46 protein-coding genes (1 of these 46 only partly in view) are annotated in these 57,671 nt (G+C 60.6%); 25 read left to right on the plus strand and 21 right to left on the minus strand.

Going from position 1 to position 57,671, the window contains the following annotated elements; translation table 11 throughout:
• Together HNQ50_RS11820 and HNQ50_RS11825 are read right to left on the minus strand one after the other, a co-directional pair.
• Positions 1-204: the beginning of a purple acid phosphatase family protein gene (locus tag HNQ50_RS11820; RefSeq protein WP_184100923.1), read on the minus strand. Its footprint begins 1,497 nt before the window's first position; the window shows 204 of its 1,701 coding nt (coding positions 1-204); its start codon is at positions 202-204; the stop codon falls past the left edge of the window.
• A gap of 165 nt (positions 205-369) precedes the next feature.
• Positions 370-1,338 (minus strand): threo-3-hydroxy-L-aspartate ammonia-lyase, encoded by a 969-nt coding sequence (locus HNQ50_RS11825; RefSeq protein WP_184100925.1) that lies wholly within the window; start codon positions 1,336-1,338, stop codon positions 370-372.
• Between the two features lie 503 nt (positions 1,339-1,841).
• On the opposite strand from HNQ50_RS11825, the gene HNQ50_RS22340 reads away from it, so the two are divergent.
• Positions 1,842-2,900 carry an OmpA family protein gene (locus HNQ50_RS22340; RefSeq protein ID WP_221303142.1) on the plus strand — a complete coding sequence of 353 codons (1,059 nt, stop codon included), beginning with the start codon at positions 1,842-1,844 and terminating at the stop codon, positions 2,898-2,900.
• Positions 2,901-2,981: 81 nt separating this feature from the next.
• On the opposite strand, the gene HNQ50_RS11835 is transcribed toward HNQ50_RS22340, so the two are convergent.
• Together HNQ50_RS11835 and HNQ50_RS11840 are read right to left on the minus strand one after the other, a co-directional pair.
• On the minus strand, positions 2,982-3,557 hold the full coding sequence (locus HNQ50_RS11835) for an FxDxF family PEP-CTERM protein (RefSeq protein WP_184100927.1): 576 nt from the start codon (positions 3,555-3,557) through the stop codon (positions 2,982-2,984).
• Between the two features lie 664 nt (positions 3,558-4,221).
• Positions 4,222-4,686, minus strand: coding sequence for a MarR family winged helix-turn-helix transcriptional regulator (locus tag HNQ50_RS11840; protein ID WP_184100929.1), 465 nt, complete (start codon positions 4,684-4,686; stop codon positions 4,222-4,224).
• A gap of 87 nt (positions 4,687-4,773) precedes the next feature.
• On the opposite strand from HNQ50_RS11840, the gene HNQ50_RS11845 reads away from it, so the two are divergent.
• From HNQ50_RS11845 to HNQ50_RS22345, 9 genes are all read left to right on the plus strand, one after another.
• Positions 4,774-5,460 carry a siderophore-interacting protein gene (locus tag HNQ50_RS11845; RefSeq protein ID WP_221303143.1) on the plus strand — a complete coding sequence of 229 codons (687 nt, stop codon included), beginning with the start codon at positions 4,774-4,776 and terminating at the stop codon, positions 5,458-5,460.
• 762 nt (positions 5,461-6,222) lie between these two features.
• Positions 6,223-6,531 carry a putative quinol monooxygenase gene (locus HNQ50_RS11850; protein ID WP_184100933.1) on the plus strand — a complete coding sequence of 103 codons (309 nt, stop codon included), beginning with the start codon at positions 6,223-6,225 and terminating at the stop codon, positions 6,529-6,531.
• A gap of 203 nt (positions 6,532-6,734) precedes the next feature.
• A complete protein-coding gene (hemP, locus tag HNQ50_RS11855; protein WP_221303144.1) occupies positions 6,735-6,881 on the plus strand; it encodes a hemin uptake protein HemP in 147 nt (48 codons plus the stop codon).
• Positions 6,882-7,080: 199 nt separating this feature from the next.
• A complete protein-coding gene (locus HNQ50_RS11860; RefSeq protein ID WP_184100937.1) occupies positions 7,081-9,294 on the plus strand; it encodes a TonB-dependent hemoglobin/transferrin/lactoferrin family receptor in 2,214 nt (737 codons plus the stop codon).
• A 124-nt stretch (positions 9,295-9,418) separates the two neighbouring features.
• Positions 9,419-10,465, plus strand: coding sequence for a hemin-degrading factor (locus HNQ50_RS11865; RefSeq protein ID WP_184100939.1), 1,047 nt, complete (start codon positions 9,419-9,421; stop codon positions 10,463-10,465).
• 12 nt (positions 10,466-10,477) lie between these two features.
• On the plus strand, positions 10,478-11,308 hold the full coding sequence (locus HNQ50_RS11870) for a heme/hemin ABC transporter substrate-binding protein (RefSeq protein ID WP_184100941.1): 831 nt from the start codon (positions 10,478-10,480) through the stop codon (positions 11,306-11,308).
• Positions 11,305-12,339 (plus strand): FecCD family ABC transporter permease, encoded by a 1,035-nt coding sequence (locus HNQ50_RS11875; protein WP_184100943.1) that lies wholly within the window; start codon positions 11,305-11,307, stop codon positions 12,337-12,339. Before HNQ50_RS11870 ends, HNQ50_RS11875 begins: the two co-directional genes overlap by 4 nt.
• Complete coding sequence (locus HNQ50_RS11880) at positions 12,339-13,124, plus strand: heme ABC transporter ATP-binding protein (protein WP_184100945.1); 786 nt, start codon at positions 12,339-12,341, stop codon at positions 13,122-13,124. The genes HNQ50_RS11875 and HNQ50_RS11880 overlap by 1 nt, the downstream gene beginning before the upstream one ends.
• A 106-nt stretch (positions 13,125-13,230) precedes the next feature.
• Positions 13,231-14,553 (plus strand): methyl-accepting chemotaxis protein, encoded by a 1,323-nt coding sequence (locus HNQ50_RS22345; protein WP_184100947.1) that lies wholly within the window; start codon positions 13,231-13,233, stop codon positions 14,551-14,553.
• Between the two features lie 321 nt (positions 14,554-14,874).
• Here the strand turns inward: HNQ50_RS22345 and HNQ50_RS11890 are convergent, their stop codons facing one another.
• On the minus strand, positions 14,875-15,780 hold the full coding sequence (locus tag HNQ50_RS11890) for a DMT family transporter (protein WP_184100949.1): 906 nt from the start codon (positions 15,778-15,780) through the stop codon (positions 14,875-14,877).
• A gap of 99 nt (positions 15,781-15,879) precedes the next feature.
• Here HNQ50_RS11890 and HNQ50_RS11895 point away from each other — a divergent pair, with 99 nt between their 5' ends.
• The gene (locus HNQ50_RS11895; RefSeq protein ID WP_221303145.1) at positions 15,880-16,656 is read left to right on the plus strand and encodes an AraC family transcriptional regulator; all 777 of its coding nucleotides are present in this window, start codon (positions 15,880-15,882) and stop codon (positions 16,654-16,656) included.
• A 751-nt stretch (positions 16,657-17,407) separates the two neighbouring features.
• Here HNQ50_RS11895 and HNQ50_RS11900 read toward each other — a convergent pair.
• A complete protein-coding gene (locus tag HNQ50_RS11900; protein WP_184100951.1) occupies positions 17,408-18,541 on the minus strand; it encodes an ABC transporter substrate-binding protein in 1,134 nt (377 codons plus the stop codon).
• A 437-nt stretch (positions 18,542-18,978) separates the two neighbouring features.
• Here HNQ50_RS11900 and HNQ50_RS11905 point away from each other — a divergent pair, with 437 nt between their 5' ends.
• A complete protein-coding gene (locus HNQ50_RS11905; protein WP_184100953.1) occupies positions 18,979-20,973 on the plus strand; it encodes a peptidase U32 family protein in 1,995 nt (664 codons plus the stop codon).
• Between the two features lie 406 nt (positions 20,974-21,379).
• On the opposite strand, the gene ypfH is transcribed toward HNQ50_RS11905, so the two are convergent.
• Complete coding sequence (gene ypfH / locus HNQ50_RS11910; protein ID WP_221303146.1) at positions 21,380-22,054, minus strand: esterase; 675 nt, start codon at positions 22,052-22,054, stop codon at positions 21,380-21,382.
• An 84-nt stretch (positions 22,055-22,138) separates the two neighbouring features.
• On the opposite strand from ypfH, the gene HNQ50_RS11915 reads away from it, so the two are divergent.
• Both HNQ50_RS11915 and HNQ50_RS11920 read left to right on the plus strand, forming a co-directional pair.
• Positions 22,139-22,591, plus strand: coding sequence for a MarR family winged helix-turn-helix transcriptional regulator (locus tag HNQ50_RS11915; protein WP_184100955.1), 453 nt, complete (start codon positions 22,139-22,141; stop codon positions 22,589-22,591).
• An 85-nt stretch (positions 22,592-22,676) separates the two neighbouring features.
• Positions 22,677-23,915, plus strand: a complete 1,239-nt coding sequence (locus HNQ50_RS11920) for an MFS transporter (protein WP_184100957.1) — start codon at positions 22,677-22,679, stop codon at positions 23,913-23,915.
• 46 nt (positions 23,916-23,961) lie between these two features.
• On the opposite strand, the gene HNQ50_RS11925 is transcribed toward HNQ50_RS11920, so the two are convergent.
• The 4 genes from HNQ50_RS11925 to HNQ50_RS11940 all read right to left on the minus strand — a co-directional run bounded on the left by HNQ50_RS11925 (position 23,962) and on the right by HNQ50_RS11940 (position 27,905).
• Complete coding sequence (locus HNQ50_RS11925) at positions 23,962-24,747, minus strand: prohibitin family protein (RefSeq protein ID WP_184100959.1); 786 nt, start codon at positions 24,745-24,747, stop codon at positions 23,962-23,964.
• A gap of 358 nt (positions 24,748-25,105) precedes the next feature.
• A complete protein-coding gene (fghA, locus tag HNQ50_RS11930) occupies positions 25,106-25,942 on the minus strand; it encodes an S-formylglutathione hydrolase (RefSeq protein ID WP_184100961.1) in 837 nt (278 codons plus the stop codon).
• 11 nt (positions 25,943-25,953) lie between these two features.
• Positions 25,954-27,063, minus strand: a complete 1,110-nt coding sequence (locus HNQ50_RS11935; RefSeq protein ID WP_184100964.1) for an S-(hydroxymethyl)glutathione dehydrogenase/class III alcohol dehydrogenase — start codon at positions 27,061-27,063, stop codon at positions 25,954-25,956.
• A 221-nt stretch (positions 27,064-27,284) separates the two neighbouring features.
• Positions 27,285-27,905 (minus strand): MlaC/ttg2D family ABC transporter substrate-binding protein, encoded by a 621-nt coding sequence (locus tag HNQ50_RS11940; RefSeq protein ID WP_246428686.1) that lies wholly within the window; start codon positions 27,903-27,905, stop codon positions 27,285-27,287.
• 361 nt (positions 27,906-28,266) lie between these two features.
• Between HNQ50_RS11940 and HNQ50_RS11945 the strand changes: the two genes are divergently transcribed.
• From HNQ50_RS11945 to HNQ50_RS11955, 3 genes are read left to right on the plus strand one after another with little or no spacing between them, the layout of a single operon-like run.
• Positions 28,267-29,205, plus strand: a complete 939-nt coding sequence (locus HNQ50_RS11945) for an alpha/beta fold hydrolase (protein WP_184100966.1) — start codon at positions 28,267-28,269, stop codon at positions 29,203-29,205.
• Between the two features lie 31 nt (positions 29,206-29,236).
• Positions 29,237-30,871, plus strand: a complete 1,635-nt coding sequence (locus HNQ50_RS11950) for an aspartyl protease family protein (protein ID WP_184100968.1) — start codon at positions 29,237-29,239, stop codon at positions 30,869-30,871.
• Between the two features lie 44 nt (positions 30,872-30,915).
• The gene (locus HNQ50_RS11955) at positions 30,916-31,299 is read left to right on the plus strand and encodes a DUF6404 family protein (RefSeq protein ID WP_184100970.1); all 384 of its coding nucleotides are present in this window, start codon (positions 30,916-30,918) and stop codon (positions 31,297-31,299) included.
• A 27-nt stretch (positions 31,300-31,326) separates the two neighbouring features.
• Here the strand turns inward: HNQ50_RS11955 and HNQ50_RS11960 are convergent, their stop codons facing one another.
• The 7 genes from HNQ50_RS11960 to HNQ50_RS11990 all read right to left on the minus strand — a co-directional run bounded on the left by HNQ50_RS11960 (position 31,327) and on the right by HNQ50_RS11990 (position 39,948).
• Positions 31,327-31,743 carry a GNAT family N-acetyltransferase gene (locus HNQ50_RS11960; RefSeq protein ID WP_184100972.1) on the minus strand — a complete coding sequence of 139 codons (417 nt, stop codon included), beginning with the start codon at positions 31,741-31,743 and terminating at the stop codon, positions 31,327-31,329.
• Entirely contained in the window at positions 31,740-32,102 is a 363-nt protein-coding gene (locus HNQ50_RS11965; protein WP_184100974.1) for a nuclear transport factor 2 family protein, read from the minus strand. The genes HNQ50_RS11960 and HNQ50_RS11965 overlap by 4 nt, the downstream gene beginning before the upstream one ends.
• Before the next feature lie 24 nt (positions 32,103-32,126).
• Complete coding sequence (locus HNQ50_RS11970) at positions 32,127-32,621, minus strand: P-loop nucleotide/nucleoside kinase family protein (RefSeq protein ID WP_184100976.1); 495 nt, start codon at positions 32,619-32,621, stop codon at positions 32,127-32,129.
• Between the two features lie 201 nt (positions 32,622-32,822).
• Positions 32,823-34,082: a cytochrome-c peroxidase gene (locus tag HNQ50_RS11975; protein ID WP_184100978.1), complete on the minus strand. Its 1,260-nt coding sequence runs from the start codon at positions 34,080-34,082 to the stop codon at positions 32,823-32,825.
• A 9-nt stretch (positions 34,083-34,091) separates the two neighbouring features.
• Positions 34,092-36,659, minus strand: a complete 2,568-nt coding sequence (locus HNQ50_RS11980; RefSeq protein ID WP_184100980.1) for an alkaline phosphatase family protein — start codon at positions 36,657-36,659, stop codon at positions 34,092-34,094.
• A 162-nt stretch (positions 36,660-36,821) separates the two neighbouring features.
• The gene (locus HNQ50_RS11985) at positions 36,822-37,709 is read right to left on the minus strand and encodes a transporter (RefSeq protein WP_184100982.1); all 888 of its coding nucleotides are present in this window, start codon (positions 37,707-37,709) and stop codon (positions 36,822-36,824) included.
• A 160-nt stretch (positions 37,710-37,869) separates the two neighbouring features.
• Entirely contained in the window at positions 37,870-39,948 is a 2,079-nt protein-coding gene (locus HNQ50_RS11990; RefSeq protein WP_184100984.1) for a putative bifunctional diguanylate cyclase/phosphodiesterase, read from the minus strand.
• Between the two features lie 461 nt (positions 39,949-40,409).
• Between HNQ50_RS11990 and HNQ50_RS22350 the strand changes: the two genes are divergently transcribed.
• From HNQ50_RS22350 to HNQ50_RS12020, 6 genes are all read left to right on the plus strand, one after another.
• Positions 40,410-41,606 (plus strand): hypothetical protein, encoded by a 1,197-nt coding sequence (locus HNQ50_RS22350; RefSeq protein ID WP_281386189.1) that lies wholly within the window; start codon positions 40,410-40,412, stop codon positions 41,604-41,606.
• Positions 41,603-44,608, plus strand: coding sequence for an autotransporter family protein (locus HNQ50_RS22490; RefSeq protein WP_184100986.1), 3,006 nt, complete (start codon positions 41,603-41,605; stop codon positions 44,606-44,608). Before HNQ50_RS22350 ends, HNQ50_RS22490 begins: the two co-directional genes overlap by 4 nt.
• Positions 44,609-44,830: 222 nt before the next feature.
• The gene (locus HNQ50_RS12005) at positions 44,831-45,226 is read left to right on the plus strand and encodes a hypothetical protein (protein WP_184100988.1); all 396 of its coding nucleotides are present in this window, start codon (positions 44,831-44,833) and stop codon (positions 45,224-45,226) included.
• Positions 45,227-45,347: 121 nt separating this feature from the next.
• Positions 45,348-46,562, plus strand: coding sequence for a glycoside hydrolase family 5 protein (locus HNQ50_RS12010; protein ID WP_184100990.1), 1,215 nt, complete (start codon positions 45,348-45,350; stop codon positions 46,560-46,562).
• A 304-nt stretch (positions 46,563-46,866) separates the two neighbouring features.
• Positions 46,867-49,752: an ATP-binding protein gene (locus tag HNQ50_RS12015; RefSeq protein WP_184100992.1), complete on the plus strand. Its 2,886-nt coding sequence runs from the start codon at positions 46,867-46,869 to the stop codon at positions 49,750-49,752.
• Between the two features lie 99 nt (positions 49,753-49,851).
• Positions 49,852-50,265, plus strand: a complete 414-nt coding sequence (locus HNQ50_RS12020) for an Ohr family peroxiredoxin (RefSeq protein WP_184100993.1) — start codon at positions 49,852-49,854, stop codon at positions 50,263-50,265.
• Between the two features lie 136 nt (positions 50,266-50,401).
• On the opposite strand, the gene HNQ50_RS12025 is transcribed toward HNQ50_RS12020, so the two are convergent.
• The 3 genes from HNQ50_RS12025 to HNQ50_RS12035 form a co-directional block, all read right to left on the minus strand.
• On the minus strand, positions 50,402-53,659 hold the full coding sequence (locus HNQ50_RS12025; protein WP_184100995.1) for a hybrid sensor histidine kinase/response regulator: 3,258 nt from the start codon (positions 53,657-53,659) through the stop codon (positions 50,402-50,404).
• On the minus strand, positions 53,659-54,339 hold the full coding sequence (locus tag HNQ50_RS12030) for a response regulator (RefSeq protein ID WP_221303147.1): 681 nt from the start codon (positions 54,337-54,339) through the stop codon (positions 53,659-53,661). Before HNQ50_RS12030 ends, HNQ50_RS12025 begins: the two co-directional genes overlap by 1 nt.
• A 593-nt stretch (positions 54,340-54,932) precedes the next feature.
• Positions 54,933-55,166, minus strand: coding sequence for a type II toxin-antitoxin system Phd/YefM family antitoxin (locus tag HNQ50_RS12035; RefSeq protein WP_184100998.1), 234 nt, complete (start codon positions 55,164-55,166; stop codon positions 54,933-54,935).
• Between the two features lie 623 nt (positions 55,167-55,789).
• On the opposite strand from HNQ50_RS12035, the gene HNQ50_RS12040 reads away from it, so the two are divergent.
• Together HNQ50_RS12040 and HNQ50_RS12045 are read left to right on the plus strand one after the other, a co-directional pair.
• The gene (locus tag HNQ50_RS12040; protein WP_184101000.1) at positions 55,790-56,623 is read left to right on the plus strand and encodes a lysophospholipid acyltransferase family protein; all 834 of its coding nucleotides are present in this window, start codon (positions 55,790-55,792) and stop codon (positions 56,621-56,623) included.
• Positions 56,624-56,644: 21 nt separating this feature from the next.
• Entirely contained in the window at positions 56,645-57,595 is a 951-nt protein-coding gene (locus HNQ50_RS12045; RefSeq protein WP_184101002.1) for an AraC family transcriptional regulator, read from the plus strand.
• Positions 57,596-57,671: the final 76 nt, after the last annotated feature.

Here is a 57,671-nt window from a genome sequence, read left to right on the forward strand (position 1 = left end):
AATCACCACTTCAGAACAGGGATCGCCCCCCCAGGTCAGGTGGACCTGTTCCGGCGTGCCATCTGGCGCGACAGCAGCGGCCTTCCCCGCCAGGACGAGGCCGCCGGTGGCGGTGGCCACCCCCGAAACACCAGCCAGCTTGAGAAAACCGCGCCGCGTTACTGCCGGCGCGGATGCTTCATCCACCAAAGGTTTGTCAGACATGTCGTTGTTTCCGGGCGTATGCACATAAAGCCGGCACAGACCGCGCTGCCGGGCCAGAAAACCGCCGCGTGACGGTTTTGCGGACTTAGGGTAGGCCCGAAAACATGACTCAAATATGACGCAAGGCTTTCTGAAACAGAGAATTCACGCGCTGGTCACACACCCTCACCCCGCGCTGAAATATCGCCCCAGATCGGCCAGATCGACATTGCCGCCGCTGACAATCACCCCTACTCGCTGGCCCTGCAACTGTCGCCCCATGCCACGCGCGGCCGCCAACCCCAAGCAGCCTGTGGGTTCGATAATCTGTTTCATGCGGCTGGCCGCAAAGCGCATGCTTGCCACCAGATCCGCATCCGTCGCCGTGAGAATATCGTCCACCTTGTCACGAATGATCGGGAACGTCAGCGCGCCAAGGTGAGCCGTCTGCGCACCGTCGGCAATGGTTCTGGGCGTGGCGATGCGCACAATCTGACCGCTTCTGAACGATTGCTGACCATCGTTACCGGCTTCCGGCTCCACGCCGTACAGTTTGCAATCCGGCGCTTCAACCCGCGTGGTCAGCGCGGTGCCAGACAACAAACCGCCCCCGCCCAGTGGCACAAACAGGGCGTCCAGCGGGCCCGTCTCTTCAAACAGTTCCAGCGCGGCCGTACCCTGCCCGGCAATAATGTCCGGATGATCAAAGGGCGGGATCAACGTCAGGCCATCACGCTCGGCCAGCGCACGGCCCAAGACCTCCCGGTCATCCTGGTAGCGGTCAAAAAACACCACTTTGCCACCGTAACCCTCAGTGGCCGCCACTTTGGCAGCCGGCGCATCCTGCGGCATCAGGATGGTGGCCGGCATATCCAGCATCCGCGCCGCGAGCGCAATGGCCTGGGCGTGATTACCGGAAGAGAACGCAATCACGCCGCGCCGGCGCTGGTCTGCATCGAAGCGGGACAGCGCATTGAACGCACCGCGAAACTTGAACGCGCCCATACGCTGAAAGTTCTCACACTTGAGGAACACCTCGGCGCCCAGCTCGGCATTGAGTGTGCGTGACGTCAGCACCGGCGTGCGATGCGCATGCCCGGCAATGCGGTCTGCGGCGGCCAGCACGTCCTGAAAAGTGGGAAGTACGGTAGTCATGTCTTGCTCCCTGGGGATGGATCGCTACCGATCTTATAAACAAACCGCGGCGCATGGTGGCAACAGAGTGGGCGGTTTGTGGGCGATACAGCGTGTTCATACTGAAGGTGTGGGAGGACTCTGCGCTGTCTTCCTGGCGCAACAAAGTGGTATTAGCGGCCAGAAAAAACCTCACTTCACCCGCTCGGGCGGGCTGCCTTTTGCGGGGTGCATCTGGCGCGCAGCACCTGTCATTGCTTGGTTTTCCAGCGTCTACCTTTGGGCAGACCACTGGTTTCATCCTCTCTGTCTGACCCTGAAAAAACTGTAGCAAAAACCACGCACATTAGCTTTCACCTACCGTACGTCTGACGATATTCAAGTGTCATTTATGCGCGGACAAACGTAAATCCTATAGTCGCAGAGATTGTCGTTACAAACGCAATCGAGGGTCTGTGGTTTCACTGCCTGGCCGGTACGGCCAAGGCGGTATACCGGGAAAAAAACAAAGAAAGGAGTACGCAATGAAGAAAGCTCGTTTGGGCCTGACCATTCTGGCCACCCTGATCAGTGCACAGGCGCTATGTGCTGATGATTTCTCCGGTTTCTTTGTCGGCATCAATGGTGGGGTTAACACCTCCAAAATGAAGGGCGACTTCAGCACCGGCAGCAGCAGCACCTACACCGGCGGCGGCGAATTCGGTTACAACGCCCAGTGGGATAGCACCTGGTTGCTGGGCTTGTCCGGCTTTTTTGACGGCATCGCCAAGAGCAACCATGACGGCCCCATCGATGGCGAGCAATCCAAGTATGGCGCCAATCTGGGCGGTGCCGACGTCAAACTGGGTTACCAGATGAACAGCTGGCTGCCCTACATCAAGCTGGGTTTCGGCCGTCTGAGCGGTTCCGGGCAGAGTAACGATTTTGCCGGCAACGGCCTGCACGGCGGCGCCGGGCTGGAATACAAACTGGCACCGCACTGGGGTCTGGCCGGCGAATGGACTGCCATGGCGCCGTCCAGCAATGGCGTGAAGTTCCAGAGCAACAGCTTCACGCTCAACCTGAACTATTACTTTGGCAGCCCGACACCGCCACCAGCACCGGTGGTAGAAGCCCCGGCGCCCGCACCGGCGCCCGCACCGGCCCCGGCCCCTGCGCCAGAACCGCAAGTGGTGACCAAGCACTTCACGCTCAAGACCGACGTGCTGTTCCCGTTTGATAAAGCCACGCTCAAACCAGAAGGCAAGGATGCGCTTGACCAGCTGTATCAACAGGTCAAGGCCATGGATCCGAAGGAAGGCAAGGCCATCATTGTCGGTTATACCGACCGCCTGGGTAGCGACAAATACAACCAGGAACTCGGCCAGCGCCGGGCACAGGCTGTAGCAGACTATCTGGTGGCACAAGGCGCGCCGGCCGACAAGGTTGAAGCCCAGAGCAAGGGCAAGGCTGATCCGGTTACCGGTGACACCTGCGCCAAGGTCAAGAACCGCAAGAAGCTGATCGAGTGTCTGGCACCGGATCGCCGCGTGGAAGTAGATGTCAGCGGCATCCACGAAGAAACCCAACCGGCAGCCCAGTAACCCGTCTTCTGCCTGCCACGAGTACCAACAACAAGGCCCGCATCTGCGGGCCTTGTGCTTTTCTGGCGTGCGTGGGCAGACTCAGGCCGCAGCAGCCTCCAGCCGGCCACCGTTACGCTTGCGTGCGCGGGCACGGGCAGCCACCAGCGACACCATGCCCAGACCCAGCAGCGCCCAGGTTTCCGGTTCCGGCACCGGGGTCAGCAGACCGCTGATGCCGTAGTAGCCGCTGCGAGCGCCAGCCGCCAGCGTGCCATCTACCGTGAGCAGGTAGTTGTGGCCGGAAAAGAAAATTTCCGCGGCGGTGAATACCGGCTCATTCAGGCTCACGCTACCGAAAAAGGTATTGGTAGTGGTATCCCACAGCGAGAGCGTAGCGGAGCCAATATTTTGCAGCGAGCCCAGTTGCAGTTGGTTGAAATAGACCTGTTCAGCGTAAGACGTCGGATTGACGCTGAAAGTGATCGTGTCGCTGAACGACAAGCTGGTCACCGGATTATTGATAAAAAAAGCGGAAGGCGATTGCACCACGCCTAGCGTGTACGCGTGGCTACTGCTCGCCGGCAGCGGCGGCAGCGGCGCAGGCGTATTTTTGGCCAAGGCACCGGTGGCAGCCAGTGCCAGCGTTACGCCAGCGACAAGTTGATGAACTTTCATGTAAAACCCCTGAATTGTGGTTGACCGATTCTGGCCTGCCCGGCATGGGCTGGCCGTTTTTCTACCCGATCCTTTTGCGCAATTTACTGGCCGGAACATCGCATCCGGCGTCCCCTCGGTGGAGTCTGGCTTGGCAGCCTTTGATGCCTTGACGCATTTTTCTTGTCTTCATTTTGTAAGAAAAATGCTTCTATCAGCATTTCTTTAAGCCAAATTTAATTCGAAAGCTTCTGTAAGTAAAATAACGCTTTGCTTATTTACCAGCCAGCCAACGCCCCTGCAAACCGACAGCAAATAAAACAGATTTGTATTAAATCTTGTAAGTAATCGTTATGAATTGAGCAAATATGCGGGTTTAGTCGATCATTCAGGAAATGCTTATTTTTATTTCTTATGGTTTTCTTACGCATCAAAGTAAGCCCTGCGTGATAAACGACTTCCAGACAGCCGGTAGGATGGCTTTGCAACAAGCCACTCATCGGCAGCACTCAGAAAATCTGTAAGCACCAATACAGAATAAGAACGCACTTTTTGCACAACAACGGTGCGTATAGACCGGCATGGCGTGATCAACGCCCGTTAAAAAGCCCGGTCAACGCAATGCGCTGCCGGGCGGATGAAGATGGTCGATGAGGGGCGCGGGGCGACAGGCCCTGCCTGCGCGCTAGCGGTCGTTTTCCAGGTTTTGCCTGACCACGGCCAGGGCATCCAGCAATGCCACACACTGCGGCACTGACAAGCCGGCAACGCCCAGATCGGCCACCTCTCGCGCATGCTCGCGGGCAACCGCAAACAACTGCTCGCCGGTACAGGAAAGCCGTAGATGCACATTGCGCCGGTCCGCCGCGTCTGGCTCTGCTTCCAGCAAGCCACGATCTTTCAGGCCTTTGATCAGCCGCGCCAGCTGGGCTTTGTCCCGCCCGGAGTGTGCAACCAGATCACTTTGCGTTGCCCCTGGGTAGCGCGCAAAAAAGCCCATGGCTTTGTGTTCCATGTGGGTGAGCTCTTGCGCATCGTCCCGCATGGCCCGGTACTGGCGTGAGCGGTACAGGTGCATGACGGTGTGGATCGCTTCAAAAACCGCCTCGGCTGTGTCGTGACGGTTGACATTATCAACTGTATTTTGCATGATGGGAGACATTATCAACTAAAAGGTCATGCTATGGAATCCACCAAGCCGCCACGCCGTATTGAACGCGTCCGCCATGAAATCCGGATGAGAACTGCCACCGTCCGCCAGATCACGCCGGTGGGCAAGCATTTTGTGGCCGTCACCTTTGCGGGTGAGGCGCTGGCCGACTTTGTTTCTGCCTCTTTTGACGATCACATCAAGTTCATTTTCAACGATGACAACGGCGAGCAACTGCGCCGGGATTACACACCACGTCACTTTAACCAGCAGACCGGTGAGCTGACCATTGAGTTTGATCTGTCGCATGCCGGTAAAGCCGCCAACTGGGCGCGCACCGCCCAAGCCGGGACCGAGTCCATCATTGCCGGACCGCGCGGCTCAATGATCATTCCGGCGGATTTTGACTGGCATCTCTTGATTGCAGACGGCAGCGGCATGCCGGCCATCCGCCGCCGTCTGGAAGAATTACCGGCCTCAGCCAGGGCGCTGGTCATCAGCCTGGTGAGCGACGAAGCCGATGGCGTGCTGAGCGCTAGCGCAGCCCAGGTCTCGCAACAGTGCGTCAACAACGCCGACGCCCTGCTGGCAGCCGTGCGCGCGCTACCATTGCCTGCGGGTGAAGGCTTTGTCTGGGCCGCCGGCGAACTGGCTGTCATGCAGACCCTGCGTCAAGTGCTGATCACAGAGAAACAGCTGCCCAAGGAACTGATGCGCGTCGCCGCGTACTGGAAACCCGAGGCCGCCGGTTTTCACGAGAACCTGGAAGACTAAGTTTCACGGCCGCCCAGCGGAAATCCGGGCTACGGTGCGGGGGCAACCTGATCAGTACGCCATGGATAGATGCCCGGTCGTAGCCCGGATGAAGCGCAGCGGGAATCCGGGGTGGCAACGCTGGCAAGAATGGTTCATTTCCACCTTCCCGTTGCTGAGAGGACGAAATCGACACGCCAAACAACGCATGCTTGCCCCGATTGCCACCCCGGATTCCCGCCTGCGGCTCCATCCGGGCTACGGTGCGGGGGCACCCTGGTCAGTACGCCATGGATAGATGCCCGGTCGTAGCCCGGATGAAGCGCAGCGGGAATCCGCGGTGGCAACACTGGCAAGAATGGTTCATTTCCATCTTACCGTTGCAGAGCGGACGAAATCGAAACGCCAAACAACGCATGCTTACCCCGATTGCCCCCCGGATTCCCGCCTGCGGCTCCATCCGGGCTACGGTGCAGGGGCAACCTGGTAGCACGCCATGGATAGATGGCCGGGCGTAGCCCGGATGAAGCGCAGCGGGAATCCAGGGTGGCAGTGCTGGCAAGAATGGTTCATTTCCACCTTGCCGTTGCAGCGCGGGCGAAATCGAAACGCCAAACAACGCATGCTTGCCCCGATTGCCACCCCGGATTTCCGCCTGCGGCTCCATCCGGGCTACGGTGCGGGAAGACCAAGGGCTAGCCTGCCGCCTGCCCGGCAGGGCTCATGTCGGCCCGCAGGTTTTCTAGAATGGGACTTCCGCCAATACAGTACGGGAGTCCCGCTATGGTTAGTCTTGCCATTTACGCAGAGCTGAAAGCCAAACCCGGCAAAGCCGCAGAGGTTGAAGCGTTCCTGAAAAGTGCATTGCCGCTGGCCAATGCCGAAGCGGGAACCACCGTCTGGTTTGCGCTGAAACTGGCGCCGGATATCTATGGCATTTTCGATGCCTTTGCCGATGAAGACAGCCGGACCGCGCATTTACAAGGGCCGATTGCCGCCGCGCTGATGGCCAACGCCAGCGAGTTGCTGGATGGCCCACCCGCCATTCACAAGGTCGATGTGCTGGCCGCCAAGTTAAGTCACCAGGGTTGATCTGCCTGCCGGCGTGACCCATGCCCACCCGTCAAACGGGGCATGGGGCCGTCACCCCGGCCAATGCCGTTTGTGCAGGCACTCGGCCTGACCAGCGCGGCTGCCCGCGCGGGCGTGCCGCGACATATATTATCTACTACATCTTGTTAATGAGAATGGTTATCGTTTACTATTGAGAAATGGAACGACGACCACGCCCTTTGATGACCACTCCCCCTACCGCCAGCCAGACGCAGGTGGTGGATAGCCGCAGCCTGCTGCAGCCCGGGCAATCGGTGATCATCAAACACAACGGCGTGTTGTACACCCTGCGTGAGACGCGCCAGGGCAAGTTGATCCTGACCAAGTAACCGGTCCACACACACAACAATCACAACAACCGCGCATGCCAGCCGGACCCGGCCCGCGTCTGCCTCCCAGACGCCGCCGGGCAGCCAGCCGCGCCGGGCTTTGCACCTGCTCAGAACAACCGCAAAGCCCCGGAACCGCTCTGGCTGCACGCATGGCAATCCTCGCCGCCAGGCTGGCTTCCAATTCCAAGGAACTGGCATGAACCGCACCCAGCACACGCTTGCGCTGAGCCTGATGGCTTGCGCACTCCATTCTGCGTTCGCCGCAGATGCACCCGCCACCGCCAAACCGGCAGCCGCCACGGCCAGCGCCAGCAGCGCGCTTTCTACCGTGGTGGTCACCGCCACGCGCACGGAAAAAACCCTGGATGAACTGCCGCCGTCGGTCACTACCACCGACCGCAGCACGCTGGATGACAACTTCATCCGCGACTTCACCGATCTGGGGGATCGCGCCGAGCCCGGCATCACCATCACCCGCCAGCCGCGCTATGGTGGCACCAATATCAATATCCGCGGGCTGGAAGGCAACCGCATCCTGATGCTGGTCGATGGTATTCGCCTGCCCAGTACCTTCAGTTTCTCTGGCCGCGACACCTTTATTGGCCAGGACATGGTGGATTTCGGTTCGCTGGCGGCGATCGATATCGTGCGCGGGCCGGGTTCGACCCTGTATGGCTCGTCGGCGCTGGGCGGGATTGTCGGCCTGCGTACGCTGGACCCGTCCGATCTGTTGAAGGGTGGCAAAAAGCTGGGTGGCCGGGCCGATGCCGATTACGACAGCGCCGACACCAGCTACGGTGGCCGCGCCTCGGTGGCCGGGGAAATGGCCGAAGGTACGTTCTGGCTGGCGCAAGTCGGCGGCCGCAAAGGCAACGAACTGGATAACAAAGGTGAGAACGGGGGCACCGGCGCCAATCGCACCGAGCCCGATCCGCAAAATACCGAAAGCCGTAACGCCCTGGGCAAGTTGCAGCATTACTTTGAAGGCGGCCACAAGCTGGGCGTAACCGGCGAATATCGCAACACCACCACCGATACCAATCTGCTGGAAGACCTCTCCAGCTCCGTCAAATCCAGCCGCGCCACGGATGAACAAACCCGCAAGCGCCTCTCGCTGGATTACGACTACACCGCGCCGGATGCCAATCAGTGGGTCGACTCCGCCACCGCCCGTGTGTATTGGCAAACGCTCGACAGCGATCAGCATCGCTATCAGGTACGCACCACCGCTGCCGACTACCAGCGCGACGGCCAGTACACCGAGAGCATGAAAGGCACCAACGGCCAGTTGGTAAAGCGGTTTGACGGCCAAATCAGCCAGGAATGGGTGGTCGGCGGCGAATGGTGGCAATCGCGCACCACCGAGTTTGCCGCAGGCAAGCCAGACTCCAGCACCATCAACACGCGGACGGTGCCGATCACCAACATCACGCAGTACGGCTTGTTTGCGCAGGACGAGATCGGCTTTGGTGGCGGGCGTTTTAGCCTGACGCCGGGTATCCGCTATGACAACTATCGGCAGAATCCGGAAATCGACCCGATTCTGGCCGCGCAGATTGCCGCCGGGACCGCTGTGACGCCCAAAGATCAAAGCGACAGCAAGTTTTCCCCAAAGCTGATGGCCAGCTGGAAAGCCACCGAAACACTGACCCTCTACGGCCAGTACGCGCAGGGGTTCCGCGCCCCCAGCGTGGTCGAGGTCAATGGCGAATTCACCAACGCGGCCTTTGGCTACACGCTGGTGCCCAATCCGGACCTCAAGCCGGAAACCAGTTCCGGTTACGAGTTTGGCGCCCGCTTTGGCACCGACCAATTGGGCGGCACGGCCACGGTGTACGACAACCGGTATCGCAACTTTATTGAGCAAGTCACGCTGCAACAGGGTGACGCGGGCTGGGTGGCGGGTTACCCGGCAGGGGTGTTCCAGAACATCAACATTGATCGCGCGCGGATTTACGGCGCAGAAGCCAGCGGCCACTGGCAGTTCTTGCCCAACTGGCACAGCAATGCCTCGCTGGCCTACGCCGTGGGTGTAAACGAAACCGAACATACCTGGCTGGACTCTGTCGCTCCGCTCAAGGCTGTGTTCAACGTCGGCTATGCGGTCAGCCAGTGGGGTGTGGATGGCTCGCTGACCGCCGCCAGCGCCAAGCGTCATGTTTCCAGCAATACCTTGTTTGAGGCTCCCGGTTACGGCGTGGTCGATTTCTCTGGCTGGTACAAGCCGGTGAAAGACCTGCGCCTGTCTGCCGGCGTATTCAACCTGTTTGATCACAAGTACTGGAACAGCCAGGACCGCCAATCCAGCAACGGCGGCCCAGGCACCTTGCTGCAGGCAGACAACGTCGCCATCGACCGCTACACGCAGCCTGGCCGTAGTTTCCGCGTCGCTGCCAGCTATCTGTTCTAAGGCCAGCAGACCCGTTTTAACCACGCAGCAGTTGCGAGTATCGCACTGCTTTTTCTCCGGCCTGACCACGCTTGTTCTGGGTGGTCAGGCGGTTTTTTTGCCATTTACCGACCAGAGGTCCGACATGAGCCAGGCTCTGTTTTCATCTTTCGCCGCCGATTTGCAACAACGCCACGCAGAACTCGTTGCCGCCGAACCCAAATTACGCATCCGCGACCGCGCCGCCCGCCTTGGCACCACCGAAGCCGCACTGGTTGCCGCAGACTGTGGGCTGACCTCGCAAGCGCTGTCTGGCACGCCGCAAGAACTGTTTCGCCAGTTGGGTACGCTGGGCGACGTGATGGCCCTGAGCCGCAACGACTGGTGCGTACATGAGCGCCACGGCCGTTACGAAGACATCCACGCCGATGGCCCGGTGGGCATGGTGCTGGGGCCGGATATTGATCTGCGCATGTTCTTTGCCAGCTGGCGTTTTGCCTTTGCCGTGACTGAAAGCGGCCGCGACAGCATCCAGTTTTTTGATGCTGAAGGCATCGCCATCCACAAGGTTTACCGCACCGAGGCCACGGACCACACAGCCTGGCAAACCTTTGTCGCCGCCTTTGCCCTGGCGGACAAAACCGTCCCGCAATTTGCAGCCATCAAGCCCGCCGAAGAAACTGCCCGTGCCGCTGACCCCGCCGCCCTGCGCGCGGCCTGGCTGGCCCTGGACGACACCCACGCCTTTTTCCCCATGCTGCGCAAATTCAAGGTGTCACGCCTGGGCGCGCTGCACGCGGCCGGGCCGGACCTGGCGCAGCAGGTGGCGGTGGATGCCGTCCAGACCTTGTTGCAACGGGCAGCGGAAACCGGTCTCTCGATCATGTGCTTTGTCGGCAATCGCGGCATGGTGCAAATCCACACCGGCGCCGTGCACAAGCTGGTCAGCACCGGCCCCTGGTTCAACGTACTGGACCCGCGTTTCAACCTGCATTTGTTGACCACCGCCATCGACAGCACCTGGGTGGTCAACAAGCCCACGCGGGATGGCTGGGTGACATCGCTGGAGGTCTACAACGCGGCTGGCGATCTGATCGTGCAGTTCTTTGGCGAGCGCAAACCGGGCAAGCCGGAACTGCCGGCCTGGCGTGAATTGCTGGTCACGCTGTGCCAGGAACCGCTGGCGGCCTGACGGGAACAGACCATGAAACAACTCTTTTGCGCCTTGTGGCTGGGTCTTGTTGCCACGCTGGCCCACGCGGCCGACACACCCAAACGGGTGGTCAGCCTGGGTGGGCCGCTGACTGAAATCATCTACGCGCTGGGTGCCGGCGACCGGCTGGTCGGCGCGGATAATTCCAGCCTCTACCCGCCGGCCGCCACCAAACTGCCGCAGGTGGGGTATTACCGGGCCTTCTCGGTAGAAGGGGTGGCCGCGCTGAACCCGGACCTGATCCTGGCCACGGACCAGGCCGGCCCACCCGCCGCGCTCAAGCAACTGCAAAGCCTGGGCAAGCGCATCATTGTGCTGCCCGGTGATGCCACGCTGGAGGCGCTGGAACAACGGGTACACGGAGTGGCTACCGCGCTGGGTCTGAAAGACGATGGCGGCAAGATGGTGGCGCAAATCCGCGCTGACATCGCCCCGCTGCAAGGTAAAGCGGCGGGCCTGAAAACGCTGCTGGTGATGAACCGCACCGGCAAGCTGGAAGGCGCGGGGACGGACACCACAGCGGACGCCATGCTGAACCTGGCAGGGGCCAAAAACGTGCTGGCCACGCAGAAAGGCTACAAGCCGCTGTCTGCGGAAGCCGCGCTGGCGCTGGCACCGCAAGCCATTGTCACCACCAGCATGTCGATCACCGCCTCTGGCGGCCTGGATGCCTTCCTCGCCCTGCCGGGTGTGGCGGGCACGCCGGCCGCCAAAGCGCGCCGCATCGTGGTGATGGATGATTTGCTGCTGCTGGGCTTTGGCCCACGCTTGCCACAAGCGTTGCGCACGCTGCAGGCCGGCCTGCTGGCCCCGGCATCATGAACCGCGCTGCCGTGCTGACCAACGCCCCGGCCCGCCAGATCACCCTCCACCGGGCGGTCTGGGTGTTGCTGGGCCTGCTCGCCGCGCTGGTGTTGCTGATGCTCATCTCCAGCAGCCAGGGCGCGGTGCGCGTCCCGCTGCGGCAAATCCCGGACCTCTTGCTGGGGGATTTGTTATCTGACCAGGAAACCCTGTGGCGTAACGTACTGATTGAAGTGCGCTTGCCGCGCGTCGTGCTGGCCGTGGTGGCCGGCGCGGGGCTGACCATCACCGGTACGGTGATGCAGGCGCTATTTCGCAACCCGCTGGCAGAGCCGGGCCTGATCGGCATTTCTTCCGGCGGCGCGCTGGGCGCGGTGGGGGCGATTGTGCTGGGCGCGCCCACGCTGTTCTGGTTGGCACCCGCCGCGTTTGTCGGCAGCCTGGCCGCCACCGCCGTGTGCTACGCATTGGGTCGCCGCCACCCGGGGATGGGGAGTCTATTGCTGGCCGGGGTCGCCATCAATGTGATCTGCGGCAGCCTGATCGGCCTGTTTACTTATATGGCGACGGATAGTCAGTTACGCAGCCTGACGTTCTGGAATATGGGCAGCCTGGCCGGTGCCACCTGGCAGCAACTGGCCTGGTTGGCACCGTGGACGCTGATCTTGTGTTTGTGGCTGTTGCGCGAATGGCGTGGCCTGAACGCGCTGCTGCTGGGCGAGCGCGAAGCGCGGCATCTGGGCTTTGCCATTGAACCCCTGCGCCGCCGGCTGATTGTACTGGTGGCGCTGATTGTGGGCCCGCTGGTGGCCGCCACCGGCGTGATCGGCTTTGTCGGGCTGGTGGTGCCGCACCTGGTGCGTTTGTCTTTGGGTGCGGATCACCGCTGGCTGCTGCCCAATACCCTGGTGGCCGGCGCCATTGCACTCTCCCTGGCCGACTGGCTGGCACGGATGGTGGTTATCCCCGCGGAACTGCCCATTGGCATGGTCACCAGTTTGATCGGCGGCCCGTTCTTTTTGTGGATGCTGACCCGGAGGCTGCGCTGATGCTGATTGCCGATCAACTGGCTTGTGGCCGCCACGGCAAGGCCGTGCTGGACGGGGTCTCGCTGCAACTCAGGCCAGGTGAAGTGCTGGGTGTGCTGGGTGCCAATGGCGCGGGTAAATCCACGCTGCTGGCCACCCTGGCCGGAGAACTGCCGCCTGTGGCCGGCACACTGACCCTCAACGGCCAGGCCCTGGCGCAACAGTCCGCACAGACGCAAGCCCGCTGCCGCGCGGTGCTGCCGCAATCGCCTTCGCTGGCGTTTGAACTGGGTGTGCGGGCGGTGGCGGCGACGGGCGCCTATCCGTTCCCGGAACTCTCCCCGCGTGAACTGGATGCCTTGCTGGATCACACGCTGCAACTGGCCGATGCCCAGGCGCTCACCCAACGCCGCTACACCGCGCTCTCTGGCGGTGAACAACAGCGCGTGCAGTTTGCCCGCGTGCTGACACAGGCGCTGGCGGGCCGCGCCCCCGGCGAATACCGCGCACTGCTGCTGGACGAACCCACCGCCAGCCTGGACCCGCGCCACCAGTTGCTGTTGTTGCAAACGGTGGCGCAACTGGCCCACGAACACCAACTGGCCGTGCTGGTCATCCTGCATGACGTCAACCTGGCGGCCTGGTGGTGTGACCGTTTGCTCTTGCTGGCAGAAGGCAAAGTTACTGCGCTGGGGGCCCCGCCCGAGGTGCTCACCGCAGAACATCTGCACGCCGTATACCAGATCGACGCCACCGTACTACCCCACCCGCGCGCACCGACACGGCAATTGGTGTGTTTTGGCTAACGGCAGCCGGATATGACAATGCGCTGAGCTACTCCCGTGTGCTATAGCGGTTATGCATCATCAACCACAGATCCAACCACAGATCAGCACTCGGGCGGGGGCGCGCATGTTCAATACGGCTTTGAAAGAAGAATTGGCAGCACTGCGAGAGGAGTTACTCAGCGTCGAGCAAGTGCGGCAAAGCTTGAGTGATGAAATGATTGCGGTATTTCTGGACCCGCAAGGGCGGGTGGAAACCGTCAATGCCATGTTCCAGACCGAGATGGGCTATCGGGAATCCGAGCTCAAGGGCCGGGCGTTGCTGGAACTGGTGCCAGATGAGTTGCGCGGCACCGAGTTCTATACCCGGCTGGCCGACGCCCTGACCCGCAAGGAACACTTTAGCGGTGCAGTGCGTTTGCGCCGGGCCAATGGCAATGAAGCCTGGCTGCGCGTGATCCTGCAGCCCATTTGTAACAGCAAGGGCCAGTTACTGCGCTATTCCATCTATGCCAATGATCTGACGCGCACCATTGAAGCCTCTTGCGAACACGAAAACCTGATCAAGGCGCTGCAACGCTCTACGGCCGTGATCGAGTTCTCGCTCGATGGCACGGTGCTCACCGCCAACGATCACTTTCTGCGCCCCATGGGCTACACACTGGCGCAAATCCAGGGCAAGCATCACCGCATTTTTTGCGAGCCGGAAGAATACAACTCGGTGGCCTACAAGAATTTCTGGGAACAACTGCGCCGTGGTGACTATGTGACCGGCCGCTTCAAGCGGGTGGACTCGCACGGCCAGATCGTGTGGCTGGAAGCCTCTTATAACCCGATCAGCGATGCCCAGGGCAAGCTCTACAAAGTGGTGAAGTTTGCCACCGTGATCACCGAACAAGTAAACCGGGAACACGCCGTGGCCGAGGCGGCCACCATTGCCTTTGAAACCTCACGCCAAACCGATGAGGTCTCCAAACGCGGCGCGGGCGTGGTCAAGGAAACGGTAGATGTCATGCGCGATCTGGCCGAACAAATGCGCGACGCCGCCGATCGTATTGATGCACTGAACAAGCAATCGCAAGTGATCGGCTCTATCGTCAACAGCATTACCGATATCGCCGCGCAGACCAACCTGCTGGCCTTGAACGCCGCCATTGAAGCTGCACGCGCTGGCGAACAGGGGCGTGGCTTTGCGGTGGTGGCCGATGAAGTACGCAAGCTGGCCTCACGCACGACCGAAGCCACGCAAGAGATCGTCGGGGTGGTGCAAAAAAACCAGGCGCTGGCCGAACATGCGGTCCAGGTGATTGATACCGGCAAACAACAGGCGCAACGCGGACTGCAACTGGCGGGCGAAGCCGGCGACGTGATCATTGATATCCAGGACGGAGCACAACGCGTGGTCAGCGCCGTCGGGCAGTTCTCCAGCCAGTTGCATACCGCCAGCTAAACCCTCGCCTTACGGCCAACGGCGCTTTCGCGCCGTTTTGTTTTTGCCACAAAGTCACCCCTTGCTGCCAGGGTGACCGTGATGTATCGGCAACGGATTTTGTTTGTGCGGGATATGGTTATGGCGGGCAACGGCAACGGCGTTTTGCCGTAACCGCTGCTGCGCCAATGCCAGCGGATCGGAGAGTGGATGATCATGCGGGTTCATGGTGTTTACTCCAACAACACAGGTAAAGCTCACCTTGAGTGTAGACCCGCATGCGCACGCGGGCTGTCAGCCAGGCCGCCCAATACACCACAGACCCCGCCCACAGCCCGCCCCTCAGACCGCTACACCCAATCGGCCAGGCAACGGTTGCCGCCAGAGTTGTGCCAGCAACACCCCGGCCAGCGCCACACCGCCGCCAATAAGGTGATAGCCATGCAATTGTTCACCAAACCAGCCCACGGCTATGGCCGCCGTCGCCACCGGTAACAGGTTCATGAACATGGCGCAGCGGTTGGGGCCCAACAGTTTGACGCCCTGCATCCAGAAAAACGGCAACACCACACTGGCCAGCGTACCGGCATAGGCAATCAACGGCAGGCTGGCGCGATTGGGCCATGCGGCCGCTGCCGGTAAGCGCAAGACCAGCACCAGCATGAACACCATGGCACAAATGGCCTGGATATAAGTGGATTGCCAGGACGGCAAGCCCGTCTGCCAGCGCCGCAACAGCACGCCATACAGCGCATAAGACGCTGCCGCCAGCAGCATCAACACATCCCCCGTATGAACGCCGCCGGAAATCAGCAAGAACGGGTTACCGGCCGAGATCAGATAAACCAGTCCGCCAAACGACATCACCCCGCCGACCAGCATCCCCAGCGTGGGCGCTTCGCCCAGCAGCAAGACGGACAACAGCATGGTCAGCAGCGGCGCCAGCGAGGTCATGATGGCCATATTGGTGGCGGTGGTGGTGTGCGCGGCCTGGTAAGACAGGCACTGGAACAGCGCCATCGCCAGAAAACCCAGAAAGGCCAGCCGTGGTGCGTGGGCCTTGATCAGGCGCCGGTTCCGCCATGCGCCCGGCAACACAAACAGGCTCATCAGCCCCACGGCCAGCACCAGCCGCCAGAACGTAATGGCAAACGGGTCAATGGTGTGGGCAGACAAATGGGACACCACCACATTGCCGGCCCACAGCAAGATGGCCAACAGCGGAAACAGCATCGGAAAACCAGACATGTCGATCACGCCTCAAGTGACTTGGAGCGTTGATCTTGCCGCCAGCATGTACGGCCGTCTCACGCTAAACTGGCAATACTTATCGCAAAAATGCCAAACATGATTGCTACGCCCTCTGCTGATGTCCACCTCCGTTTTGAAGACACGCCCATGCCGGTGGCCGTGCTGGCGGCGGATTACCCCAACGGCGCCTTCATTGCCGCGCACCGGCACCGACGTGCCCAACTGTTATATGCCACGGAAGGGGTCATGCTGATTGAGGCCGCCAGCGGGCGCTGGGTGGTGCCACCCACACGCGGCGTCTGGCTGGATGCCGGGCTGGAACACACCGTGCGGATGAGTGGTCACGTGCGCATGCGGACCGTGTTTGTCGAACCCGGCACCGTGGCACATCTGCCGCAGGGTAGCTGCGTGGTGGAAATCCAGCCCTTGCTGCGGGCGCTGATTCTGGCGGCAGTGGCGATCCCGTTTGATTACGCGCCCGGCAGCCGGGACGACATGGTCATGCAGCTCTTGCTGGCCGAACTGGCCGCGATCGAGCGTCTGCCCCTGTACCTGCCCTGGCCTGCCAGCGCGCGCCTGCGCCAATTGTGCGACGCCATCATGGCCGCACCGCAAGAAGAACACATCGTCACCACCTGGGCAGAAACGCTGGGTATGGCCACCCGCACCCTGCACCGGGCGTTCCAGCGCGAAACCGGAATGACCCCCGGCCGCTGGCGCCAACATGCGCGTCTGTTACTGGCGCTGGAACGACTGGCCCATGGAGAGAAAATTGTGACCGTGGCGCTGGATCATGGCTATACCAGCCAGAGTGCGTTTGCCGCGATGTTCAGGCGGCACTTTGGGGTGGCGCCATCGGCGTTTTATGGGTGATCGGTGCGGCGTTGATGGCTGAAACCGCTGCACGGTGGATTCGGAGCGATAGCGACAATCCACGTCTGCGATGTTTGCAAGCGAGCGTCGTCGTAGCCCGGATGAAGCGGCAGCGGGAATCCGGGGTGGCAACATGTGCGAGGACAAGGTTCTTTGCGACATAGTCACCCCGGATTCCCGGCCGTTGGCCTTCATCCGGGCTACGGGGCTAGCTGTAGGGTGGATTCGGAGCGATAGCGGCAAACCACGTTTGTGATGTTTGCAAGTGAACGTCGTAGCCCGGATGAAGCGGCAGCGGGAATCCGGGGTGGCTGGCCTGGTTCATATTGCTGTGGAACGTAGGGTGGATTCGGAGCGTGAGCGACAATCCACCGTTGATATGTGTGTTAGCGCCTTGTGGCGCAGGTTTTGAAAGGCATTTGATACCGGCGGTGGCGGGAGCACCCTACTTTCTTTGCGTCGCCACCTCGGCGGCCCCAAAGAAAGTAGGCAAAGAAAGGCGACCCCAGCCGGGCGGCCCTCCGGGCTGCCCTCTGTCGGTCGGGAGCCTAAGGTCTCCCTCCCTTCTTCGGTGCTTGGCTTTGACGGGGGAGGAAAGTCAAAAGCAACTGCAACTGCAAATTCAAAGACAACGGCAACGGCAACGGCAACGGCAAGATCAAAGACAACCGCAACTCCAACTGCGACATCTGCCCAACATAAAAAAACGGCGCCACACCAGGCGCCGTTTTTCTCATGCCATCAACCCCAATCAGCTATGCACGTGACCGTCTTTGTCGATCACGATCAGGTCCACAAAGCTGGAGCCTTCATGGTTGCCAGAAGAGAACTTCACGCGAAAGCCGCCCAGGTCGTAGTCGCGCAGTTCTTCCATCGACGAGATCAGCTTTTCGCGGGTGAGGGCCTTGCCAGAGCGCTTGAGGCCTTCTACCAGCACGCGAGCGCCAATGTAGCCTTCCAGGCTGGGGTAATCCACGGTATCCACACCTGCGGCTTTCAGCGCTTTGACGTAGTCAATCGTCACCGGCTTGATCGGGTTGTAGGGCGAGGGCATGACCTGGGAGACGATCACGCCAGAGCCGTCATGCTTGAGAGCATTGATCAGGGCTTCGGTACCGACAAAGCTCACGTTGTAGAACGGGCCAATAAAATTCTGGGCGCGGGCGGCGGTGATGAATGCCGCGCTGGAGGTATACGCCGTCACCATGAAGACCGCGCTGGCCGGCTTTTTCACCACCAGTTCATCCACAGCCTTTTTCACGTCCGAGCTATTACGCTGTACGGTGGCGGTGGCGTTGATCTTGATGCCGTTTTTGGCGGCGGCTTCTTGCATGGCTTTCAAACCGGCCTGGCCGTAGGCGTCGTTCTGGTAGAACACGTTGATGCTCTGCATGCCCATCTTTTTCATGGAGTCCGCAATTTCTTCGGCTTCATCATGGTAGCTGGCGCGGATATTGAACACGTTGCGGTTCACCGGGGTACGCAGGCCTTCTGCGCCGGTAAACGGGGCCACAAACGGAATGCCGGTCTGGTTGATCAGCGGCAATGCGGCGTTGGACGTCGGCGTACCCACATAACCAAACAGCGCAAACACGCCCTGATCCTTGATCAGCTTTTGCGTGTTGGCGGCAGTGCGATCCGGCTCGTAGCCGTCATCCAGCGCCACCAGTTTGATCTTGCGGCCGTTCACGCCACCGTGCTGGTTCACCCAGTCAAAATACGCCTTGGCGCCACGGTTCACGCCCTTGCCCAATTCACCAGCCGGGCCAGAAAGTGCCGCAGACTGGCCGATCAGGATTTCGCTGTCGGTCACGCCGGTTTCAGCGTGGGCCAGTACAGCAGCAAAAGAAAGAGCGGCCAGGAGGCCAGTACGCAACGACTTCATTGTGTCTCCAGAGGTAGTCGTGAAAGCAAAAACCAAAGCACCAGACCCCGTGGGTAAACAGGGCGGCCCTTGGCAATACAGCGGGTAACCCGCGCAACAGCGGCGCGGGCGGGGTAACCGGGTATCAAACGGATTGCGCCATGGGCGCATGGACCTGGGTGTTTCGCGGCGGTCAGAACAAGCTGCCAGCGGGTTGACCGGTATGCCACAGGGCATATCGCAACGCGTGATGCTTGTATGCTGTTGTAATATATCAGAATTTGCTAAATCGTGCGCAGTCCATTGGGCACCGCCAGGCGGAATGAACCTTTGCCAAACACAAGCAACTGGCGCCGTGAAGTGGCTGCCGTCCGGCACTTGCCGCTTTACGCAAAGGCGCGCCAAGGCTTTGATTCTGTTATAGTTCGCACCCTCGTTTGTCTTGCCCGGATACACCCATGAGTCTCTTGCCGCACCAACTGGAACTTCTCTCTCCTGCCAGGACCGTTGAAATCGGCCGGGAAGCGATTTTGCACGGCGCGGACGCGGTGTATATCGGCGGGCCGTCGTTTGGCGCGCGCCATAACGCCAGTAATACCGTGAGCGAGATTGCCGGTCTGGTGGAGTTCGCCCACCGCTATCACGCGCGCATTTTTGTCACGCTCAACACCATCTTGCATGATGCAGAACTGGAACCGGCCCGCCAGTTGATCCACCAGTTTTACGATGCCGGCGTGGATGCGCTGATCGTGCAGGATATGGGGCTGCTTGATCTGGACCTGCCGCCCATTCAGCTGCATGCCTCGACCCAGTGTGATATCCGCTCGCCAGAAAAAGCACGTTTCCTGGCCGATAGCGGGTTCTCCCAAGTGGTGCTGGCGCGGGAATTGACGCTGGATAAAATCCGCGCAGTGAAAGACGCGCTGCCAACCGATACCACCGTGGAATTCTTCATTCACGGCGCACTATGCGTGGCGTATTCCGGCCAGTGTTTTATCAGCCACGCCGATACCGGCCGCAGTGCCAACCGGGGCGATTGCTCGCAGGCCTGTCGCTTGCCCTACACGCTGACCGACCAGGCCGGCGGCGTGGTGGCGTTCGACAAGCACCTCTTGTCCATGAAAGACAATGATCAGAGCGCCAACCTGGAAGCGCTGATCGATGCCGGTGTGCGCTCCTTCAAGATTGAAGGGCGCTACAAGGATATGGGCTACGTGAAGAACATCACCGCCCATTACCGCATGCTGCTGGATGAAATTCTGGAACGCCGGCCAGAACTGGCGCGTGCTGCCAGCGGCCGCACCGATATCTTCTTTACGCCGGACGTAGACAAGAACTTCCACCGTGGTCACACCGATTACTTTGTAAATGGTCGCCTGACCGACATTGGCGCTTTTGACTCGCCCAAATATATTGGTGTGGAAATCGGCACCGTGACCCAAGTGGGCAAAAGCTGGTTCGAGATCGACACCGCCGCCCCGCTGGCGAACGGTGACGGTCTGAACTTCATGAAAAAACGTGAGGTGATTGGCCTGCAAGCCAACGTGGTCGAGCGTGTGGGCACCGGTGTGCGCGGCGATCTTTGGCGCGTGAAACCCAATGAATACATGAGCGACCTGGAAGGCCTCAAGCCGGGCGTCGCGATCAACCGCAACCGCGATCACGACTGGGAACAAGCGCTGACGCGCAAATCGGCCGAGCGCAAGATTGATGCCTGGATCAGCCTGAAAGACGATGCCGCAGGCCTGGCGCTGACGCTGACCGATGAAGATGGCTGTACCGCCACCGTTCACGCCCCGCTGGAACTGCAAGTGGCGCAGAACGTGGAGAAAGCCCAGGCCACGCTACGAGAGAACCTCGCCAAACTGGGCAATACCATTTTCAACCCGGTTGATGTGTCTATCCAGACGCGTGAAACCTGGTTTGTCCCCGCAGGCGCCATCAACGCCCTGCGCCGGGATGCCGTCGCGGCACTGGAAAGCGCTCGCATTGCCGCCTGGCAGCGCCCGCAACGCAAGGCCGAGGTGCAACCACCGGTGGCTTATCCGGACACGTCGCTGTCTTACCTTGCCAACGTGTACAACGACGCCGCCCGCGCCTTCTACACGCGCCATGGCGTACAGTTGATCGCCGCGGCCTACGAGTCTCACGAAGAGCCAGGCGAAGTGTCGTTGATGATCACCAAGCACTGCCTGCGGTTCTCTTACAACCTGTGCCCCAAACAGGCCAAGGGCGTGAAGGGCGTGCAAGGCCAGGTGCGTGCCGAACCAATGACGCTGAAAACCGGCAACGATACCTACACCCTGCGCTTTGACTGCAAACCCTGTGAAATGCACGTGGTCGGCAAGATGAAACCGCACATCTTCAAGGAAGCACCGCCTTCTTCGGTGCCATTGCAGACCATTCAGCTCCACAAGAGCGCACCGGCCGGGGTGGGCGGGCGCAAGGCATAGCGGGCCTGTTGCACCCCCGGTAGATCCTGGCCTCAGCGGCGTAACGCCGTAGCCCGGATGAAGCGCAGCGCGAATCCGGGGTGGCAATACGAGCAAGAATGACCCAACGCTACGGCGTATTCAGACGACGCAACCCCGACCTTGCCAGCGACACAACCCCGGATTCTCGCCTTTGGCTTCATCCGGGCTACGGTGCTGCCACTGCCAATTCAACGCGCACTCCACTAACTCGTCATTCCGGCCTTGAGCCGGAATCCAGCTGGGATGGCTGCACGCGCTTCAAGGTAAATCCGGAGTGGCGAGGGTTCTCCACGACAAGTAGCCCGTTGAGCTGCGATCGGTATTCCCCCTCAGCAGGAGCCCGCGGAGGGGAATAACGAGGTGGTGTGCAAACGTCGTAGCCCGCTCAGTGCGCCGCTGCAGCAATCAACGCAGCCAGCCGCTGGACCACCCGGCCATCCAGCCCATGCCCCAGCTCCGGAAAAACATCACACGTGACCGCGCCGCCCAGCGCTTGTAACTGACGCACCGCGTCCGTGGCGTAGTGTGCAGCAATGACCTGATCGTTCTGACCGTGCAGAAAGTGAATGGTCGTGCTGGCTGGCGCCGTGCGCGGTGGCTGGGCAAAGCGACCGGCCAGCGAGATCACCCGCTGCGCCAGTTTTTCGGCCTGTTGGGTGGATTCCAGCGCCATGATGGCCCCTTGCGAGAACCCGGCCAGCGTCGTCGTCGCCGGGGTGGCGCCGGTTTTCTGTTGCCAGAATTTCACCACCTCCACAAACGCCGGCATGGCCGCTGCAACACGCGCGGGGCGGCTTTCTTCCGTCACGCCCTGCACCGAAAACCATTGCCAGCCCTGGCCGAAATCCGATGGGTCTGGCGAGCGCACGCTGATCATCCAGGCGTGGGGTAACAGCGGTGCCAGCGCCTGTCCCAGCGGTACCAGGTCTTCGGCGCGTGAGCCTATGCCGTGAAAAAACAGCCAGAGTTCACGGGCATCAGCGGCGGGATCGGCTGGTTGCTGAATGATCAAGGCGTCTTGCATGGCGGTGTCCTGGATGATGAGCGGAGATATCGCCATTGTCATCCGCCCGCACGGCCAGCACCACCGGCAACTCGTCAGTAAAACTTGGTAGTTTACCTTCGTACATGCTAATTTGTGAGCATGACCTCATATACACCCGATGACACAGCGGCGCAGCCTGCCGCGCTGGCCAGCCACACACGCTCATTGATGGGCAAGTTACGGCGGCAACTGCGTGAGCACTCCAATCACGCGACGCTGACACAATCGCAGATTTCCGTTGTGCTGCAGCTGGAGAAATCCGGCCCGGCCACGGTGTCTGAACTGGCCCGCGCAGAACACATGCGTTCGCAATCCATGAGCCCGATTGTGGCGAGCCTGGTCAAAGAGGGGCTGGTCGCCGGCACGCCAGATGAGGTCGATGGCCGTAAAACTAGGCTGATCCTGACCGAAGCGGGCCGCAAGTGGCTGGAAACCGGCCGCAGCGCCCGGCAAGACTGGCTGAGCCACCGCATTGAAGAACGCCTGAGCGAAACCGAGCGCACCACTTTTGCCAGCGCGCTCGATTTGCTGACCCGCCTGGTAGAAGACTGACCCCGGCCGGCCTTGCGCCAGCCAGTAGCTGATCCGGATTACCCATGTTTTTGATCTTGTCTGTTCCCGCCTGGAGGGCCCGCGCATGAAACAGCGCGCCGGCCTGTTCCGGGCCATGCACAACTATAATTTCCGGCTGTGGACGATCGGCTCGCTGGTCTCCAATATCGGCACCTGGATGCAGCGCACCGCGCAAGACTGGCTGGTGCTGACCCAGTTGACCCATCACGACGCCTCCGCCGTCGGTACGGTGATGGCCTTGCAGTTTGGCCCGCAACTGTTGCTGATGCCGTGGACTGGCGCAGCAGCGGATTACTTCAACCAGCGCAAGCTGTTGCTGGTGACCCAGGCGCTGATGGGCGCGCTGGCCCTGGCGCTGGGGGCGATGACCGTGCTGGGTGTGGTGCAGTTGTGGCAGGTCTATGTGTTTGCCTTTCTGTTTGGCTGCGCCTCCGCCTTTGATGCGCCAGTGCGGCAGATTTTTGTCACGGAACTGGTGGGCGACAAAGACCTGCCCAATGCGGTGGGGCTTAATTCCACGTCGTTCAATGCCGCCAGAATGATCGGGCCGGGCGTTGCGGGTTTGCTGATCGCGGCCGTGGGCACCGGTTGGGCCTTTGTGCTCAATGGCTTGTCATTTGTAGCGGTGCTGCTGTCTTTGCTGATGTTGCGCGTGTCCGAACTGCACCCCAACGCGCGGGCCACCCACACGCGGGGCGGGATCATGGTGGGCTTGCGCTACACCTGGGCACGGCCCGATCTGCGCGCCACCCTGATCATGCTGTTTTTGATCGGTACGTTCGGGCTCAATTTCCCTATTTTTATTTCGACCATGGCCGTCGGGGCATTTCATGCAGATGCCAAGGCGTTCGGGCTATTGTCATCGATCATGGCGGTCGGGACGGTGGCCGGTGCGCTGGCCGCTGCCGGGCGGGAGAAACCGGAGTTCGGTACCTTGCTGACCGGGGCTGCCGTGTTCGGGCTGGGCTGCACGCTGGCCGCCCTCGCCCCGGGTTATTGGCTGTTTGCTGCCGCACTGGTGGTCATTGGCATTGCCGCGCTCACCTTTACCAATACCACCAACAGCCTGATGCAACTGGCCACCGAACCCGCCATGCGCGGCCGGGTGATGGCACTGCGGCTGGGCGTGGCTGTGGGCAGCACACCCATTGGCGCGCCGATAGTGGGCTGGGTGGCCAACGTATACGGCCCGCGCTGGGCGATGGCGGTGGGGGCGGCATCTGGCTTTGCGGCAGCGCTGGTGGCGCTGGGCGCACGCAAAAACATCAACGCGGTGCCACTGTCCGACATTGTGGCGAAATAAAAAACGGCGCCCACGGCGCCGTTTTTTTATACCCGGTGTGACCGGCTTATTGCGGTTTCAGGTTAATAAACGGGGTGTTGCCGCCAGCTACCTGCGGCAACTTGCCATCCCACTTTTCAATGGCCTTGAGTTGTACGTACTCTTGGCCACCCTGCGCGCGGATGGCATCGGCCTGGATTTTGATCGCTTCGGCTTCAGCCTGCGCCATGGCTACTTTTTGCTGGGCTTCAATCTGGATGCGCTTGAGGTCGTTGGACGCCTTCAGAGCCTCTTGTTCTGCGGTCTGCTTGCCTTCAATGGCAGCATCGAACGCGCCGGAAAACTTGAAGTTGGTGATCTGCACGTCTTCCAGCACCAGGTTGTATTTTTGCAGCGCACCCGACAAACCGGCCACGATTTCGCTACGCACATCATCACGGCGCTTGAGCAAATCTTCTGCCGAGAACCGCGCCACCACCGCTTTCACTACCTCCTGGATACGCGGATCGACAATCTTGTCTTCTACCTCCAGGCCAACGCGCTGATAGGTGTCCGCCAGGCTAGTGGCATTGAAGTGATAGTTCACGGCCACCTGGGTGCTGACGTGCTGTAAATCACGCGTGCCGGCCTCGGCAGGTGAGGTGGCTTTCAGCGTACGCACATCCACTTTGATGACATGATCGACCAGCGGGATCTTCAAATGCAGACCATCCGCCTCCACGCTCCGGATCTGGCCATAGCGCAGCACAATGGCTCGCTGCCCGGCATCCACCGTATAAAAAGTACCCAAAAACAGCATCAATGCAAACAATACAAGCAGACCCGATACCATGTTGCGGGCAGAGATGTTCATACAACGTCCTTCTGGATAAATACCGGAAACCCCCGGCCGGGTTGGCGCGCACAACACGTGCCGTACGACGAACCAGATGGTTGGTCTTGGTACGGACAGTGATATCAAGCGCGAAAATCAGGCGAGCAAAGGCCCTGGCGGTCGGGGCCGGATACGATGGCGAGGGCAGAGAATAACAATGGTCAGGCAGTGACGCATTGCGCCTGCACAGAGCGGCAGGGCTTGAAAACGACGAGGGGATAAGTCGCTTGGCATAGTGGTTTTATTATTAGTGCACCGCAGCAAAAATGCCAATGTGGTGGATGCGACGGTGTTGCTTTTGTGGCGTGAGCGCGAGCAAGCGCGCCCACGCCCACAATCAGTTGCGTAGCGCCTGGGCGTGCCAGGCCATGTGCTCACCAATAAAACTGGCAATGAAGTAATAGCTGTGGTCGTAACCCGCGTGCAGATTCAGTTGCAGCGGGTGCCCGGCGGCATCGCAGGCGGCCTGCAACAGTTCCGGGCGCAGTTGTTTTTCCAGAAACTCGTCCGCCAGGCCCTGATCGACCAGGAGCGGCACCGGGGTGTGCGTTTGGGGCCGGGACAGCAGCGCCACCGTATCCCACGCCGACCAGCTTTGCCGATCGATCCCCAGATAGGCGCCAAAGGCTTTCTCTCCCCACGGCACCTGGCTGGGCGCGACAATGGGCGAAAACGCCGAGGCGCTGCGGTACCGATCCGGCTCACGCAGCGCAATCATCAAGGCGCCGTGGCCACCCATGGAATGCCCGCTGATGGCGCGGGCGGCTGTCACCGGAAAATGCTGCTCCACCAGCGCAGGTAACTCGCTGACCACATAGTCATACATGCGGTAGTGGCTGGCCCAGGGGGTCTGGGTCGCGTTGAGATAAAACCCCGCGCCTTTGCCCAGGTCATAACCGGGATCATCGGCCACCTCATCACCGCGCGGGCTGGTATCCGGGCAGACAATGGCGACACCGTGCTCGGCGGCATAACGCTGCGCACCCGCTTTGGTGATGAAGTTCTGCTCGCTGCATGTCAGGCCGGAGAGCCAGTACAGCACCGGCACCGGGCCATTTTCAGCCTGCGGCGGCAGGTAAATGGCAAAGTTCATGGCGCAGCCCAGCGTGGCGGACTGATGCCGATAGACACTCTGCCAGCCGCCCGCTGCCGCGCGGTGTTCAATGCGTTCCATACGCGCTCCGCTTAGTAGTGAATGACCGAGCGGATGGACTTGCCTTCATGCATCAGATCGAACGCCTCGTTGATCTTGTCCAGCGGCATGGTGTGGGTCACAAACGGGGCGAGTTCGATCTTGCCCTGCATGGCGTCTTCTACCATGCCTGGCAACTGGGTGCGGCCTTTCACGCCACCAAACGCGGTGCCTTTCCAGCTACGGCCGGTCACCAACTGGAACGGGCGGGTGGAGATTTCCTGACCGGCACCGGCCACGCCAATGATCACCGACTGCCCCCAGCCACGGTGCGCGCATTCCAGCGCCGCCCGCATCACGTTCACATTGCCGATGCACTCAAAAGAGTGATCCACGCCCCAGGTGGTCATTTCCACAATCACTTGCTGGATGGGTTTATCGTAGTCCTTGGGGTTGACGCAATCGGTCGCGCCAAACTGGCGGGCCAGGGTGAACTTGGAGGGGTTGGTATCAATGGCAAAAATCCGCCCGGCTTTAGCCTGACGGGCGCCCTGGATCACCGCCAGACCAATGCCGCCCAGACCAAACACGGCCACGCTGTCGCCTTCCTGCACCTTGGCGGTGTTATGCACCGCGCCAATACCGGTGGTCACGCCGCAACCCAGCAGACACACTTGTTCCGGGTTGGCGTCCGGGTTGATTTTAGCCAGCGAGACTTCGGCCACCACGGTGTATTCACTGAACGTCGAACACCCCATGTAGTGGTACACCGGCTTGCCTTCATAAGAGAAGCGGGACGTGCCATCGGGCATCACGCCTTTGCCTTGCGTAGCACGCACCGACACACACAGATTGGTCTTGCCCGATTTGCAGAACAGGCACTCGCCACACTCGGCCGTGTACAGGGGGATCACATGATCGCCGGGCTTCACGCTGCTCACGCCCTCGCCCACTTCCACCACGACACCCGCGCCTTCATGCCCCAGCACTACCGGGAACAGGCCTTCCGGATCATCGCCAGACAGCGTGAACGCATCGGTATGGCACACGCCGGTATGGGTAATCTTGATCAGCACCTCGCCTTTTTGGGGCGGCGCGACATCAATCTCGACAATTTCCAGCGGCTTGCCTGGGCCAAATGCGACGGCGGCGCGTGATTTCATGATGATCCTCTTGCGGTGGGGGCGAGCAACGGTGAAAGAGACAGCGATGCCTCAAGCGGGCATGCCAGATGACTGGTCCAATAGAGCGCGCAGTATAGCCATGACCAGCGCCTGGTGAAACCCGCTGGTGCGCGGTCTGACCCCTGCTGCCACCACTGCGTGCCGATTTACCCGTTGTAGCTGGTCTGCGGCAAATCGGCTGCGCAGAGGGCAAAGCCGGCTTATCTGGCCGGGCCGTGCGCGCCCGCTTTGGTATTGGCCGCGGTCAACTGGCGGATCAGACCATCAACGCCGTCTTTCTGGATCACCCCGCCAAACTGGTTGCGGTGGCTATTGATAAAACTGATGCCCTCCACCGAGATGTCATACACCTTCCAGCCTGCGGCGGTGTTTTCAAAATCCAGATCCAGCGCAATGGCCTGCTGCCCTGGCTGATTGACCACGCTATGTACAGTTTGTTCATCCGCAGACTGGCCCGGACGGGTGCCTTTGACATCCACTTGCGCGCCTTTGTGGTTGCTGAGCACCGCCACCCAGGTCCGCACCAGCATGGCTCTGAACTCGGTGGTCAAAGCTTGTTGCTGGTCTGGTGTGGCAGTACGCCAGTACTTGCCGACGGCCAGCGCGGTCATGCGGCCAAAATCAGCCAGCGGCACCAGGCGGGCATCCGCAAGGCTTTGCTGTTTGACCGGGTCCTGGGTATTGGCGTTGATGATGTCCAGCACGTCTTTGCTGACCCCGCGCACGATGGCTTCTGGTGAAGCGGGATCCACCTGCGCCGCCAGCACAAAGCCCGGCATGACCAGCAACGCCGCCATAAACCAATGTTTGAAACGAATCATCAATCAATCCCCGCTGTTGAACAGCACGCCAACCCGGCACCATGCCCGATCAGTCGAGCAACCACAGTGCATGAGCCGCATTACCATCCGATGACTTGTCTGGCGCGGGCCAATTTGCGGCAATACCGACGCGCGGCCCCCGCAACAAACCCATCACGGCCTCTGGTTATCCGCGCCTGGGTTTTCTGCCTGATTCCTCACGTTTACTTACCCGATCAACCACACTACATGACACACGTTTTACGCATTGCTTTGCATGAACAAATAAAACCGTGACACGATGACCCGCCTGGCGGCCTGAGGCCTGGGCCCCGGCAAGTCCAAAACAGCTCAAAACCAGAAAAGAAGAATGAATATGAGGATGAAACACCCAATGCGTCTGCGCTGGCAGACCGGCATGGCCTGCGCTTGTTTATTGCTGACGCTGGCGGCACACGCCGCCAGCCTGACCGGGCTCCAGCGTGTGGCCGATCGAGATACGGCGTATGGCGACTGGGTGGCAGCGCCCCGCACGACCTTATGGGCCACCACCGACTCACCACTGCACTGGTCGAAACTGGAAATCCTGGCCTACACGCACGCTCACCCCGCGCCGTATGCGCTGGTGCTGCACGGCGCAATGAGTGGCGTTCTGTTCAGACCTGGTCATATGTCTACCGGTGGCACCGACAATTTGTGCGCCATTCTGTATGCCATGGGCTTTAACGTGTACGCGCTGCATCGCCGCGGTTACGACAACTCAGAGGGGCCCTCTGCCGAGGAAATCCAGACCGCACGTGGACTGGATACGGCCGGCTTTATCAAAGAGACGGACTACGACCTCTCTGCCGCCATCAAGCTGATCGAAAAACAGCCGGGGGTCATTCCGGTAGGAGTGGTGGCCGGGCATTCTTTTGGCGGGCTGGAATCGGTCCACCTGGCAGACACGCCGTGGGGCCAGCACCTGGTGGGGAGTATCAATCTGGCGGGTGGATACAGCTTTATCCACAAGGACGGGGCAACCAGTCTGCCGCTGGATTTTTTCCGGCAATACGGCATGACCCACAAAGCCGCTCTGTTCATTTACTCCGACACCGACTGGATTAACCCGGTCAGCTTTGTCCGCAGCTGGTTCTCCTTGCTGCCAGACAATCCCGACAACCGCCTGGTTTTCGTAAAGACACTTAGCCAGATCGACGGCCATGATGGCATTACCATGGGTGACGGCGCAGATCACTGGATGGGGCCGCTGCAGGATTTTGTGCTGAGCCTTGTCGGTACTGATCCGCTGCAAATGCCAGTGCAGGCCAGCGCCCGCTAACTCCCTACTCCCGCCCGACTTTGAGAACGCAATGAGATCAACCGCTTCACGCTGGCAGTCCACCCTGGCGCTGTCCTGGCTGTTTGCAGCTTCAATCGTGCTGGCAGACGATGCCCCCAACCGCGCCATGAATGTCCTTGCCGCCGCACGCCAGGCGGCGCATCTGGATGCCCTGGCCAAGCTGGACGCTTATGAATTTACCGCCAGCGGCAAAGGCAAAATGGCCGGCCAACCCTTCAACATTGAGCGCTTCACCCTGCGCGTGGACACGCATAAAGGCCGATTCCTGGGGGAGATGGATGCGGGCAAGCACGCCAGCTTTGCGTTTGACGGGCATACCCATTGGCTGCGCCTGGGCAACGCGCCCGCCAAGGCAGACGCCAACGCCAGCACTAACGACATCATTGTGGCGCGGGTATTGCGGGCGTCCGACTTGCAAGACGACCCGGCCACCCTGAATGTGGACTGGAGCCGGACAGAACCCTGCGATGGCGTCACTTGCGACGTGCTGCACTTCGCCCCCACCGGGCTGCCAGAATACGAATTATGGTATCGGCAAACCGATCACTTGCTCGCCCGGCTGGCGGTGCTGGGGGCAGATCGCAAAGCGGTCTACCAGGAATCGTTCCTCAAGTGGGATGCGCTGGAAGGTGCGCCACTCCCGTCCCACATGGTCATTGATGACGGGCAGATGCACTATGACCTGCAAGGCAGCATGGCGGCCATAGGCCTGCCGGCGTCTTTCGTCTTGCAAGGCCCGGCCAGTCACTGGCAGTTTGCCAACGGCGCCACCCAAACCCGATTACCGCTGCAAATCATCCATGACCGGATTTACATCACCGCCATGGTCAATGACCAGGGCCCGTATTATTTGATGCTCGATACCGGTGGCACCCTGATTCTGGATAAAACCCGCCTGGCCCAACTTGGCCTGCAATCCACCGGTAAACAGGCGCTTTCTGGCGTGGGCTGGTCCGGCCTGGATAGCAGTCTGGTCAGCATCAGCAAACTGACACTGGGTGATCTGCAATTGCAGGATTGGCCAACCAACGCGGTAGACAGCAACGTGATGTGCGGGCGCATCCAGCTGGATTACCCCTGCATTGGGGCCATTGGTGGCGATTTGTTGCCCTGGCTGGTGCTGGATCTGGACTTTGACCACAAGGTGCTTACCCTGGTCGCACCAGACCAGTTCATCGCGCCGGCCGACAAAACCCGCGTCAGCGCCTCGCTGTACGGAGATCACTCCACACTGATCAAAGGGCGCATTGGTGACGCCACCGCCCGCTTGCTGCTGGATACCGGCTTTACCGGCAACCTGGCTATTACCGACCCGTTTGTTGATCAACAGCGGCTGATCTACAAACTGCATACCACGCGGGTGGTACCCATTCTCTGGGGTTATGGTGGCGGCACTTATGGCCGTCTGACCAATCTGCCGCAGTTTGAGCTGGCGGGCCAGGTCGTCACGGACAAAGGCACCCACCTGGCCAATGCCGATACTGGCGTGTTATCCAGCACCATGTTTGACGGGCTGGTAGGGCTGGGCACGCTCAAGCGTTTTAACATCACCATCGACCTGCCCGGTGGCGTGGTTTATATGGCCAGGAACAGCCATTTTGCCGACAAAGACACCTGGCAGGTGCCCGATAGCTGGCTCAGATAACGCCGGTCGTGGTGCGATCCGCATCCTGCCGGTCTGGAGACCTTATGCCGCAAACCACCCGCCGAACCCAGGCCCTGGCCTTGCTGGCCGCCACCGGCATGCAGCGCGGAACGTATGAACCATTGCTGTTCCGCCTGTTGTGGCGGCTGGGTATCGACATCCCACCGCCACATTTTATGTCCTTCGGCGCGGCAGCCGGCCTGTTGGGCACCAGTTTTACCGTGGTCTGGAGCAGCATGATGTGGCTGCTGGTCTGGCGGCACCAGCCGCTGAACTGCCAACAACTCGCGACCGGCGTCTTGCTGGCGGGCGGGCTGTTTGGCCTGAGCATGGCCAGTTATTACGCGTGGAGCCGTCGCCGGCACGCGCTGCCGGAATGGGCCGCACTGGCTGGGGCAAGTCAGCCGGCGTCGACCGGCAATTCGTAGCGTACATCCGGGCAGTGTTCTTCGTTCTCACTGCCATCGGTCAACGATACCGGCACAAAACCGTGGCGTTCGTAGAAACGGCGGGCGCCTGTGTTGTCCTGAAAGGTGCACGCGCACCGGCCGCTTGAGCACGGCCAGCGCGTGCGCCAGCAGTAGCCGGCCAATCCCCTGCCCTGTGCGACCGGGCGCCACGTACAACTGGTCAATCCAGCCGGCCTCTTCGGTATGCGAGATCGCCAGCACGCCGACGATGCATCCTGCCTCACACGCCAGCGTGACCCCGCCGCCCGGAATCAGCCCCTGCGCCACCCAGGCCAGTACCGTGGCGGCCGGGTGGGCCATGGGGGCGTAGGGGATAAAGGCGCGACGCGACGCCATCAGCAGGCCAGCCACGTCCGGCGCATCGGCCACGGCAGCGGGGCGAAGCCGGATGCTGCTACTCACAGCACAGCGGGCAATACCTGGTTGCCCATGGCAAAGGTGGCGGTCTGGATCAGGCCGTTTTGCACTTCGTAAATACACAGCATTTCGACGGTGCCGATGCCTTCTGCAAAATTGCGCGTGATCAGTTCGTGATCGACCACGATATCGCCAATACACGCGCGCGAGAGCAGACGTGCATGCAGGTCTGGCTCGGCAAAGCGGGAGACATAACGGTCACGCAACTCGGCGTGGCCGATGGCCAGCAGCGTGCCATCGAGCGAGCGCTGCGCGGCATCGGGCGCGTAGGTGGCCAGCAAGGCGTCGATATCTTTGGCGTTGTATGCGTCTAGCTGGATCTGGACAAGGGTAGCGGAATTCATGGATAGGCTCTTGGCGTGGCAGGTTTATGAACGGTGCATGATGACATGAAAACCTTCATCCGCTGAGGGTGCGACAAAGTGGCGGGTAATAAGGTCAAATTGCGCATCTGTCGCCGCAAAGTCATGCTCGCCGCTGGCATTTCTGGCCCGCAAACGGGCGCGGCAAACTTCGTCCGGTACATCCAGAAAGTGCAACTGGTGGGCTACGCCAGCCTCTTCAAACAACGTGCGCATCCACGCCCGGCTGGCAATGGTGTTGGCAGGAAAATCCAGCACCACAGACAAACCAGCGCGAAGCAGGCTGACCAGATGCGGCTGCAAGGTGGCCCGCAAGCGGCCCGAATAGCGCACATAGTCCGCCACGCAAGTCATGTCTTCCCCATAAAGCCGGGACAGCCAATGATCCTCGCTGATGACCAGCGTGTCGGGTTGTTGCGCTAACTGGCGGGTCAACGTGGATTTGCCGGCGGCTATTTTTCCACACAACAGATGCAGTACGGCGGGCGCGGGTTGGGGCATGGTGTATTCCTCTGAAGCGATGAACAACCAGCAGGCGGAAACAAAAAACCCGCCTGTTGGGGCGGGTTGCTTTGTTTGTACTGACGCGCGCTAACCCACCATGGTGCGAATGGTGGAAATAATCAGTGCGATGCGAAAGTCACGGCGTTTCATGCAGCCAAGCATGGAGAACCTGGCCGGCTATGTCAAACGCATTGCGCCTTACTTGCGCTGCGGCCCGCCTGCGACGGCCGAATACCCGTCATCCAGCGTCTTCAAAAACGCCACGATGTCGCGGATTTGCGCATCGTTGAGCACCGCCTTTTTGGGGTTGTGGGTAAACGGCGGGTCGGTGTGGTCGACGTTGCTGCGGTAGGCCTTGGGCAGATCGTTGTAGAGATCGACCTTGCCAGTGGCAAGATGCCCGAACCACTTTTTGGCATTGCTATCGCGCTCACTGTAAAAGCGCACGGCATCGTCCAGCGTATGAAATACGCCGTTGTGAAAGAACACGGTACGGCTGGCGGCGTTGCGCAAGGTGGGCGTTTTGAACATGCCGCAGTAATCCGTTTCTTTGGCCATATCGGTACGCATGGGGCCACACAGACCCATATCGAAATACGCCGGATCGTGGTTGGCCGGGATCTCCATATTGCGCGGCAAACCCAGCGCGGCAAACGAGTAATCGGTAAAGGCGGCCGGCCGGCCACCCGGCCCGGGCGAGGCCACATGACACTGGGCGCAGTTGCCTTTGTCCGGATCACTGTACGCCGCCAGGCCGCGCAATTCGGCGGAACTGAAGCTGGCATGGCCCGACATCACGGCGTCGAACTTGCTGGTAAAGGGATGAAAGCTGGGGTCTTCGGTCTCAAAGGCTTCCAGTGCTTCGCCGGCGTGGACAAAGGCTTTGGCCGGATCAGCCCAGACATTGGCCCCGTACACCCGCGTAAATGCCCCGGCATAAGGCGCATGACGCAGTTTGGCGACCACCGCTTCGCGGCTGGCGTTAGCCATTTCGTTGGGGTTCAGCATGGGCATGGCCATCTGTTCCCGCAGGGATGGCATGGAGCCATCCCGCATAAAACCGCCGGTGGGGCCTTCGTCGTCGCTGTCTTCTGACTGCGGCACGTAGTAATGCCGGGTAAACAACGGCGTGAAGGTCAGATAACGCAAGGAGGGCACGGCGCGGGCGCCGGCGTGTTTCATGTCTGCCCCGCCCAATTGCACGGCCAGGCCATTGGTGGGGCCGTAAGCGTGATCCGGGCTGTGGCAGGTGGCGCACGACATCTGGCCCGAGCCAGACAAGCTGGCATCAAAGAAAATCTGTTTGCCCAGTTCTGCGGCCGGGCTCAGTTTGTCCGGCACGGTCGGGTAACGCACCCAGATGGCAGGTTTGGGGGTGGGCGCGGCGCTGTGCGCAGCCGCAGCAAACAACAGAAAACCCGCCGCAAGTGCGGCGGGTGCAAAGGTCTTCAAGGTCATGGGGACGGATCAGAAGTTGAACATGGACATCAGATCACCGACGGCCGTTTTGTTGGTCGGCAGATAGGCTTTTTGCGCTTGCACCGGGTTGGGCAGACGGTCACGGCTACGGGCAGAGAGCGGCGCCAGTTTCCAGTTACGTTCAATGAATTTCAGCACGGAGGCATGATCGTAGTACGTGTGATCGACCATGCCGGTACGGGCATACGGCGACACCACAATCATCGGAATCCGCGGGCCATCACCAAAGAAGTCCAGGTTCTGGATCGGGCCGGTATCAAAGTGGCCGCCGCCTTCATCCGTGGTGATCAGAATGGCCGTGGTGCCCCACAAGGCCTGATTGGCTTTGACCTCGTCAACCACGTGCTTCAGATACACCTCAAGGTCAGCCGGGGCCGAGTAACCCGGGTGGGCACTGGCCAGGTTCTTGGGCACCACATAAGACACCGCCGGCAGCGTGTTGTTGGCCACGTCATGGTCAAAGGTAGTCAGGTCGACCAGGTTGGCCTTGAGCGCAGCGCTGCTCATGATGTTGCTGGAGGCCACCAGCGGGTCGCCAATCACGTTGTACTGGGCGGCGATGGCGGTCGGTGCGGCTTGGGCAATCAGCGACGGGTTGGACGCCAGGTAGGTCTGCGCCTGGGTTTGCGTCATGCCCTGGCCCATCAACTGGGCAATCACCAGCAAGGTGCTTTCGGTGGTTACATCCGCCGCATCACGCCCGCCGGTGTACCACTTCCAGCTGACGTTGGCCTTGGCCAGTGCTTCGGCAATGGTCGGTACGGTTTGCGGCGGATAGTTGTAGTTATTGGGGCCGATCGGGTTGACGGTGCCGTCCGTGGCATAACCCGGATTGTAGTTGTTCACCAGGTAGTACTTGCCCGCATCGCAGTTGCTGGCCACGCCCTTGGCCGACAAGAAGCTCAGGATAGCCTGTACGCCCGGCTGGCTGGCATCGCCACAACCCACATAAGAACCACCGGAATAACCGTCTTGCGAGTAGAAGTTGAGCGTGCCGGAGAGCGGGTTGGGGTTTTCAATCTGGTTGGCGGGCGGCGTCGCCACCGTGCCAGCGGTATTGAAGTACGGCATGTCCCCGGTCGCCACCTGGAAGAAGTTCATGCCGGTACCGCCCATGACAGACTGGTGATAGTTGTCGCTGATGGCGTAGGTTCTGGCCAGCGTATTGAAGTACGGCGCGTCCCCTGCCGCCATATTCATAAAGCCCATCAACTCGCCACCCTGACCCGGGTTGGACGGTGTAATACCGGTGGTATCGCCGCCCTGACCGGTCTGCGCGGCCACCCACATGAACATATCGAGCTTGCTGTTATCACCGCCGGTTTGCTGCCACATCTGGAAGAAGCGGTGCACCGGATCGCCTGTGGCGGCGCTCAGGCCCAGCGCCTGCCCCAGCGCGCTGGCATCAGGCTGCGCGTACGGTACATATTTGCTGATCTGGAACGGGCCGTTGGGCAGATTGGCCGGGAAGCGGGTATCTGCCACGCCGCCAGCGGTGGCCAGTGAGGACAAATCGACAATGCCGATTTTCTCTGGCTGCAACAGCGTGGTGTAGGCGCTGCCACGGGCCGGGTTGAGCGTATAGGCGCTTTGTTGCGCACCCTGGTTTTGTGCGGCCAGGGCAAAGTTCGGGCCCGGTGTGCCGTCGGCATTGACAATGCCTTGCGACAGCAGATTTTTGACGGTCTGGTCAGAGGTGGTCTGGTAGGTGCCAAACAAGCCGTCAAAGGTCTGGTTTTCCGCCACGATCACAATCACGTGCTGGATCGGTGTGGTGGTCGCGCCATTGCTCAGGGTCTGCGCCGCCACAATCGGGCCATTGGCCAGCGGGGCCGGCATCTTGCCGGTCAGTGGCAACTGCAGCGTCTGATACGTGCTGGAGCCATCAGTCGCCACCGGCTGGCCGTTGGCGTCCAGGCGCTGGCCCACGCTGATGGTGTTGCTGTGCACGGTGATGTGCGCAATATCAAACAGTTTATCCAGCGGCGAACCAATCTGGTAACCCGCGCCGATGGGGTCCGACACGCCACTGCTGGGCACGCCCAGCGCGGTAAACAGCGGCTGCAAAACGCTATCGACATCGGTCACCGCCTGCGCAATGGTGGCGCTGGTGGGGTTGGCGGTAGAGAACTGGGCCGCGGTCGGCGCAGTGGTCAGGGTCTGGCCCAGCACGCGCTGTGTGATCAGCGTGGTCAGCGGGTTCAGGTTGGCTACCGTGGCGCTGCTGGAAGTCGCCAGAATGGCCGACAACACAGCGGGGGAGCCATCCGTATCGTTCACTGGCACGGTCAGCACAAACGGGGCCTTGCCGCCCTTGAACGAGAGAGAGAAGTTGCCTTTGGCATCGGTGGTGGCGGTCTGCAGCGCGGCGCCGGTGCTGTCGGTCAGCGTCACCGGCACGCCGACCACAGCCACGCCTTGCGCGGCCACGCCGGAGATCGTCTGCTGGGTGGCACCCGGTGTCGATGTGGATGTGGTACTGGAAGAATCACTGCCGCAACCCGCAAGGGTCAGCATGGCGGCAGCACAGGCAATCGTCAGAAGAGTGGGTTTCATGTTGTCGGCGCTGTAAGGGGAATCATTGTTATTTGAAGTGATTCGCCAATCAGACCGGAGTGCCGCCTGTACTGGCCGGCAGATGGTTACAACTTTGTGTGTCACCACCGTGAATGGTTTATGTCATCAGCATGAAGTCTTTGCGGTAAGGCGCGCCCGGCCCTACAAACCGCCGCCCCAGCGGACCTGCCAGGCCAGGCTTAACACGTTGAAATCCGTACCGGTCCGCACCGCGACGCCATTGCTGTAATTGAGTTTGACCGAATTGAAACGATTGATCGGCGCCGCAAGGGTGAAGCCCAGTCTGGAGTTCTGCTGCAGATCATTGTTCAGTACGTGGTTGACCGTGGTACGGCCGCCTTGCAACCAGGCGCCCGTGACCGCCGCCCAGACCCCTGCCGGGAAAAACCGCACCAGATTCATCTGCACGCTATAGACCGGCGCTTGCTCACGCTCTTTGCCACCAAAGAAATCATGATTGGTGCTGAAAAAGGTGACGCCGGTCGAGCCCTCGACCGACCAGTTGCCCAGCTTTTGAGAAAACCCCACCTCCGGTTTGATGAACCAGCGATGGGTGCCGACATTGATCAGTTTGCTGCCGTCATACTGGCCGGTCGGAGCGGAGACTTGCACGCTGGCGCCAGCGACAAAGTCCTCGGTATACGTGGGGTAATCGGCCACGCTGAGTGCCGGCGCGCCAACCAGATTGGCAGACAACTGAAATGACGCGTCACCGGTGCCGGAGATACTGCGGCCCACTTCCTGCCCGGCATAGACCGCGCTACCGCGAATAGTGGAGTACGGCAGGCTGACGTTAAAGCGGGCTGATTGGCCGCCCAGGTCAAACACATGAACAAACGCGGCCACGGCGGTTTGGGCGCGCAGCCTGGCATCATCCAGCGGAATAGTCTGGCCCAGCGACATACCGCCATCCGCCGCAGAGACGCCCACCACCAGAAAATTGATATCGACCGGCGCGTTGGTGTACGAACGCGGCTCAATTTCGCCGGCGTGGGCCAGCGCAACCGGCCATGTCAGCGCCGTGAGCAACCCGGCGTTGCATATCCCGCCGTGGAAAAGCAAGACTGGGCGATAAGCCCGGCAATGCCTTTGCCGCATCCTGGATATCCCCTCTCACGTTGGTTGGCCCAGATCAACATAGTCCATACCTTGAGGGAAATCAGGAGGAGCGCATGCCCGGCCCGAACGGTCAGAAGTCGTCCCGATCGTCATGCAGCATCAGGCTGGGCAAGATACTGCCCGGCTTGGGCTTGCCCAACAGGTAACCTTGCAGGGAGTCGCAGCCCAGGTTGGTCAGGAAATCCTGCTGTTCCCGCGTCTCTACCCCTTCCGCCACGATGCGCAAATTGAGCGTCTGACCCAGCGCGATGATGGCAGAGACAATGGCGGCGTCTTCTGTGTCTTGCGCCAGGTCACGCACAAAGGCGCGGTCAATTTTCAGTTCATTGGCCGGCAAACGCTTGAGGTACAGCAGGCTGGAGTACCCCGTCCCAAAGTCATCAATCGACACATGCAGACCCATATCCCGCAGTTGCTGCAGGATCTCGACGCTGGCCGCTGCGTCCCGCATGGCGGTGGATTCGGTGATTTCCAGCGTCAGCAAGCGGGGTTCCAGCCGGCTTTGTTCCAGCGCTTGCCTGACCGTATCAACCAGCCCGGGATGGCTGAACTGCACGGCAGACAGGTTGACCGCCACCGCACAGGTGGCCGCGCCCATGGCCTGCCATTGCGCCATTTGCCGGCAGGCTTCGTTCAAGACCCATGCCCCCAACGGCACAATCAGGCTGGTTTTTTCTGCCAGATCAATAAACTCGCCCGGCATCAGCAACCCCAGTTGCGGGTGTTGCCAGCGCAAGAGGGCTTCTACGCCAATGATCGGGCCGGCCGGTGCCTTGAACTTGGGTTGGTAATGCAGCACCAGTTCATTGCGGGCGATGGCCTGGCGCAGGTCCTGCACCAGTTGCAACTGCCGGTGCACGTTGACGTTCATGGACGTTTCAAAGAAACAGTACGCATCACGGCCGGCGCGCTTGGCGTGGTACATGGCCGTATCGGCGTGGGTCATGAGGTCGTGCTGGTCGACGCTATCGGTCGGGTAAAGCGCAATGCCCACGCTGCCCGAGATCACCAGTTGTAGCCCTTCGACAATGAAGGGTTTGCGGATTTCATGCAGCAAGGCTTCAGCCAGCGCGCCAGCGTCGGCCGGGTCAGTGATGCCGGCCAGCACGACAAATTCATCGCCGCCAATCCGGGCGACGGTGTCGCTCTGGCGGACCCGTTCGGTAATACGGCGGGCCACTTCAATCAACAACAAGTCGCCCACGTGATGCCCATACGCATCATTCACAGGTTTGAAGCCGTCCAGATCCAGAAACATCAGCGCAAAACTGGTGTTATCCCGCTGGGAGACGCCCAGTTCATGGGTCAGGCGCTCTTCCAGCAAGACGCGGTTGGGCAGCTTGGTCAGGTTGTCGTGCAAGGCCAGATAGGCCAGCTTTTCATTGGCCAGCGCCAGCGAACTGGTCAGCGCCCCGGTGCGCGCCGCCATGCGCATATCCAGCACAGAGATCAGCAACGCCATCCCCAGCACCAGCAGCGTGACAATGATGATCATCAACGCCAGCCAGTTGGCCTGGACACCACCCCGCGCCACGGTACAGATACTGCCTAAAGGAAACTGCGCGGCCCCCATGCCGGTGTAATGCATGCCGGAAATGGCCGCCCCCATCACCACCGCCGCCGCCGCGCGCAGCGCCCGCGCGCCATGCAGCAGCGAACGCAAATAGTGCGCTACCCAAAGCGCCGCGCCAGAGGCCACCACCGCAATCACAATCGACAGCACAAACAAGCCTGGCTGGTACTGGATACCCGGCGCCATGCGCATCGCCGCCATGCCGGTGTAATGCATGGCCGCCACCCCCGCCCCCATCAGCGCCGCACCAACGGCCAGTTTGCGGGCGGGCAGTTGCTGTGGGCTCACCCACCACAGCGCAAAGGCGGACAACAACACCGCAATCAACAGCGACAGCGCCGTGAGCAGCGGATCGTACCCCAGCGGGATCGGCAAGCTGAACGCCAGCATGCCCACAAAGTGCATGGACCAGATGCCCATACCCATGGCGGCAGCCCCACCGGCCAGCCACCAGCGCCGGGCGGTGCCGGCGCTCATGGCAACACGGCCCGCCATATCCAGCGCCGTATAAGAGGCCAGGATGGCGACCAGAATCGAGAGCAACACCAGCAGCGGGTTGTAATAGCCAGACAACATTCAATCTTTTCCTGAGTACGTCTGGAGAATGGGTTTCGCCGCATGAAACAACGGCCGCCCCAGGCGCAAGGGCTGGGGGTTGGCAGAATCAGCAAGACGGCAACGGCGGATTCTGACACAGATGCGACTGTCATCCAGCCTGTTCTGTGCTGGTTCGTAAAGTGGTGGCGGTCACCGCAGGCGTTCCGCAAACGGTTTGGGGGGCGCTCTACGCAGGGTTTGGCCCGATCTGCGTCGGGGCAAGCGGACTTGTCCCGGATTGCCCACTTGCGGGCGGGGCCGCTGATTTCTCCTCCTGAACGCGGGGCATTTCCCGGCATGCCAGGGCGGCCGGGCCTTGGCTGATTCTGATTATTCCTTCTATAACTATTTCGATAGATACAAATCAGATACAAATCTAGATACATCAAGTCTGTCGCTTGACGCCCTCTTTGCCCAATCTGCTTCCGGATCTTCTACACATGCCTTTTGACTGCACCCGTCCCACCACTCCCCGCCCCGTTCTTACCCGTATTGCGCGTGCCTTGACCGCTTTTTCCTTTGCCAGCCTTGCCAGCGTGCCCGCCTGGGCCGATGGCGGAAATGGTGGGTGCACCAACGACAATGGCAGTTGCTCCACCACCAATGCCGGTACACCTGCCAGCCCGAATGGTGGCGGCGGCACTGCGCCCAATATCAGCACCGGCAGCGGTGGCACAGGGGGTGGCGGTGGTGCCATTGACCTGACAACCGGGAATGGCGGCAGCGGCGGCACGGGGGGCAATGGCGGCACAGGAGGCGGCGGTGGCACCGGCCAGAACGGCCAGAACGGGTCGGGTACTGGCAGCGTCGCTGGCGGACTGGCCGGTACCGGCGCAGTCGGGGGCGCCACCGGCTCTGGCAACGCCGATGGGGCCGGTGGTGGTGGGGGCGGTGGCGGCGGGGTGGGTGCCGTCTTTACCGGCAGCGCCACCAATAGCGCCGTTGTCACTGGCGGGGATGGTGGCGGTGGGGGCGGTGGCGGCGCTGCTGGCGCCACTGGCGGCGGGGGCAGCGGCGGGGGCGGTGGGGCCGCTGGCGGCGGCGCCTTGCTGACCAACAATGCCACGCTCACCAATAGTGGTCAGTTCACCGGCGGCAACGGCGGCAATGGTGGCGGAAGCGGCAGCCTGACCGGCGCGGGCAATGGCAGCAACGTGGTGGCGGGCGCAGGCGGTGGTGCGGGCGCGGGCGGCGATGGCGTACTGGCCACCAATGGCGGCACCGTGCAGAACCAGGCCGGCGCAGCCATTACTGGCGGTAACGGGGGCACCGGCGGCGGCGCAGCCAACGCCACCAGTACCACCAGCGGCGCGGTGGCCGTGGGCGGAACGGGTGGCAATGCCGGCCAGGGCGGCGACGGCACGTTTATTTCTGGCGGGAGTACCGTCAACAATGCCGGTGCCATAACCGGGGGGATCGGCGGCAATGGTGAAAACGGCGGGGCCGCCAGCGACGGCGGCACCAACTCGGCGGTGATTGCCGGCAATGGTGGCCTGGGCGGCAATGGCGGCAATGGTGTGCAGGTGGTGGGCAATGGCACCGTCGTCAACAGCGCCAGCGGCGTGATTCAGGGGGGAAGCGGCGGTACTGGCGGCGGCGGCAACAGTGGCAGCACTGGCTCACTGGCTCACTGGTGACAGGGGGCGTTGGCGGAAATGGCGGCGATGGCGGCAGCGGGGTTTTGCTCAGTGCCGGCGGCACGGTCGCCAATAACGGCCAGATTACGGGTGGCAACGGGAACCGGGGTGGCGGTGCGGGGGTGGTCTCTGGCAGCGGCAGCGGTGGTGCGGCCGGCACAGGGGGCAGCGGGATTGCCATTGATAGCGACGGTGCCGTCACCAACAACGCCAGTGGCCGTATCACCGGCGGCAATGGGGGCGACAATGGCGCTGGTGGCGGTGGCCCGGGCGGCAACGGAGGCGGCGGTCTGGTCCTGACCGGTCATGGTCAGGTCGACAACAGTGGTCAGATCACCGGAGGCAACGGCGGCTCCGGCGCCAACGGCGCTGGCGGTGCAGGCGGCAGCGGGGGCACAGGCGGTGCCGGCACGGTGGTGGTCGGCTCGGGCAATGTCACCAACCGCGCCACCATTCGGGGCGGCACCGGCGGCTCTGGTGGCGGCGGCGCAGGTAGCGGTGCCGGCGGGACTGGCGGCACCGGGGGGAGCGGCGTGCTGCTGTCCCACGGCGGGGTATTGAACAATAACGGCACCATCATTGGTGGCAGCGGCACCCGGGGCGGTAATAGCAGCAGCACGGGCGGCGATGGCGGTACCGGCGGCAGTGGCGTGCAGGTCACCATTGATGGCGGCACCATTACCAATACCGGGTCGATTACCGGTGGTCAGGGCGCCGTGGCCGGCGCAGGGAGTTCGGCGGGGGCCGCAGGCGCCGGCGGTGTGGGCATCAGCGGGCAAAACATTGCCATTATCAACAGCGGCAGCATTGCTGGCGGCCTGAGCAGCGCCGGCACGGCGGCTACCGCCATCCAGTTTACCGGTGGCACCAATTCGCTGGAGCTGCACAAAAACAGCAGCATTACCGGCACGGTCGATGCCACCGTCGGCAATAACACGCTGATTCTGGGTGGCAGTGATGATGACAGCTTTAACGCCGCCAACATCGGCAGCACCGCTCAGTATCGGGGGTTTGCGGCCTACGAGAAAGACGGCAGCAGCACCTGGACATTGAGCGGCACTACCGCCGCCTTGACCCCCTGGACCATTAATCAGGGCACGCTGGTAGTCAGCCAGGACGGCAGTCTGGGCGATCCTTCGGGCAGTTTGACGCTGAATGGCGGCACCCTGCGCTGGGGCGCAAGCTATGACCTGGCCAGCAGCCGGGCGGTGACACTGGGGACAAACGGCGGCACGCTGGATACCAATGGTTTTAATAGCACGCTGGAACAAGGGATTACCGGCAGCGGGGCGCTAACCAAAGCAGGTGCGGGTACGTTGCTCTTGCAGGGCGACAATCCCTTTGCCGGCGGCACAACCATTGCTGCGGGCACTTTGATTGTGGGTGATCCCAACCATGCCGGCGCGGCGCTCTCTGGCGGCGGCAACGTGCTGGTTGCCAGCGGCGCCACCCTGGGCGGTTATGGCAGCGTCACCGGCAACGTCACCAATAACGGTACGCTGGCTGTGGGCGACGCCCTGCCCCAATTTGCGAGCAACGGCACCGCCAGCACCAGGCTGGCCACCCCCGTCATGCGGGCGGTGAATGACGGCGGCACGGGCAATTTCATCGTTAACGGCAATCTGCTCAATGCCGGACTGGTGCAACTGGGCGGCAACCGCGTCGGCAACACCCTGACCGTCAACGGCAACTACACCGGCCAGCAAGGCGTAATTGCGCTGCATGCCGAGCTGGGTGTGGATAACTCGCCCACCGATCGGCTGGTGATCAACAGCGGCAGTGCCACGGGCAATACCGTACTCAATATCAGCAATCTGGGCGGCCGCGGCGGGCTGACGCTGGGCAACGGCATTGAGGTGGTGGCGGCCAACAACGGCGCAACCACGGCCGCCAGCGCATTTAGCGGGCGGGATGTCAGTGCGGGCGCGTATACCTACCGCCTGTTCCAGGGGGGCAAGGACGCCGGTACGCAAGAGAACTGGTATCTGCGCTCCACCTTGACCAACCCGATCGAACCACCGCCAGGATCAATCGATGGCGAAACCCCGCTATATCGTTCAGAAGACCCGGTGTATATGGAAATCCCCGCGTTGGGCCGGCAGATGTTGTCACAGCAGATCGGCACCTTTCATGACCGTATGGGCGGGCAGGATTTACTGACGGAAGAAGGAAAAATGCAGGCTGGCTGGGGCCGCATCTGGGGGGATCATCTGTCTGAAAACCACACGGGCACGGTCAACCCATCGTTTGACGGCAACATGTTCGGTTTGCAGGTTGGGCAGGATGTCTATGACATGGTGAGTGATGAAGGCCACCGGGATCACATTGGTTTCATCCTGGGTTACGGTCATGCCAGCGGCGATATTTCCGGTTTTGCGCTGGGCGAACAGAATCTGGCGGCGGGCAGTTTGAGCATGCAGACCTGGAGTGTCGGCGGCTACTGGACCCACATCGCGCCGCAGGGCTGGTACAGCGATATGGTGGTTCTGGGCAGTTACCTGCATGCTGATCCTGGCTCGGTGGAAGGCAACACGGCCAATGCGCACGGCCAAAGCCTGACCACCTCGGCCGAAACCGGGATCAGCCTGCCGCTCAGTGAACGCTGGCAGATTGAGCCGCAAGCCCAGCTGATCTACCAGTACATCCACATCAATGATCTGACCGACCCGGCTTCCACGGTGAGCTTTGACAACACCAGCGGCTTGACTGCCCGCGTGGGTGCGCGACTGGCAGGCAGCCTGCAAGGGCAAGGCCAGACCTGGCACCCCTATGTGCGGCTGGATGTGCTGCATTACTTTGGCCAGGATGACCGCATTACCTTTGCCGATACCACCACCCTGAACGCTGATGCGCGCGCCACGCAAGGGCATGTGGGCGCCGGGGTATATACCCGCTGGAGCAAAACCGTCAGCGGCTACGCCACCGCCGGCTACTGGTTCAATCTGGGCGGGGAGCACAGCAGCATGGCCGAGGGCAATGTTGGTTTGCGGCTGGATTGGTAAATGCACCGGGGCAACTGATCAGATCAGACCAGATCATCTCCAGCATGGGGACGACGCATCCGAAACCCGGTGCAAGCCGGGTTTTTAGTTGCCCATGCCGGTTTGCCCCGGCGCGGCTTGCCGTTCAACCTGCTCACGCGGCCCATTTCCAGCCGTGCCGCGCTATAAAGAAAAAAACCGCGCAATGGCAGCGGTCGACCAGGGTTGATATGAGGTACACACATGGGAAGCCGGGAAGCCCAGGACCGGATTTTGCAGATCATCAGCCAGACCTTGAGTCCGGTTCTGCCCAAGGATCAAAAACTGACCGGGCAAGCCGTCGAGTCTGGCGGTGGCCATCTTTATATTGTGCTGGCGGCACAAAGGCACGCCAGCGCACCGGACGCCATGCGTTACGGTCTGGATCTGGCGTTCAAGATGCCCGCGCGGGAATGGGGGCGATTCCAGTCCACGCCGGAACCTCAACAAGCGTATCTGCTCCAGACTTTTGAGCAGACCATCCGCGGCAAGCTGGCAGAAGCCTTTGAACACTGGAAAGACGTGGTGGACTTCAGAACCGCCTCGCAAAGCGAACCCAAGCGCATCACCTTCATTGAGTTTGATAACTTCGGCCAATAGTCCCTCAGCACCCGCGCCCCGGCACAAGGCTGGCGCGGGTCCGCAGAACCCGGGATAGTCCACACATCACCGGCCATGATTGCCCCGGCCATGACCCAACGATGTTGTCCGTGGAGCCACAATGTTGTGCCGATTTGCCCCTTTGTTGCTTGCCGCAGCCGCTTGTCTGTCTGCCGCCGCCAACGCCGCAGACCTGATGGCGTTCTGGCAGACCGCGCAATACGGCGGCAACAGTTTTAACCGGCTGCCGCCCGGCAAACCGTATTTCGAGGCGCTGCATGCTTATGGCGCCACCTGGGTGCGCCTGGCCTATGACAAATGGTCTGGCCAGCAGCAGGACTTTCTCATTGGCAATGCCGACGAGTATCGCGGCCTGCAACCCGCCGACCTGGCGACCCTGAAAGCCACCCTGGATCGTGCCCAGGCCGCCCGATTAAAAGTGGTGATTGCGCCGCTGTCTTTACCTGGCGCCCGCTGGACGCAAAACAATCACGGCCGGTTTGATGACCGGCTGTGGCAAGACCCCAAATACGCGCAACAAGCCGCAGCATTCTGGCGCGATCTGGCGCGGGAACTCAAAGACCACCCGGCCGTCGCCGCTTACAACCTGATCAATGAACCCGCCCCGGAACAAAACGGCGGACTGGCAGGCCATGCGGATCTCGCCACCCAGCAAGCGTGGTACCAGCAGCAACGGGGTGGCCCGCGTGATTTGCCGGCGTTCTACACCACCGTGATCAAGGCCATCCGCGAAGTAGACCCCCTGACCCCCATCATGGTGGATTCAGGCTGGTACGGCGCCGCCGACATGTTCGCTTATTGGCCCAGCGCCTTGGCCGATGCCCGCGTGTTGTACAGCTTTCACATGTATGAACCCTACGAGGCCACCAGCCCGCGCAACCTCAGCCGCAGGCCACCTTATAGCTACCCCGGCGACGTCCCGGTCGGCGGCAAAACGCAACATTGGGATGCGCAACAAATCGCGCGCTGGATGCAGTCCCCACTGGACTGGGCCAAAGCGCACCAGGTCCCGCCCCAGCACATGGTGGCCGGCGAATTTGGCTGCATGCGCATGTGGGCTGGCTGTGCTGCTTACTTGCAAGATGTGCTGGATGCGCTGGACCACGCGCAAATTCACTGGGCGTTTTATAGCTTCAGGGAAGATGCCTGGGACGGTATGGACTACGAACTAGGCCAGTTCAGAGTGCCAGACGTGTACTGGGCCGCCATCAAACAAAACACACCCGATCCGCTGGTCCGGCAACCCAACGCCCTGTTTGAGTTGATCCATCAGCACATGCAGCCAGCCGTCCAGCCTCCGGTTGGAAAAAACTGATTTGCGCCAGGCACGCGGAACGGGTGACGACGTCTGGTGAGTTTCGCCCTTTCCGGCAAGACGCCTTGGCGGGATTTTAGCGCGGGTCAGATGCGCCTTAGCGGCCCGGTTGCGTGCGGCCAGGACGGCAGCAAACTCGCCAGAATTTCAGCACAGGCGCCATCGGTGCTACCATTTTGTGCGGGTTGCGGATTCTGTTGTACGTGATCACCGCGCAACGCATGCAAAGATGATTCGACCACCGTCCGGCGCAAAGGCCGTCTTGCAGAACCGCCCCCAGTGAACGCCCCTCAATTGAACCTTCATGGCTAGAACGCATATCCGCTCGATTTCTCCCTATGACGGAGGTGCGTGCCTCTCCTTCGGCCCGTTCAAGCTATTCCCGGCCGAGCGGCTATTAACGCGCAATGGTGCCCCTGTGCAACTGGGCGGCCGCGCGCTGGATGTGCTGGTCGTTCTTGTCGCAAGGGCCGGTTCAGTGGTCGAAAAAGATGAACTCATCGCGAGCGCATGGCCCGGCGTCGTCGTGACCGAAGGGAGCCTGCGATTTCAGATCACCCTGCTGCGCAAAATACTGGGCGATGGGGTCGATGGTGCGCGGTATATCTCCAATGTGATGGGACGCGGCTACAGCTTCGTCGCCGAGCTGTCGCCCCACGACGACCCGCTGGCGCCAGATGAGCGGATTGCGGCACACCGGCTGGATGTGAGCTTGCCGGTGCAAGTGACCGAACTGTACGGGCGCAGCCAGGACGTCGCCGCCATTTCGCAGCGCCTTGCTGCCAGCCGCTTTCTTACCATCGTGGGGGCCGGCGGCGTCGGCAAGACCAGTGTGGCTATCAAAGTAGGCCATGACAGCCGGGAGCGGTTGGGGGACGCGATTGTCTTCGTCGACCTCGCCGCACTGAGTGATCCTGCGCTGGTCCCCACCGCCGTCGCCGCGGCGCTGCATCTTTCTGTCCGTTCTGCCGACCCGCTGCCCAGCCTGCTGGCCTGGCTGCGGGACAAGCGCCTGCTGCTCATTCTGGACAACTGCGAGCACGTGATCGATGCTGCGGCAGGGCTGGCCAGCGGTATTGCGCAAGCCACGGCGCAAGTGCAAATCCTGGCCACCAGTCGTGAACCCCTGCGCGTGCCCGGCGAGCAGATTTTCCGGCTTGAGCCGCTGGCGACGCCTCCGGACCAGCCTGGCATCACCGCCGACACCATCCTGGCTTACCCGGCCACGCGTCTCTTTGTGGAACGGGCTGGCGCCAGCGGTGCGACGCTGGATGTAAGCGATCAGGATGCACCGGTGGTTGCGGACATCTGCCGCAAGCTGGATGGTCTGGCCCTGGCGATTGAGCTGGCGGCACGCCGCGTTGCGAGCTACGGCCTCCACCAGACAGCGGCACTGCTGAACGAGCGTTTGACACTGGCATGGCGCGGCCAGCGTCATGCATTGCCTCGTCACCAGACACTGCGCGCCACACTCGACTGGAGCTATGACCTGCTGGACGATCGGGAAAAACGGGTGCTCTGCCAACTGCCGGTCTTCGTCGGGGATTTCACCCTGGCCGCCGCGCGGCAGGTCGTGCCCGCTGGCTCGCTATCGCAAGAAGATGTCGTTGATACGCTGGCCTGCCTGGCGGAAAAGTCACTGCTTGCGGTGCATCTTGCGGGCTCGCTCATTCAGTACCGGCTGCTCGAAAGTACGCGAGACTACCTCTTGTCCAGATCTGATCAACAGATTGAGGGTCTGGCGCGACGGCATGCTGCCTACGTCCACCGACACCTTGAAGAAAACACCGTCTCGTCAGCCGGTCTCGGTGCTGGTGCTTCTGCCGATATCGCCAACGTTCGCGCCGCATTGCAATGGGGTTTCGGGCCTGAGGGCGATGTCAATCTCGCCGTCGCGCTGGCGGCCGCCGCCGCGCCCGGGTTTCTGGCGATGTCGCTTCTCATTGAGTGCCGTTTCTGGGCTGAGCGGGCGCTCTCCGTCCTGAGCCCCGCCGCGCGTGGCATGCGCGCCGAGATGCAGTTGTACGCCGCATTGGGCCTTTCGCTGATGTTCACCCGCGGCAACTCGGACGATGTACGCGCTGCGCTGGAACAGAGCCTGGCCCTTGCGCAGGCCCTGGATGATGCGCCCAGCCAGGTCCAGTTGCTGGGGGCGCTGCAGATCTTTCACGAGCGCGTCGGTGACTTCAAAGTGTCGCTGGGCGAAGCACAACGCAGCCTGATGGTCGCCACCGGCAGTACCGATCCAATGACGCTGGCGACCGCCAACGCCATGATGGGCCTGTGCCTTCATCTGGACGGCGACCAGGTCAAGGCGCGCGCGCTGCTGGAGGCTGCCCTTGCCACACCCGTACAGCCCAAACTATCGGGCACAATCTATATCGGCTTTGATCACCGCAACCGCGCCGGTATCGCGCTGGCCCGCACGCTTTGGCTACTGGGTCATGCCAGTCTGGCCGTGCAGACGGCAGAGCGCACCGTCAAGGAGGCAGGCGAACTGGATCATCCGGTCACGCTATGTATCGCGCTGATCTGGGCGGTATCCGTCTTTGTGTGGGCTGGTGATCTCGCACGCGCCGAGGCCGACATCGATCGCTTTATTGCCTGCGCGCAAGCCCACTCTCTGGGCCCTTATCTGGCTGTTGGCCGGGGCGTGAAAGGCGAGCTGGCCATCCGCCGGGGTGAGCACCCTGAGCAAGGCATAGCGGCCATTCGCGGTTGTCTGGTTGAGCTGCATGAAGCGCGCTACGAGTTGTTGACGACCGGATTCTGTCTGGCACTGACCGAGGGGCTTGGGGCTGCCGGCAGGATCGGAGAGGCGCTCGAACTGGTCGAGCACACCATTGCAGCGGTCCAGGCCAACGGGGACCTCTACTACCTGCCAGAACTGTTGCGGATCAAGGCCTGGGTACTGCTTCGTGCTGCGGATGATAACGTTGCGCAAGCACAGGCTTGCCTTGTTGAATCTCTGGCACTGAGCCAGCACCAGGGCGCACTCTCTTGGGCGCTGCGCGCAGCGACGGACCTCGCCCGGATGTGGGCGCCAACCCGGCGCGAGGAAGCACGGGACCTGCTGGCCGCCACCCTGGGGCGGTTCGAAGAGGGGTTTGAGACGGCGGATCTCGTCACCGCGAGCGCCTTACTGCAGCAAATGGACGAGGCCGAGCTAACACTTCATCACAACACATAACGTGCGAGCCATACGATACCGCCCCAGACTGGCATCACGTGACGGGGCCGAGCCCTGGCCAGTCCGCCACGATGACCACCGCATCGAGGAATCGGCCCCATGGAACAGCACAAGATGATTTACACGGCAAAAGTCCAGACGATCGGTGGCCGTGACGGCACTGCCCGCAGCGTCGATGGTCGTTTTCAGGTGCTGCTCGCACCGCCTGGCGCCGAGGAGCCCGACACCAGCCCGGAACAGCTCTTTGCTGCTGGCTGGTCGGCCTGCTTTGAGGGCGCGATGCAACTGGCCGCCCGCAAGATGAAAGTGTCGCTACCGCCGGCCTTCGCCATCAATACCGAGATCGATTTGCAGGATGCTGCGGACGGCTACTTTATGGGGGCCCGCCTGAAGGTCAGTCTGCCCGAGCTGGAATACAAGGTAGCCCAGGCGATCATTGATGCCGCGCACCAGACTTGCCTGTATTCCAAGGCAACCCCCGCGAATATCCATGTAGCGCTCAGCCTCGCCTAAGGCCTTTCATCTAGCCATCAGCCTGGAGGGGGCGCTCTAAAAGCATCCGCCCTATGTCCAATGGCCGAACGCCCGTTCGCTCGGCAGCCAATAGCCAGGTTTTCCGCTGGCAATGTGCATGCCTCTTGCCCACGCTTCAGTGCGGTTGCACAGCGTGGGCGTCTTTGAGCGCGGATAACTCATCGTGCATGATGGTGGTGAAAACTTCGATGTCTTCCCAAGGCGCCTCACAGTGCAACAGGTCCTGCAATTCTTCGCACTGATCAAGCAGCATGGACGCCCCCAGGACGGAGAGTCCCCCAACCATTTTATGCGCCCATCGTGCCAGACCTTGCATATCACGGCTTCTGGAAAGCGTATCCAGCACCAACAGGTCTTCGTCGATCTGCTGCAAAAAAGGGCTGAGGTAGGCATCAGGAATATGAGGGAATCGGGATGGCAAAGCGCCCACAGAATCCGCGTCAGCGGATGCCTGCGGAGTGGGCCTTCGGGCCACTAGCACCGATCGCAATACAGAGAGCGATAACGGCTTGGTCAAATAGTCGGTAAAGCCAAGCTGGTGCCCTTGTTCAATGTCTTGCGAACTGGCACTGGCACTGACCGCATATACGGGTAGCTCTGGGGCATGTTTGCGAATTTGCGCAAGCAGTTCGATGCCATTCATGCGCGGCATGTCCAGATCGGTCAGGACAAGATCAACATGAAGCCGCTGCAGCAACGCCAGGGCTTCTTCACCGTCTGCGGCGTCCAGAACGTGGGCTCCCAAGGTCTGCAGTTGATCGCGCAGCAATGCCCGATTCAGTTTGTTATCCTCTGCGATGAGCACGGTGACCATCGAGAAATCAGGCACCTCCGTTTGATCCGGCTCCGCATCGATTGCCGCCGTTTCAGTTGTTCCATCAGGCGATCCGAGCTTTTGCACGGCTTGTTGAACACCCGCAATACTAAAGATACTCACCTGCAACGAGCCGTCCTCTTTGGGCGCAGGGACCAGCGGCCCGCCCTGGGTGGCATGCAGTACACGACTGGAATCAGGCCATATCCGTGCAATGTCTTCCGGGACAAACTCGTCGGTCACCACCAGGTAATCGCACGCGGCAAGGTCTGCTTGTGTGGTGTGTGGCGTCACCCAGACGGGTGTGGCGTTTGCCGGGTCATACAGGGTATCGAACCATTCGCGGTACTCAGCCGCCCGGCAATAAATTGCCGGACTTCCCTTTAGTTGTTCAGGCAAGGGATAAGACTCGTCAGCGGTAAGCGGCAAAGTCACCTCAACCCGCGAACCTATCCCTTCTATGCTTTCCAGTTTGACTTCTCCGTGCATCAACGCGCAAAGACGTGCACAAATGGCCAAGCCTAGTCCCGTGCCGCTCGCCTGTGCCAGGCGCATCCCCTCACCCTGAGTGAAAGGCTGGAATAGCCGTGCCCGCAACGCATCAGGGATCCCCACCCCTGAATCTGCCACCGTCAGTTGCAGCCTGTTATCCACCCACGCTGCACGTACCGTCACTTTTCCTGAAGGCGTAAATTTAAAGGCATTACCCAACAGGTTGTTCAATATCTGCGAAACACGAATGGCATCGAACAGCAATCGATCCGGGCAGTGGCGATCAATGGTGACGTACAAACGCAAACCCTGACGATTCGCAAGCGGCACATGGGCAGCAGCAATAAGGACAATGACTTCCCGCAGCGACTGCCATTCCGGAGACAACCGCATTTCCCCGATATCCATTTTGGAGAAATCCAGCACATCATTCACGACCTGCAATAGCCCTTGCGCCGAAGCCTGCATCGCCAGAACGCGCGCCTCCTGCTCTGCCACCAACGCGCCGTGCGCCACCAGTTCCAGATTGCCCATCAGGGATGCAAGGGGCGTGCGGATTTCGTGGCTCATTGCGGCAAAAAAACCCAGCCTTGCCCGGGCGGACTGCTCAGTGGTTTCTTTGGCTTCCCTGAGCAAATTCTCGGCCTCGTGTTGCTCAGTCATATCTGCAATGGCGCAGAACAAGACATCCGTTTTATTGACGGAGGCCGGGGCATAGGAAATTTTCAAATGCAAAGGGGAAAGCTCGCGCGAACGTGTCAGGGAGAATTGAAACTGTTTGATAGCACGCGCTTGTGTATCACTGCCGGGTGTAATTCCAGGCTGTTCAAATGCCTCACAAAGCCCAAGGGGTAATCTTGCGGCATTGTCATCCAGCCCCAGAACATCCCGCGCATTCTGGTTTGCGGCAAGTATCCGGAAATCATTGCGCAGCACAATGCAAAGACCCACCGGTGTGGCATGCACCAGTAAGTGGTTAAGAATTTCGCCTTCCAGCCCCCGCCGGGCCTCCTCATAGGTTCGGGTCAGATAACGGCGATTCCAGTATCGGTACATGGCCAGCAATGCGGCTAACAACGCTGCCACCACGATAAATACGGCAAGCAATTCTGTTTGCAAAGAGGGCAGAGTCCGGGAACCGGGTAGCGCAAAAGTAACCGTGCCCAAGTCCATCGGCAGCGACACGCGACTGCCCCACCCATGCCACAGTTTCCAGTGAAAATGCGCTTCCTGATCCAGCGGCATGTTCTTTTGCACGTACAGAATCGGCGGGGTCATGACGCCAGCAATCAGATTATTCCGGGCGTCAAATACAGCAATATCAGCAATGACTTTTGTGGTTGTAGAGTCAGAAAAAATGCGCTGGATCGGAAAATTGGTAAACACCAGCGCATAGGGCTGGCCATCACGCGTGACCACAGAAAACACAATCGTGGTGTAAGAGGAAAATCCAAGCTCGGCAGGGGCGGGAAATCTGAAAGACCGGTCAGTCTGGGCGGCACTCAAGGGATCAATCCCTTGTAAAACAAGATGATTTCTGGCGGCATTCACCAGGACACTTAACCTTTGAGACACATTGCCAGCGAGGCCGGACTCCCAGAAACCCGCCCCATAAGATACCGAGCCATCCCACAGCGCAAACTCAATGGCGGGGGGCAGGTTGTTCTTTGAGATCAATCGCACTGACTGGTCACAAGCATCATGCAGGTAAACCTGATCCGGACCTTGCCCGTGCCGGGTACACAGAAGAGACGCAGGTGCTTTAACCTCGGATGCCCCGGATTCGGCATGCGTCTGCCCGCTCTGCAAATGCGCTACGGTTAACATGCTCTGACGCAATGCAAGCGTCGTACTGACGTTATGCATGAGCACCTGGATGCTTTCCTGCTCACGCCGGCTTGCACCTTCCATGAACGCAAACACAACGACCCATGCAATGCAGATGATGCTGAAAGCCAATAGCCCGACGACGAAGGAAAAGGCCCGTCTTTCGCGTTTCAGGTTGTCTTCCAGTACCGATAGGGTCTGCAACGGCGAGGCTGCGGAGCTGGAAAAAAACGTGTCCATCAGATCAAACCCGCTTCCGCCGCGTATTTGATCAGTCCAACATGATTTTCCACGTGCAACTTGCGCATTGCCGAGCGCTTCTGCGTGGCAATGGTCGGCACGGACCGGTTCAGTGTCCGGGAAATTTCCGTCACGGACATGCCTTGCGCAAACAATCGCACCACTTCCAGTTCCTTGGGCGACAAGGGCTGATTGCGCCCCAGATCGCGGGCGGTTGACCCTTCTTTGGCCAGGCGCATCTGTATCCGCGGGGAGAGCAGAATTTCCCCCGTACTCATCACGTTACCTGTGAGGACGCGCTCGCAAGTAGATGCCAGTTCCTGCGTCAGCTCCTCTTTACTGACAATGGCCGCGACACCCAATTTGGTCAGCTCGTGAAACATGCTGCCCGACATCATTTGGGTAAACACCACCACAGGCACATCGGGCCAGGTTCGCCGCAGCTTGTTAACGAGGCGCAGACCATCAAAATCGGTATGTTCTTCAGCCTCCATAACCAGGTCGGTCACAATCAGATCCACTCGCTCTTTTTCAAGCAAACCGATCAATTCCAGGCCATCACGTGCTTTACCGATCACGGAAAAGCCAGGCCTGTCTTCAAAGCTGCTTGAAATAGCCTGCAGGATGATGGGGTGGTCATCCGCAATGACTATACGTGCACCTGAGAAAGAATCACTCATATCTCTCCTGCGTCATCCTGTTGTAAGACACAGCTCAAAACTGCAGTTAGCCAGATCACGTGCGTTTTTTGCTATCCACGACATCAAGTAGATACTGTTCTATCCATTGTTATAGTACGGTGCCAGCCACCGCAAATAGCCTTGGCAAGACTTTCCGATCAGCTACCGGAATATTTGGGGAAATATGCGCTTGAACCGCCCCAAGCGCCCCGCCAGCGACGGGTTGCTTGCACACCGTGAGCTGACTTCCTGTTTGAAGCTTTCTGTCGTCGACGCAGCAAAATTGACTACCCTGGTCCGCCTTTTCAAAATAGTCGCTGTAAATCAGTGAGAACAAGCATGAGCTGATCCGGAAAACATGGATACCCAAACATCCGGGCCTGACGCCTTCCGGATACCGGACCAGATTAAGGTGTTGTCTCCGGCGTATTGCGGGGAAACACGTTTGACAAGGAAGATACTGAGTTGGTGTGATGTACGACATAGACGGACATCGAAAGACTGATCTAGCCGTGTTTGCGATTTGGGCACATGCGTTGATGCTGCGCCAGAGGGAGCCGAAGACTAGATGGTGTAGCGTCACCGTTCTTCGGTTAATTGATGAGGTCCCAGTCGCCCTCGGCCGCCGCATCCAAAGGGCTGGCATGGCGAAGTAACGAAGCGCGCAACTGGTCAAAGGGGTGCTGGTCGCCGGAGCGATAAAGGCGCACTTCAAGGCTGGGCCTACCGGGGCTGATCACCACAACCGGCTCACCTGTCACCTCGATCTGACGAAAAAATGCGAGCGCTTTCGCTTTGAAGACAGATCTGGACACCGATTTTGACATGACATGCTCCAGTCGATGAGACCCGTTTGATGACTCCCCTACCCCGTCCACAAATTTCAGAGTTGCCTGTGCAGCTCAGCGACGATGGCGCAACTCTCCTTTAATTCCAGCGCCAGTTTGCGGATAGTCTCTTTTTGGGGGCTGAATTCTTTTGGCCATGATTGCCTTGATGGCTGACTGCAAATCGGCCTGACGGGCTTTCTACAACACAAGCAGGGACGTCCGTTATCGACACGACGCGGTCATTACAGGCCCGAAGAAGAAGACACTCAGCATGTTTGAGCTCAAGGGTGCTCCGGCCCAGATGCGGCCTGGTTGCTTTGCTGATTTTTGCATCCACAACGGCTGGATTGCCAACTCAGTCCAGCCCCCCAAAGTGATGCATTCGCTCCCATTTATCTCAATAAATCAAAAACCTGAGGCAGATCATCTGCCAGCACGGGTCCTCTGCATGTCTGTATTACACCCACGCAATAACGCTGCGCTTATCGCCTTGTGACTTACCCGGTAGAGTGGTGCGGGTGCCCCAAAATGGCCCATGAACGCTCTGCTGAAACCGGGACTGCCCTTCCTGTTTCTTCCCGACACACGCCACTCCTTAACGTCTTCTTGCCGGGATTTCCATGACCGCCATTTTCTGGCTGCTTTCCTTGCTCCCACTGTCCTGGGCGCAAGCACTTGGCGCTTTGCTGGGCGCCAGCGCAGCCCGTTTACCGGGGCGCTACGGCACTCGGTTGCAGCAAAATTATCTGCAAGCCTATCCGGATTCGTCTTCCATCCAATTGCGTGAAGCCAGCCGCGCCGCCGGGCGCATGGTGCTGGAAATGCCCTATTTCTGGATGCGCGAAAACCCGATGTCACGACTGGATATTTCGCCAGCCAATTTCCACGAAACCACGGATGCGCTGCTGGCCCAGGGGAAGGGCCTCATTCTTCTGTCGCCGCATCTGGGCGGGTTTGAATTGCTGGGGCCGTTGTTTGCACAGTATTCGCCCTCTACCGTGTTGTTCAAACCGCCGCACCAGCCCTGGCTGCGTGACTGGATTGAACGCATGCGCAGTCGCCCCAACCTGGCCATGGCCCCGGCCACCCCGCGTGGCGTACGCATGCTGGTCAAAGCGCTCAAGCGCGGTGAAACCATTGGCATTCTGCCGGACCAATGTCCCGGCGGCGGCGAAGGCGACTGGGCGCCCTTCTTTGGTAAACCGGCGTACACCATGAACCTGGTGCAGCGTCTGCAGGCCATCAGCGGCGCACCCATCGTGATGGTGTTTGCAGAACGCCTTGCGGCATCGTGCGCATATCATATCCATCTGAAAGTGCTGGCAGAGCCATTGTCTACAGACCGCCAAGCCGCCGCAGCGCATCTTAACAATCAGATCGAACAACTGATTGCCTGCGCGCCTACCCAATATCTGTGGGGTTACAACCGCTACAAACGGCCACGTGGGGCGTGATTTGCAGGCGGATGTATACAGATGCGCCACCCGCCCCCTGCGATCCTCTTGCTACCGAACACCATCACTATCGCGGATCACGATTCCCCCAACTGTGCCGTTCTGAGGTTTGGCTGCTGCCTGTTTTATGAACATCAAGTTATGGGCGTTGGCTATTGCTGGGCGACTCTTGCGCTTTGGCGCGGGTGCAGATGCAGTTCTCCGGATAGCCAAGTCTGCTTCGGCCGATTTACCGCCACCGATGAACAACATTGGTGGTTCATCGGCCTGAGCGGAAGTTGGGGTGATTGCATTGGAACTGACATTGCGTTACCACTGGCATTTGTTTTGGGTGCCGGTTATTTGTTGTGGCTGGCATACAGTCTTTATCAATTGCGACTTGAGCGAACCCGTTTTCGTCTGGAAATGTTGTTGTTAGGGACCGTCTTCGCCATCGCCCTTGGCGTATCGTTACTGGGTCTGGTGCAAACCGCCCTGCCTGACAAATTGTTTTACAGCCTGTACGGGATCGCCATAGGCTTGGCGTTCTTTCTGGTCCAGATCACGCTTGATTTACGTCCCAACCTGTCCGCAGAGGTGTCTGAAACCGTCCAGGCTGCCTACGCCAGCTCGACGTTAAGTAATGTGGATTGCGCAGCGATGTTGTCCAGGCTGGAGCACTTGATGCGGGTTGATCAGATATATACGGATGCAGATCTGAGTCTGCCAGCGCTGGCACAGCATCTGGCACTCAGCAGCCACCAGCTTTCTGAACTGATGAACACCAGGCTGGGTAAAAGCTTTTCGCGCTATTTGCGCGAGCAACGTATTGCCGCCGCCAGAACCATGCTGTCCAACGAGCCATCTGCTTCTGTCCTGTCCGTGGGCCTTAGCGTTGGTTTTACCGCGCAATCGAACTTCTACGAGGCATTCCGGGAAATCGAAGGAATGACGCCGGGGCAATATCGCAAGTTGGCCCTTACTGCCCGCTAACCTGTGATCCGCAGGGTATGGGAAAACTTCGGAATGATCTTTCCGGAGCAAAAAAGTATTCCGTTTCGATCAGACA

The organism is Silvimonas terrae (assembly GCF_014202765.1).
GTDB lineage: Bacteria > Pseudomonadota > Gammaproteobacteria > Burkholderiales > Chitinibacteraceae > Silvimonas > Silvimonas terrae.

Excerpts from the sequence above, each read along its gene's own strand:
- HNQ50_RS11945 (WP_184100966.1), top strand. The coding sequence starts at position 28,267 with ATGAAACACCCAATGCGTCTGCGCTGGCAGACCGGCATGGCCTGCGCT.
- HNQ50_RS11860 (WP_184100937.1), top strand. The coding sequence starts at position 7,081 with ATGAACCGCACCCAGCACACGCTTGCGCTGAGCCTGATGGCTTGCGCA.
- HNQ50_RS11840 (WP_184100929.1), bottom strand. The coding sequence starts at position 4,686 with ATGCAAAATACAGTTGATAATGTCAACCGTCACGACACAGCCGAGGCG.
- HNQ50_RS11940 (WP_246428686.1), bottom strand. The coding sequence starts at position 27,905 with ATGATTCGTTTCAAACATTGGTTTATGGCGGCGTTGCTGGTCATGCCG.
- HNQ50_RS11895 (WP_221303145.1), top strand. The coding sequence starts at position 15,880 with ATGATTGCTACGCCCTCTGCTGATGTCCACCTCCGTTTTGAAGACACG.
- HNQ50_RS11825 (WP_184100925.1), bottom strand. The coding sequence starts at position 1,338 with ATGACTACCGTACTTCCCACTTTTCAGGACGTGCTGGCCGCCGCAGAC.
- fghA (WP_184100961.1), bottom strand. The coding sequence starts at position 25,942 with ATGGAACGCATTGAACACCGCGCGGCAGCGGGCGGCTGGCAGAGTGTC.
- HNQ50_RS11970 (WP_184100976.1), bottom strand. The coding sequence starts at position 32,621 with ATGCCCCAACCCGCGCCCGCCGTACTGCATCTGTTGTGTGGAAAAATA.
- HNQ50_RS11915 (WP_184100955.1), top strand. The coding sequence starts at position 22,139 with ATGACCTCATATACACCCGATGACACAGCGGCGCAGCCTGCCGCGCTG.
- HNQ50_RS11935 (WP_184100964.1), bottom strand. The coding sequence starts at position 27,063 with ATGAAATCACGCGCCGCCGTCGCATTTGGCCCAGGCAAGCCGCTGGAA.
- HNQ50_RS11975 (WP_184100978.1), bottom strand. The coding sequence starts at position 34,082 with ATGACCTTGAAGACCTTTGCACCCGCCGCACTTGCGGCGGGTTTTCTG.
- HNQ50_RS11850 (WP_184100933.1), top strand. The coding sequence starts at position 6,223 with ATGGTTAGTCTTGCCATTTACGCAGAGCTGAAAGCCAAACCCGGCAAA.
- HNQ50_RS11835 (WP_184100927.1), bottom strand. The coding sequence starts at position 3,557 with ATGAAAGTTCATCAACTTGTCGCTGGCGTAACGCTGGCACTGGCTGCC.
- ypfH (WP_221303146.1), bottom strand. The coding sequence starts at position 22,054 with ATGGCGATATCTCCGCTCATCATCCAGGACACCGCCATGCAAGACGCC.
- HNQ50_RS11845 (WP_221303143.1), top strand. The coding sequence starts at position 4,774 with ATGAGAACTGCCACCGTCCGCCAGATCACGCCGGTGGGCAAGCATTTT.
- HNQ50_RS22345 (WP_184100947.1), top strand. The coding sequence starts at position 13,231 with ATGTTCAATACGGCTTTGAAAGAAGAATTGGCAGCACTGCGAGAGGAG.
- hemP (WP_221303144.1), top strand. The coding sequence starts at position 6,735 with ATGACCACTCCCCCTACCGCCAGCCAGACGCAGGTGGTGGATAGCCGC.
- HNQ50_RS11865 (WP_184100939.1), top strand. The coding sequence starts at position 9,419 with ATGAGCCAGGCTCTGTTTTCATCTTTCGCCGCCGATTTGCAACAACGC.
- HNQ50_RS12025 (WP_184100995.1), bottom strand. The coding sequence starts at position 53,659 with ATGGACACGTTTTTTTCCAGCTCCGCAGCCTCGCCGTTGCAGACCCTA.
- HNQ50_RS11870 (WP_184100941.1), top strand. The coding sequence starts at position 10,478 with ATGAAACAACTCTTTTGCGCCTTGTGGCTGGGTCTTGTTGCCACGCTG.
- HNQ50_RS11880 (WP_184100945.1), top strand. The coding sequence starts at position 12,339 with ATGCTGATTGCCGATCAACTGGCTTGTGGCCGCCACGGCAAGGCCGTG.
- HNQ50_RS12020 (WP_184100993.1), top strand. The coding sequence starts at position 49,852 with ATGGAACAGCACAAGATGATTTACACGGCAAAAGTCCAGACGATCGGT.
- HNQ50_RS12015 (WP_184100992.1), top strand. The coding sequence starts at position 46,867 with ATGGCTAGAACGCATATCCGCTCGATTTCTCCCTATGACGGAGGTGCG.
- HNQ50_RS11900 (WP_184100951.1), bottom strand. The coding sequence starts at position 18,541 with ATGAAGTCGTTGCGTACTGGCCTCCTGGCCGCTCTTTCTTTTGCTGCT.
- HNQ50_RS11965 (WP_184100974.1), bottom strand. The coding sequence starts at position 32,102 with ATGAATTCCGCTACCCTTGTCCAGATCCAGCTAGACGCATACAACGCC.
- HNQ50_RS22340 (WP_221303142.1), top strand. The coding sequence starts at position 1,842 with ATGAAGAAAGCTCGTTTGGGCCTGACCATTCTGGCCACCCTGATCAGT.
- HNQ50_RS11875 (WP_184100943.1), top strand. The coding sequence starts at position 11,305 with ATGAACCGCGCTGCCGTGCTGACCAACGCCCCGGCCCGCCAGATCACC.
- HNQ50_RS11950 (WP_184100968.1), top strand. The coding sequence starts at position 29,237 with ATGAGATCAACCGCTTCACGCTGGCAGTCCACCCTGGCGCTGTCCTGG.
- HNQ50_RS11990 (WP_184100984.1), bottom strand. The coding sequence starts at position 39,948 with ATGTTGTCTGGCTATTACAACCCGCTGCTGGTGTTGCTCTCGATTCTG.
- HNQ50_RS12005 (WP_184100988.1), top strand. The coding sequence starts at position 44,831 with ATGGGAAGCCGGGAAGCCCAGGACCGGATTTTGCAGATCATCAGCCAG.
- HNQ50_RS12040 (WP_184101000.1), top strand. The coding sequence starts at position 55,790 with ATGACCGCCATTTTCTGGCTGCTTTCCTTGCTCCCACTGTCCTGGGCG.
- HNQ50_RS11925 (WP_184100959.1), bottom strand. The coding sequence starts at position 24,747 with ATGAACATCTCTGCCCGCAACATGGTATCGGGTCTGCTTGTATTGTTT.
- HNQ50_RS12030 (WP_221303147.1), bottom strand. The coding sequence starts at position 54,339 with ATGAGTGATTCTTTCTCAGGTGCACGTATAGTCATTGCGGATGACCAC.
- HNQ50_RS11955 (WP_184100970.1), top strand. The coding sequence starts at position 30,916 with ATGCCGCAAACCACCCGCCGAACCCAGGCCCTGGCCTTGCTGGCCGCC.
- HNQ50_RS12035 (WP_184100998.1), bottom strand. The coding sequence starts at position 55,166 with ATGTCAAAATCGGTGTCCAGATCTGTCTTCAAAGCGAAAGCGCTCGCA.
- HNQ50_RS12045 (WP_184101002.1), top strand. The coding sequence starts at position 56,645 with ATGCGCCACCCGCCCCCTGCGATCCTCTTGCTACCGAACACCATCACT.
- HNQ50_RS22350 (WP_281386189.1), top strand. The coding sequence starts at position 40,410 with ATGCCTTTTGACTGCACCCGTCCCACCACTCCCCGCCCCGTTCTTACC.
- HNQ50_RS11905 (WP_184100953.1), top strand. The coding sequence starts at position 18,979 with ATGAGTCTCTTGCCGCACCAACTGGAACTTCTCTCTCCTGCCAGGACC.
- HNQ50_RS11920 (WP_184100957.1), top strand. The coding sequence starts at position 22,677 with ATGAAACAGCGCGCCGGCCTGTTCCGGGCCATGCACAACTATAATTTC.
- HNQ50_RS11980 (WP_184100980.1), bottom strand. The coding sequence starts at position 36,659 with ATGAAACCCACTCTTCTGACGATTGCCTGTGCTGCCGCCATGCTGACC.
- HNQ50_RS12010 (WP_184100990.1), top strand. The coding sequence starts at position 45,348 with ATGTTGTGCCGATTTGCCCCTTTGTTGCTTGCCGCAGCCGCTTGTCTG.
- HNQ50_RS11890 (WP_184100949.1), bottom strand. The coding sequence starts at position 15,780 with ATGTCTGGTTTTCCGATGCTGTTTCCGCTGTTGGCCATCTTGCTGTGG.